The following is a 57,671-nucleotide window of genomic DNA, read 5'->3' on the forward strand; positions in this document are numbered from 1 at the left end:
TATATAAAATTTTATTCAAATTAATAGAAAAGCTCTCTTTTAAAATTTATCCACAAGTTTGCTAGAAAACCCCTCTGTTTTTTAAACAGGGGGTTTTTCAGCAAACTGAAAAAAGTAGCTTCATTTTGAAGCTACTTTTTTTCATTATAATATTTATATAATCTAATAAATTCTTAGTTTGTTTCAGTTTCCATTTTGACTTCAGTTTTTGTATATAAATAGTAAGACTTCCCATGATAATAATTGTTATTTTGAAAATTTATGTAAAACATTTTAAAAGATAAAAAAAATTTCACGTTAATTTCGACAATTTAATGAATTTTATGACTAATATCTATATATTTAGGCTTTTCTTCATCGACTTTACAAGTTATAATATGTTTAAAGTTATCTAATCATTTAATATTTTATTCATATATTAAATAAAAGTATATTTGGGAATTTTGATAGTTAGACCAATTATTTTAAGTATAAATGGCTAATGATGTAGTATTTATAAAAATAATTTGTAAAGGATGACTGATTTATGCTGAAGTTAACCCTATTTGAGTTCTTTTTAAGAATAATTCCAGAATCAATCTTATCAGTTTTAGCAATCTATATATTTTCCTTTAATCGTATTAAGATTAAGCCTCTTTTTATGTCTAGTATATTCTTTGCAATTACTACATATTTAGTAAGAATGCTGCCAATACATTTTGGTATACATACTATTATCATGACTGTAATATATAGTTTAATAATTATTTTTATAAATAAGATTTCAATTGCTAAATCTATTTCGTCTGTTTTACTGGTTGCAATTTTTTTGTCTATTTGCGAACTTGTAAATATGATTATTTTAAATTTATTAAAAATTGATATGCAGCTTGAGTTTAGAGATTCAATAATGAAGGTTGTATATACTACACCATCTTTAGTTTTACTTGGAGGTGTAATATTACTATTTTATTTAATAGTTTATGAGCAAAAAATCAAAAGAATTAATGATTAAATATAAAGTATTAAGTAATAAAAACTGAACAAGTATCGAAGCTAATAAACTTTAGCCAAACTTTCTTTTGTTAAATGATAACAAATAAAAAAGATATCTTGTTTGTATATTTCTGCTACTTAAAACAAATATATGGATGTGGTAAATATGAATAATATTAATGATAGCAGGCAAAAAAACATAAATGATATTATATCTATTGCAAAATTAGTTTCATTGCTTTTTTGTGCAGTAATAATTTATAGTCATTTTTTTGTAAATAATAAAATTGCTATTCAAATGCTCAGTAGATATAATTTAATGGAAATGGGAATATTTATTTTTACATTAATATTAATTTATTGTGTATGGTTAATTTTTTCTAGCGAGAAAATTAAAACTAAGTATATTAAAATAATTCAGCATATTGAAAACTTAACTTTTATTATATTTTTTACTAGTTTAATCATCTTATCTAATAATTCAATACTTCAATATAAGTTTTTATTTTTGTTTATTATTATTACTGCTACTTTACAATCAGGCATAAAGTACGGAATGAGTATGGCAGTAGTTTCATCAATAATAATACTAGTACTTGACTTAATATATACACCTAAATTGCCAATTAATCTGTTTTTAGAAAATGATTTGATTTTGATAGGAGTATTTATATTAACAGCTTGGCCTTTAGGATACTACGTTAAGATTGAAAATGAAAACTTAAAACAAAAGAACTTACAGTTAGAGATTCTTAGTAATGAGCTTAAGGAAAAAGATAATCAACGTAAATACATAGAAGAAATGCTTGTAAGAAATAAATCTTGTTATAATATGCTAATTGAAAATTCTAGAGACGCAATTTTGGTTCATCGTAACGGTAATTTAATTTTTGCTAATGAAGGTGCTGCAAAATTGCTTGGATATTCAGACGTTGAAGATTTGAATGGAAAATCAATATTTAATTTTATACCAAAGGAAGAAATGCATAATATTAGAGAGAAATTATCACAGTTATATAATAATAAAACAACTACAATTCTTTTTGAGCAAAAAGTAACCCAAAACAATGGACAAAGTATTATTGTAGAAAATATATCTACGTGTTTTATTTATGAAGGAAAAGCAACTATTCTAACAATTTATAGAGATATCACATCACAAAAGAAAGTTGAAATGCTTCAAAATGATGTGGAAAAAAATATTAAATTATTAAATGAATCTCGTAAGTTTAATAATTTAATTACAGAATTTTTTGCCAATATATCCCATGAACTAAAAACACCTTTGAATGTTATATTTTCTGCAGTACAGGTATTAGATTTATATACTGATTTTGATGAAGAATACATAAAGAAAAGAAGTAAATACTTAAATATTATGAGACATAACTGTCACCGTCTTAAAAGGTTAATCAATAATTTTTTAGATATCACTAAAGTAGAGTCAGGATTTCTTAAACCTATTCTACAAAATCTTAATATTATCAGTATAGTTGAAGATATTACTATGTCAGTTGTATCATATGCAGAAAACAAGGGTTTAAGTATAACATTTGATACTGATGTAGAGGAATGTCATATGCTATTTGATCCAGACATAGTTGAAAGAGTTATTCTGAATTTACTTTCAAATGCAATTAAATTTACGGAGTCTGGAGGAAATATATATGTCAATATAACTCATAATAAAGATAGTGTTATTATATCTGTAAAAGATACAGGAGTAGGTATACCTGATGATAAATTAAATGTTATTTTTGAGAGATTTGGTCAAGTTGATAAAACATTAAGAAGAAATCGTGAAGGAACAGGTATAGGGCTTTCTCTTGTTAAGTCATTAGTAGAAATGCATGAAGGTAAAATTGATGTTAAAAGTAAAATAGGAGAGGGAAGTGAATTTATTATTGAACTTCCTATAAAAAAATCAAAGGAACCATTAAGAGATAATTCCGTATATGTAACGAATACAGAAACAATCGATATGGAGTTTTCAGATATATATAAATAAGTAAAGTATAAGAGCCAGATTGATGAATGTGGCTCTTATATTTTTTATCCTTAATCTAGACCTCTTACAGGCTTTCTCATATTAGTGTCTTTTTCCATGGTTATTGGATTTGAAGTTTTAGGATTATTGTTTTTACTATCATTTCTCTTATTCTTTTCATTTTTTGTTAGCATAGAAAACCACCTCCAGTGTTAGAGTTTCCAACATGGGCAATTTTATGTGCTAAAAGAGTGCTTTTGTATATTATGCAGCACTTGTAACACTATTACTTTCGTTATTTTTATTAAGAAATTTTTTGCAAACAAGTGATATTACTGCAGTGAAAATAGTTGGAACTATCCATACGAATCCTAAATTTGTGAATGGAATCATACTAAAGGTTGATTTTATAAAATTAATATTTACACCTATCATTGGAAGTGTATCTAATATACTAAATACTAAAGAAGTATATACTGAAACTTTTAGTACAAAGTTACAACTGTTAACTAATGTACCTAATATAAGAGTTATAGCAACAGGGTATAATATATATAAAATTGGAACTGATATTTTAACTATTTTATCTACACCAAAAGAACCTATAACAATACTTGTTAGGGATATTAATATAGCATTAAATCTATAAGGCAGTTTACTCTTAGTTATTTTATTAAAAAAGCTTGCTCCAGCTGTTATTAAACCTACAGAAGTGGTAAAACAAGCAAGTCCCATAGCAATGCCCATTATTATTTTGCCGGAGCTTCCTAAAGTTCTATTTGATATTTCAAGAAGTAAAGAGGTTTTTGAAATATCCTTTGGAAGTATAGAATTGGTTTGTGCTCCTATATACATTAATCCACCATATATGAATGCTAATGCTGATATAGCAACTAGTCCAGATTTAATAGTTATATTCATAGCTGCTTTGCCTTTATAGCCTTTATCTAAAACAGAAGAAGTTATTACGGCAGCAAATATTAGTCCAGCTAATGCATCCATAGTTTGATAACCCTCTATTAAAGAGTTTGAAAATATAGAAGTTGCATTTGTGTTTATTATATCACCTATTGGAAAAACTATAGCTTTTATAATTATAATTAGTAATGTAATTAGAAGAGCTGGAGTTAAAAATTTCCCTATAGCATCTATTACCTTAGATGGTCTTAAAACGAACAATAGATTTAAAGCAAAATATAATACCATAGAAACAAATGATGACATCCATGGAAACACAGGTTTAAGTGTTACTTCATAAGTTGTAGCAGCAGTTCTAGGTATAGCGAGCATAGGACCTACTGCTAAAAATATTGCTACTGAGTATACTATAGGAAAATACTTACCTATCTTTAAAGCCATATCTTCAAAATTTCCATTAGTTTTTGTACAAGATAAAATTGCTAAAAAAGGAATACCTACTCCAGTAATTATAAAGCCTGTAGTAGCTATTATAAATTCACTACCTACCATTTTTCCTAGGTATGGAGGAAAGATTAAATTACCTGCTCCAAAGAACATAGCAAATAGAGCAAGTCCAATAACTAAAATATCATTTGTTGATTTTTTCATCGATAAAGCACCGTTATCAAAATCTATAAAAAGAATATAAAAGTCTATTTATATTCATAATCTTAAAGCACATATATGATATATGCTAAGTTAAGACTTTTATACCGATTGCAGTAGATTTCTATAACGGATTTCACCCCTCTTTCATTATGAATTTTTATGCAGTTCTGGATATTTATAAACATATTTGCGCAAATGTCATAAATCAAAATTATAAAAAGTTTTAAGAAATAAAAAAAATCTCTCGTCCTTATAAATAGTTACTATTTACAAGGACGAAAGATCTTACTTCCGTGGTACCACCTTATTTGCGGTTAGTGAACTAACCACCACTCTTTTCGGGTCGACTTAGAATAATTAGTATAAATGTAATAAGCTCATTCAATGTGAACCCTAACCATATATCGCTGGTCTACGTCCAAACCTACTTGCTAGCACTTAATACTTTCGGCTTGAATGCTCTAGAGCTACTATTATATATTCCATTAACACCAATTCTCAGCTAACATGGCTCTCTGTAAATAATGAACTGAATATTTTTCTCTCTGTCATCGCATAAATCATTTAATTATGTATACAATTCGTTCGTATTCATTGTATTTTGAATTAGTTTTTTTGTCAATGTTTTATTGGAAAAATATTTTATCGTACAAAAGATAAGCGTATTTACTGTCATTTCACAAGGAAAAATCTGGCTAAAGCATAGATAAACACCTTCATAACTAAATTATTTAACGTTTAAAATTGTTTATCTATAGTAGACTCGATACCTGTTCAGTTTTAGTTTCTTTATAGGAGTATGGAATGTAGAAAAAGGATAAATTAATAATAAAAAGATATGTAATAAAATTATTTATAAAATCTAGTGATTTTTAAAATAGTATTAAGGATTATTTTTCAAAATATGTATGAATAAACTACAAGGGTTATTGTATTTTAGTGGAAAATGAGTTAAAATTTTGTAATATATAGAATGTTTATACAGAAGAAAGTGTTTATTTATATAAAATTGTAATAATTCTAGATACTTAGTTAGTGGTAAAGTAAATAGCTATAGGCTGTAGAGGTGATAGGGAAAAAGTTTATTAGCTAAACTTTTTTAGTTTTAAATTTTTATAGGAGGCTATGGTTTTGAGATATGATGTTGTTATAGTCGGAGCAGGTCCATCGGGAATTTTTACTGCATTAGAATTAATAAGACAAAATGCGGATAAGAAAATTTTAATTATTGAAAAAGGAAGAAGTATTGATAAGAGATACTGCCCTAAGGAAAAAACAAGAGAATGTGTTTCTTGTAAGCCTTATTGTCACATAACCACAGGTTTTTCAGGGGCCGGTGCTTTTTCAGATGGTAAGCTATCACTAAGTTATGAGGTTGGGGGAGATTTACCTAATCTTATTGGACCTAATAAGACACAAGAGTTTATAGAATATACAGATAATATATACCTAGAATTTGGAGCAGATCCTAAAGTAGAGGGAGTAGAAAATAGTGAAGCAGTTAAGGAAATAAGAAGGAAAGCAATAGAGGGAAATCTAAGGCTTGTTGATTGTCCTATAAGACATTTAGGAACTGAAAAGGCACAGGAAATATACACCAAAATACAAAACTATTTATTAGATTCAGGCATAGTGATAAATTTTGATATTATGGTTAAGGATATATTAGTCGAAGAGGGACATGTTAAAGGAGTTGTGGTTGTAGATTCTAGAACAAAGAATGAGGAAGAAATAATTTATGGTGATAAAATAATAATGGCTACAGGAAGAAAAGGAGCAGATTGGTTAAGTGAAATATGTAAAAAGCATGAAGTTAACCATAGTGCGGGTACTGTAGATATAGGAGTGCGTGTTGAAATAAGAAATGAAGTCATGGAAAAGGTAAATAAAGTATTATATGAGTCAAAACTTATAGGATATCCAGCACCTTTTAAAAATAAGGTTAGAACCTTTTGTCAAAATCCAGGCGGATTTGTTAGTCAAGAGAATTATGATAATAACTTAGCAATAGTTAATGGTCATTCCTATAAGGATAAAAAGTCACAAAATACTAATCTAGCTATTTTAAGTTCTCATAATTTTTCAGAGCCATTTAATCAGCCTATTGAATATGGTAAGAAGGTAGCGCAACTAGTTAATATGTTAGGAAATGGGAGGATATTGGTTCAAAGATATGGAGATATTTTAGATGGCAAAAGAACATGGCAGCATGAACTATATCAATCAAATGTAAAACCGACATTACCTGATGCTGTAGCAGGAGATTTAACTTCTGCAATACCATACAGACCTATGATAAATATTTTAAATTTTATTCAGGCTATGAATACTGTTGTTCCTGGTTTTGCAAGCAGTGAAACATTGCTATATGGACCTGAGATAAAGTTTTATAGTAATAAGATAGCCATAGATGAAAATTTTGAAACTAATATAAGGGGGCTATATTGTTTAGGAGATTCAAGTGGTTGGACAAGAGGATTAATGATGGCTTCGGTTATGGGAGTATTAATGGGAAGAATAATTTGTGAAAAAGGATATTAAAAAGACTATAAGTTTAAGAATTGTTAAAAAACACATCAAGTTAAGTTTTGGTGTGTTTTTTACAATATACTATATTTATAAATATCTAAATTTTAAGAGAAAATATATAATATCAAAAAATAAGTATTAGATGTTAAGAAGAGGTAGATTATGAAAAAAGGAGCTATAGAAAGAAACTTTAGAAAGCTTAAAAACCAAATTAGCCAGATTGAAGAGATAGTTAGGCACACAAAAACTAATAGGCTTTGGGAGCATGAAGCAGCTGCAAGAAAAAAGATTAGAGAATTAGGAGAATTTAAAGATAAGGGACTTAATGATTATAAGAAAGTATATGAGAGATATTTAGAACTGTTAAATTATATATCTGAAAGGTTGTTGGAGGATTATAATAATAAAAATAAAACAGACTTTGATTTTTATGAGATAGTAAGAAATAATTTTAACAGTTATTTGAAATCAGGAATTATAAGTGTATTAATAACAAAACATATTCCGGAAATGATTTCAGGAGAATTTGAAGCAGTATTTCCATCTAATCCCAAGGATGAATATAGAGAAGCTAGAAGTATTAAGAGAAAGCTATATTTACATCTTGGAGAAACCAATACTGGAAAAACTTATAACGCTATGGAAAGATTAAAGAAAGCTTCAAATGGAATTTATCTTTCACCTTTAAGAATATTAGCACTAGAAAACTTTGAAAGACTGAATAGAGAGGGAGTAAAGTGTACGCTTACAACTGGTGAAGAAGAAATAATTGTTGAAAATTCTAATCATATATCATGTACTATAGAAAAGTTAGATATAGACCAGCAATATGAAGTAGCTGTTATAGATGAAATTCAAATGATTAATGATGATCAAAGAGGAGCAGCTTGGACTAGAGCTTTGTTAGCATTAAAGTGTAAAGAAATACATATTTGTGGAGCTTTTAATACTAAAGAATTGCTTATAGAAATAATAGAAGATTGTGGAGATCAGTATGAAATAAGAGAGTATAAAAGAGATCTACCTTTAATAGTAGAGGATAATCCTTTTTACTATAAAGATATTCAGGATGGAGATGCATTAGTAGTTTTTTCAAAAAAGAGAGTATTGGAGTTAGCTTCTCACTATTCGAACTTAGGAATAAAAGCAAGCTTAATTTATGGAGATTTGCCTCCAGAGGTAAGAAGAAAACAGTATGAGCAATTTATAAATAAAGAAAGTAAGATTTTAATATCAACTGATGCTATTGGTATGGGCGTAAATTTACCAATTAAGAGAATAGTATTTATGGATATTAAAAAATTTGATGGTAGTGAGGTAAGATATTTAACTTCTCAAGAAGTAAAGCAGATAGCCGGAAGAGCAGGAAGAAAGGGGATATATAATGAAGGATATGTAGCTTCTTATGGAAATACTCAACATTTTATTAGAGAAAGTTTACAGATAGATGATGAAATCATAGAAGAGGCAGTGCTAGGCCCTAGTGAAGAAATTTTAAGAATAAAAGCACTTCCTTTAAGGGAAAAGCTTGCACTATGGAGTACTAAGGAAGAAAAGGTGCCGTATTATAGGAAGATGGATATAAATGAGTATTTGATAGTACTAGATACTATAAAGAGTTATAAGCTAGATGAAAAAGTGCAATGGAAGCTTTTAAAAATCCCATTTGATGTATCTAATCCAGAAATAATGAATACATTTTTAAGTTACATAGATGAAATTTTTGTTGCTAAAAAGGAGTCTATTACAAAACCACATTGTAAGTTTGGTAACCTATATGAACTAGAAGTATATTATCAAAAGATAAACCTTTATTATTCCTTTTCAAAAGCCTTTAAGTTAGATTTTGATGAGTCATGGGTGTATGAAGAAAGAATACAAGTAAGTGAAGAAATAAATGATATATTGAGAAATATCTAAAAATGTAAAGAGGTAATACTCATAATTTTACCTAATATTAGTGATAAAATAAAAAAGTAACCAGTATATGAAAAAGTTAAAAGTACTATTGATTATTTTTTTTAGGTATGATATTATGTTCATGCGGATATATTTGTGATATATTTTGCTAATGGTTAATATAGTGATCAACATTTCCTCTTATTAAGATCTAATGTAAGTCATTTATTAAACATTAATATCAAGAAAAAGGAGGAATGTTGAAATGGCAGATAAGAATTTAGTATGCAAGGATTGCTCAAAAGAGTTCGTTTTCACTGAAGGCGAGCAAGCTTTCTACAAGGAAAAAGGTTTTGAAAATGAACCACAAAGATGTCCAGATTGTAGAAGAGCTAGAAAGCAACAAAACAACAATAGAGGATTCAGAAGATAATTTAATTTGAATCATTAACCCTATAAGAGGCAACTCTTATAGGGTTTTTTATTTGCTTCAATTTTATAAAATGAAATGTAATGTCGATATATTTTTTATTAAAATTAAGTAATATTAATAAGTTTTAATAAAATATGTAAATAAATTTGAAATAAGTAAAAAAATACTGCAGATAAACTTGAATTATGTAAAAAAATATTGACAAAATATTAGACGGTAATTAGAATTATAGTTACGAAAACAATGGCGTTTTCGCTTTAAAGGGGGTAGTGTACCCAATTTTAAGGCGGGAATGTCATTTTTTTTTGTAAAAAGGGAAAAGTAAAAAGGAAAAGAGGGGGTCTATTTATGAACTTATTAAACGGAGCAGATATGTCATTTGTGATTATTTCTGCAGCACTAGTAATGTTAATGATACCAGGTTTAGCTCTATTCTATGGTGGTATGGTAAAGAATAAAAACGTACTTAGTACTACAATGCACAGTTATGCATCATTAGTAATTATTTCCATACAATGGATACTTGTGGGGTATACTTTAACTTTTGGACCGGATGTAAAGGGTTTTATTGGAAATTTAGATTGGTCGTTTTTAAATAATGTTGGTATTGATCCAAATGGAGATTATGCAGGTACAATTCCACATTTATTGTTTGCAACTTATCAAATGATGTTTGCTGTTATTACTATTGCTGTTATTTCGGGGGCTTTTGCGGAACGTATGAGATTTACGGCATTTTTACTTTTTGTAGTGTTATGGAGTACATTTGTATATGATCCAATAGCTCACTGGGTATGGGGAAATGGTGGCTGGTTAAAGAATTTAGGTGTATTAGACTTTGCAGGGGGTAACGTAGTAGAAATCAACTCAGGGGTTTCTGGACTCGTTGCTGCGCTTGTGTTAGGAAGAAGAAAGAAAACAGTACCAGAACCACATCACGTTCCTATGGCAATCTTAGGAGGAGGGCTTCTGTGGTTTGGATGGTTCGGATTTAATGCGGGTAGTGCACTAGCAATAAATGGTGTTGCAGTTAATGCATTCTTAACTACTAATACTGCAGCAGCAGCAGGTGCAATTTCTTGGGTTGCATTAGAATGGATGCATAGTAAAAAACCTACAGTACTTGGAGCAGTGACTGGAGCAGTAGCAGGACTGGTTGCTATTACTCAGGGAGCAGGATATGTAACTCATATGGCTGCTTTAGTTATTGGATTAGTAGGTGGAGCTGTTAGTTTCTTGGCTATTGCTGTTCTTAAGAAGAAGTTTGGTTATGATGATGCTTTAGATGCATTTGGATGTCATGGAGTTGCTGGTATTTGGGGTGCTATTGGTACAGCAATATTTGCTACTAAATCAGTAAACCCAGCAGGAGCTGACGGTGTATTATATGGTAATTTTGCGCTGTTACAGACTCATCTTATAGCAGTTTTTGCTTGTGCATTATATTCAGGTATAGTAACATTTTTAATATTAAAATTCATAAGCTTATTTATGAAACTTAGAACAGATGAAAAAGAAGAATCTGAAGGATTAGATGTTTCATTACATGGAGAAGAAGCTTATAATGGTTTAAATATATAAATTAGTGTATAATAAAAATATAATATTAATTCTAATAAAAGTTAGTTTTTTAAGAATCATAAAGAATTTTAATTGTTTTAAAGTTGAGAATTTACCTAGGGGGTAAAATCATGAGTAAAAAGATTACTAAGATTGATATTATTATGAGACCAAGTCAGTTTGAAGAGTTAAAAGAAGCCTTGAATAAAATTGGTATTGCAGGTATGACTGTTTCAAATGTCTTGGGATGCGGAGCACAAAAAGGACATAAAGAATATTATCGTGGTGTAGAAGTGGAAATTAACCTAATTCACAAACTAAAGGTTGAGATTGTAGTTTGTGAGGTGCCTGTAGATTTAGTTGTAGAGACTGCTAAAAAGGTACTTAAGACTGGTGAACTTGGTGATGGAAAGATATTTATTTATGATGTTGAAAATGTAGTACGTATAAGAACTGGAGAAGAAGGCAGGGATGCCTTACAGTATTAGGTTAAGTTTAAAAGGCTGAGATTTTAAAATCTCAGCTTTTTAATATATTGTTATATACATAAATAACTTAATAAAGTAGTTTTTGCATTAAAGTACATTTAGGTTGACAAGTTGTATTTATGAAAATAATATAAGTTATGTATAATAAACACAAGGAGATTAGTCATGAAGAATGTAACAGCAGCAGTTATAATTAAAAATAATAAAATTTTAATATGCCAAAGAAGTTTAAGTGATAAGTTATCAGGTAAGTGGGAGTTTCCAGGCGGTAAGATAGAAGAAGGAGAGCTTCCTGAGGAATGTTTAATAAGAGAAATTAAAGAAGAGCTTGATATACATATAGAGGTTGGAGAAAAACTTGGAGAAAATATTTATGATTACTCATATGATAGTATAAATTTAATTGCATACTTTGCAACATGGAAAAGCGGAGATATAAAGCTTAATGTCCATAATGACTATAAATGGGTTACTAAGGATGATATAAAAGAGTATGATTTTGCTGAGGCTGATGTGCCTTTTGTGAAGAAATTAATTGATCAAGGATATTAGTAAAAGAAATATTAAAATCAAGATGGTATTGGATTTCAATTAAATTCCTGATTTATTAATCACTTTTAGTTGTGAGTGATTTAGACTATAGACGAAAATAAAAGACATATAGTGTTTTTATAAAAGAGAGCATAAGGTTCTGTTGCTAAATTAATGCAGAATACAACCTTATGACTCTCTTTTTTGATATCAAAACGCCAATTGTATAAAGTTGTTAAATAAGAAAATACTAATATGAGAATAGATATTATTGCTCCTATTTTTACCCTTTTCATTATAAATCACCTCAAGTTATATTTTACTACTTTAACAAATTGTATATTTCCTTACAGTTTCATAATCTTTTAATAAGTCTTTAAAACTAAGTTGTTTTTAGGAGTGAGTTTGATAAGTAGAATTACTATATACTTTTTTGTAAAAAAATGAAAAATACCCCTCTAATCTTAGTTATCTTTACGTATTAATTTCTATAAGAAGCTCTAAGAGGAAATGGTGATGAATTTACTAGTTGTTGTAAGTTTTATATATTAGTTTTATGAAAGGAGGATATTGAATGAATGATTTGAAACTATATAGGTGTACTATTATTGATGAAAATCACAAATATTTCCTTGGACAGGATGTTTTTAAAAATAAATTTCATATAGCTAAAAATGAGGCTACAAAGAAATATAAAGTAGGTACAAATGATTCTTTTTATGCCAAATCAGTAAGAGAAGGAATAATATTTAAAAAAGAAGTGCTTCACCCAATTACTTCTGTAGAATACGAAAAAATTGTTTCTAAGAAGAGTAATTCTATAATAGATAAAAAGGTAATCGAGAAGCTTAAAAATATAAATCCATCAAATGAAAATGATTAACTTTTATAGCATTTTCATTTTAGTTAAATTAAATAATATTGTTGTTACATAATTTTTAAAGAGGCCTTTAAAATAAAGTTAATTTTATGCATAATTTTCATGGCTAGCATTGCTATGTCCTTTTTTATAAAAAACTTTAAAGTTACCCATAGAATAAGAATTTAGAAATATAAATCAATATATCTAATTAATAGATATAAGCAGGCCATACATCTAAATTTCAGGTGTGTAAGGCTGGGCCGGTAAAACTGGCAGTAGGTAAAAATATCTGTGGGACTATAATTTTAAATAATTATGGTGCCACAGGTGTTCTTTTATACTTTTAATGTTAAACAAGGACGGATTTTAATGTCAAAGTTTAATGGTTTTACTGGTGACTACTCTGGATTAACAATGGAAGTAAATAGAATAGCAAGAGGAAATCTCTTGCTATATGCAATTATCATCATTATATGTACGGATACATTCTTCACAACCTTTTTTACAGGATTCTAGATGTATCATCACTTCTGTATTTTTTAGAATCTTTTCTATGTCATCTTCAATAATATCACATAAATCATGAGCATTTTTAACGGACATATTTTCAGGAACTACAAGATGTAAATCAATATATTTTATACTTCCTGCTTTTCTTGTTCTAAGATTATGAAAGTCACAATAAATAGAATCATGTTTATTAATTTGTTCCTCAACAACTTTAATTTCTTCATCAGATAATTTAGCATCTAAGAGGGGAGTAAAGGCTGTTTTTAGTAATTCATATGCCTCTTTAAGTATAAATATGGCAACAAGAATAGCTACTATAGGATCGAGGGAATTCAGACCTGTAATCCATATAAGAAGAAGTCCACCGCCGACTCCTAAGGAGGTATATACGTCTGCTTTAAGATGAAGAGCATCTGCCTCAAGTGCAATTGAATCCTCTTGTTTAGCAACTTTATATAATTTTTTTGACACTATTTGATTTACTAATGCTGATATAAACATAACTATAAAACCTAGTCCTACCGAACCAACATCTTCAGGATGAAGAAGCTTTTTGACTGCTTCAAATATTATCCATACAGATGCTAGAAAGATTAGAAGAGCCTCTATTACACCAGAGATATTTTCAAATTTACCATGTCCATAGGGGTGATTTTCATCTGCTGGCTTGTCGGAAATTTTAACGGAAAAGAATGCTATTATAGCTGCTACTAAATCCATTGTTGAATGTATAGCTTCCGAAATAATACTAACAGAACCAGTTATGATTCCTACTATTAATTTTAACAATATTAAAGTTGTATTGGAAAAAATTGATAATCGTGCAACCTTAACTTTAGTGCTCATAACTTTGGTACTCATAGCTTTAGTACTCATTATAAAACCTCCATTTATAATTATCATTTGAAAATATAATACACTGACATAATAACAAAAAAATCGTTTAAAATCAACAGGTTTACACAGATGTTATTCATTATCAATTGATAACAATACTAATGATTATAATGTTTATTTTATCCACATGTTTTGGCATTATTCTAATCTTTAAGCTCATAGAATAGTTGTAATTAATTCAAAAATTTAAGAAGTGCTTGTTTATACTATACTGAATTGGTATAGTTATATTGTATACTGAAAACTATAATGTATATATTAATAAAAATATACAGATTAAATTAGATTTATAAAGGACTAATAAAGATACACAACTTCAATATTTATTATAGATTTATCTATGAAATTGTATATCTATCTAAATAAGAATTGTTGAATCCTATAGTTGTTGTATCAATTGGAGGTGTAAATATGAAAAAAAGAAGTATTTTAGTTGTAGATGATGAAGAAAATGTATTACAACTTTTAAAATTATATTTAGAGGCAGATGGATTTGAAGTTCAAGTAGCAGATGATGGAATAAAGGCTGTAGAATTAACAAAAAAACATAAACCGGATTTAATTATATTAGATATTATGCTTCCATATAAAGATGGATGGAGGGTTGCTCAAGAAATAAGAAGAGATATGGATACTCCAATAATCATGCTTTCTGCTAAGGGTGATGAGTCAGATAAAATTTTAGGGCTTACCTTAGGTGGCGATGATTACGTAACTAAACCTTTTTCACCAGGAGAAGTAGTAGCTAGAGTTAAGGCTATTTTTAGAAGATTAAAGATTGAAGACCAAGAGAATGATGTTTTAGAATTTCCTTACTTAACTATAGATTATTCAAAATATGAAATCCTAGCTGATGGGATTAAGATAATAAGTACCCCAAAGGAAGTGGAGCTTTTATGGTTGATGGCAAATAATCCAGGTAAAGTTTTTACGAGAGAACATTTATTAGATAAGGTTTGGGGATACGATTATTTAGGAGATTCACGAACTGTTGATACTCATATAAAGCGTTTACGTAGAAAAATTGGAATAAAACATTCTTATACTTATATTCATACTATTTGGGGAGTAGGGTACAAATTTGAGGTGATACAAAATGAAGAAAAGCCTATTTCGTAGACTTATTAGCACTTATGTTTTAGTAATATTCCTTAGTATAGTAATAGTAAGTTCAGTGTTTTATATATTCTTTAATAATTATTATTTAGGGGCAAAAGAACAACAACTATTTACTCAAGGGAGAGAGATATCTAAGGTGTTAAGTCCCTTAATAAAAAATAAAGAACAGGGTGAAATTGACAAAATAATAGAAGTATATAATAGAGTTAATGTTTCACATATGTGGGTAACAAATAAAGCAGGTCATCTTATAAGTGGGTTTAGTGATATTAAAAATGCCGAAAACTTGTGTGTTGATAATGAACAGGTATTGAGAGCTATTAAAGGAGAAGAAGTCACAAACAGAAGAAATATAAAATATGGCAATGAACCAGTACTTTCTGTAGCTTTACCAATATATGTAGATGGTGATGTCCAGGGAGTTATTTATGTTTGCAATCCACTTTCAGAAATTAATTCTAGTATTCTTCAGGCTTTAAGATTTGTTATTTTTGCTGGGGGCATAGCTATTACTATTGTCGCTTTTGTAAGCTATTTTATCTCAAAAACAATTACTAAACCTATTAAAGAGATAACTGAAATATCTTTAGAGATGGCTTCAGGTAATTTTGTAAAAAGAGCTAATGTGACTTCTACTGATGAAATAGGAAAGTTAGGTAATACTTTTAATTATATGATAGGAAGATTAGACGACACTTTAAAAGCTTTAGAAGATGAAAAAAATAAGATGATAAAAATAGAAAGAATGCAGAGAGAATTTGTTGCTAATGCCTCTCATGAACTTCGAACACCATTGACTTCTGTTAGAGGATATCTTGAAGCTATGCTTGACGGGGTTATAAGAGGAAAGGAAGAGGAAAGAAAATATCTTAGAATTATTCTTAGCGAAACATTAAGAATGCACAGATTAGTTAATAGTCTTTTAGACTTATCAAGGATTGAATCAGGTCAGATTAAGGTTAATAAAAGAAAACTAGCTATAGGTTATATAGTGGAGAGAATCATTACAAAGTTAAAACCGCTGATTGAAGATCAACAGCTTGGTTTAGAAGTATCTATATCAAAAGGATTACCGCTAGTCTTGGGAGATGAGGACTTGATAGAACAGGTTTTAATTAACTACATAGCTAATGCAGTAAGATTTACTCCTGTAGGAGGAAAACTATCTGTTAAAGCAGAGAGTGATGAAAATAAAGTAAAGATACACATTATAGATACGGGTATAGGTATTTTGGAAGAAGATTTATCCAAGGTGTGGAAGAGATTTTACAAAATTAATGAAGCAAGGCCACTATCAAAAGAAGGAGCTGGATTAGGTTTATCTCTAGTAAAAGAGATAATGGAATTGTTAGGTGGAGAAGCATGGGTAGAAAGTATTCCAGGAAAAGGATCTACATTCAGTTTTAGTTTATCTGTTTATGAAAAAAGTATGGACGAAAAAGTTCACAAATAGTTCCTTTCTATTTCAAAAACTAGTCCTAAAATAATAACTGTAGTGAAACATAACTTAGATAGTTTCAACTATAAGGTAATATTTTAGGGAGGTACTTTTATGTTAAGAAAATCTATATTAAGAGGTAAATTTACTAAAAAAATTGCAGCTGTATTGATGTTAGCTGCTGTGGTAACAGTGTCTAAAGCAAATGTTGCTTATGCTCACTGTGATACTGCAGACGGCCCAGTAGTAACTGCTGCAAAAAACGCTATTGAGAAAAAGGATGCAAAGTTAGTTTTGCCATATGTTGCTCCACAATATGAGGAGGAGCTTAAGAAAGCTTTTGATAAAACAATAGCAGCTCATGGAGAAAATAAAGAGGCACAGGAATTAGTTGATAATTATTTTTATGAAACAACTGTACGTCTTCATAGAGCAGGGGAAGGAGCAGTGTATACTGGTATAAAGTCAGCAGGACAAGATTTCGGACCAGCCCTTCCGGCAGCAGAAAAAGCAATTGAATCAGGATCTACTGAAGAATTGAAAAAAATCATGATAGATACAATTTCTAAGCAAATTGATGAAAAATATAAGAATGTAACGGAAAAGAAATCAGAAGGTACTGCCACTGTAGAAGCTGCAAGAGAAAATGTAGAAGCTCAATTTGGATTTGAAAAATACGTTTTAGGTATCTATGATGCAGCTATGGCAAAAGATGGACACAATGAAGGGGGAGAATCATCTACAGGCCATAATCATGGAGAAGTAGCTGCTGATAGTCATGGAGGAGAAACTAATAGTGAAGTTGCTAGACATAATACTGAAGCTGTGAAGGAAGGAAATGAAAAGAATAACTATATTGCTTTAGCTTCAACAGGCTTAGGAGCACTTGTACTCGGGTTTATCTTTGGACGTAAAGGTAAAAAGTGTAATCATTAAAATAATATGAGATTGTATTACTAGAGGGTAATCTGAAAGGATTACTCTATTTTTTATTTTACTGTTATTTAGAAAGTAAAATTTAGCTAAAAGTTAGTAGGATCGATTTTTATTGATTTTTGTTTTTTCAAATTTATTAAGTGTCGAAGTTATTTATCTTTTAATATACATAAAAACAAATTAACTGAAAATATGGATTTTTAAGACAAATAATAATAGAAATTATGAATATTCAATGTCTATATAAGCTTAAATTTTATTAATTAATGCTAATTAATGATAATAGATAGTGATAAGCTTATAATGGTGTAAAATATTATTATTTTATCACTATCTTATGCATTTGATGGAGTGATATGGGCGTGTTATAATACCTCAGTATATACAAAATTCTACGTAATAATTAGAAAACTACAGAATTAAGGGAGAAATAATATGGGGAATTTTAAGAAGTATTTAATAGGACAACCATTAAAATCTTCGCAATTGCATCATGAAAAATTTAGTGTGTTTAGGGGACTACCAATTTTATCATCAGATGCTATATCTTCTGTTGCTTATGCATGTGAAGAAATATTATGGGTGTTGATTCCTATAATGGGCATAATCTCTTATAATTACTTGCTTTATGTTACTTTATCAATTATTGCATTGTTAAGCATTCTAATTTTTTCTTATCGCCAAACTATAGATAGCTATCCTAAAGGAGGAGGCTCATATATAGTATCTAGAGAAAATCTTGGTGAGATACCGAGTCTTGTAGCAGGGGCCTCCTTAACTATAGACTATATATTAACGGTGGCAGTTAGTGCAACAGCAGGAGTAGCAGCAATAACTTCAGCCTTTCCATTTCTTTTGCCACATAAGATTCCATTAACATTAGTGATAATTGGTATAATGACATTAGGAAATCTAAGAGGTATAAGTGATTCGGCAAAAATTTTTAGTGTTCCAACTTATTTCTTTTTGATTATGACAATAATTATGATTTTAACAGGAATAATAAAATATTTATTTTTTGGTTATACAGCTATACCGGTTGAAGGTGTTAGTGAAACCTTTGGAGATATGACAGTATTCTTATTCTTAAAGGCATTCTCTGCAGGATGTACTGCATTAACAGGAGTAGAAGCAGTAAGTGATGGAGTAGCAAACTTTAAGGAGCCGGCAACAAAAAATGCTAAAAAAGTGTTAGCCTTTTTGTTCTTAATAGTAATTTTGATATTTGGTGGGGTATCATATCTTTCAACTATATATCATGCTGTTCCAAGCCTTGAGAAAACTGTTATATCCCAAATTGCAGAACAGGTATTTGGTCAAGGAAGTTTTCTGTTTTTCTTAATGCAATTTGCAACAACTTGTATACTAATTATGGCTGCAAATACTGCATTCTCAGATTTTCCTTTACTTCTTTCATTTATTGCTAGAGATGGATACGCACCAAGACAGTTTAATAAAAGAGGGCATAGGCTAAGTTTCTCAAATGGTATTTTGATGTTAGCTATTGCAGCAGCAATTCTTGTAATAGTTTTTCAAGGAGAGAATCACTTTCTATTACCTTTATATGCAGTTGGTGTATTTATATCCTTTACTCTTTCTCAAAGTGGTATGGTAATGAAGTGGTATAGAGGTAAAGAAAAAGGATGGAAACATAAAGCCCTAATAAATGGATTTGGTGCTTTAATTACTTTTTGTACAGCTATAATAATATCAATAAATAAGTTTACACATGGTGCATGGCTTGTATTTGTATTACTTCCTTTAGCAATATTACTTATGAAGAGAATAAAAAAGCATTATAACAAAGTAGCTAGTCAGTTAAGTTTAGAAAATAACTATTTCCCGATATTTAACAGTAAAGTAGCGAGAAGGTTTATTCTTCCTATTGCAGGATTGAATGAAGCTGTCATTAAATCAATAAATTATGCGAAATGTCTTTCAGACGATATTACTGCTTTCCATGTTTCCACTAATGAAGAAGAAACACAAAAACTTAAGGAAAAATGGAAAAAATATAATATTCAGATTCCTCTAGTAATTAAAGAATCTGAATATAGAGAGGTTGTTCAACCTCTTGTAGATTTTATAGAATCCGATGAATTTAGAACTACAAAATATGATATAGTAACTGTTGTACTTCCACAGTTTTCAACGGAAAAATGGTGGGGAACTATACTGCACAATCAAACAGCTGTATTTATAAGGAGTACTCTTTTAAAGAAGAAGAATATAGCTGTTATCACAGTTCCATTTATAATTCATGATCAGTATAATGTAAGTGAAATTTCAGTACAAAATAAAGAATCTTATCCAAAAACAGATACAGCATCCTAGAGAAAGGCGACAGTAGTCGTCTTTTTCATTTCATGATATGGAGAAATGATGCTGAAAAGTTATAAATAATTGGTTAAAATGTTATGTAAATAATAAGCTGTAGGTATATATACTTAATGTATAGTTATCCCTATGATTTAGGGAATACTCTAAATCATAGGCATTATTTTTTACTTATAAAGTTAAGCGTATGGAGAAATGACTGCGGTACATTTTTCAAGACAAATTTAGTTTTTGATGATATAATATGCTAGTATTTATAGAAATTTATTTTTTAATTATAGATGAGGTGATAATATGAGTGGTATTGCTGGAACAGGTTGTGATGTGATAGTACCATTTAATGAAAGAAAACCACTTGAGGAAATAGAAAGAAGCATCAGAAAGACATATAAGAAGCATATATGGTCAAAGTTCGTAAGAGCTATAAAGGATTATAACTTGGTAGAAGAAGGAGATAAAGTTGCGGTCGCTATTTCTGGTGGTAAGGACAGCATGCTTATGGCAAAGCTATTTCAAGAGTTAAAGAGGCATGGTCAAGTTAACTTTGAGCTTGAGTTTATCGCCATGGATCCTGGATATCATCCACAAATAAAGGAACTCCTTATTGACAACTGCAATTATTTAAATATACCAATCCACATATTTGAGTCAGGAATTTTTGATGTTGTGGACAAAATAGCAAAGGATTATCCATGCTATATGTGTGCAAGAATGAGAAGAGGTTCTTTATATAATAAGGCAAAGGAACTTGGGTGCAATAAGTTGGCTTTAGGTCATCACTATAATGATGTTATTGAGACAACTCTACTTAATGTTCTTTATGGAGGAAATTTTAAGACGATGATGCCTAAGCTTAGAGCTACAAACTTTGAGGGTATTGAACTTATAAGACCTATGTATTACATAGAGGAAGCGTATATAAAACGATTTACTCAAAATTCAGGTATTTGGCCACTTAACTGTGCTTGTATGGTAGCTGCAGAAAAGATAGGAAACAAGCGTTATGAGATAAAAGATATGATTGAAGAGTTAAAAAAGAATTTTAAGGATGTTGAAAAATCTATATTTAAAGCTGCACAAAATGTAAGTATGGATTCTATTTTAGGATGGGAAAAAGGTGGAAATAAGTATTCATTCTTGGATTTTTATGATGATGAGGAAATTAAAGTTTCAGTTGAAGATGTAGAAGAATAAAGGTTATATATTATTTTATTCTTGAGCATAATAATCCTATATATATAAAGGAGGGGTATTATGTCTAAGGGTCAAAAAACTGATAAACGTAGGCTAGCAGAACAAACTGTTGATTTTGAAATAACATCTGATGTGGTGCAAACCCATACATCGCATACTGCAAATAAGCCACAGCCAAAATATTTGAAAAAATAATTAATGTTTATAATTTATTATAAGTTATAAAAAGACTATTCTTAGAATGATAGATATTTTAAGAATAGTCTTTTTTGATATATTAATAGTAAGATAATATATTATTATTCCTTATTTTATACAAGAGTTTATTATATCTAATTTATAATATGTGTTAAAATATTAGAAGTTATTTTTTATGGTTCTGAATTTATTATTAAGTTATGTATCTAAAGATAAATAACTTTAATATTTAGTGGATTGCAAAAAAGAGTCTTACTTTTCAATGATTTTTAAAAGATTAAATTGTAAGTTTGTGCATCTATATAATAGGAGGCTTGAAATGAAAGCATTAATTATTGAAGATGATAAATTACTTTTAGACACTATTGGACAAAGTATTAGTGAGTTGTTTGAATATGAATATGCAGCGGATGGGGAAGAAGGATTATACTTAGCACTACAGAATATCTATGATGTAATAATTTTAGACTTGATGCTTCCTGGTTTAAATGGATATGAAGTTTTAAGTAAACTTAGAGAAAATTCAATTACAACTCCAATATTAATATTAACAGCTAAAGATTCTATTGATGATAAGATAAAAGGTTTTAAGTTAGGTGCAGATGATTATTTGCTAAAGCCCTTTTATAGTGAAGAGTTAATAGTTAGACTTGAGGCAATAGTGAGAAGAAGTGGTGTAATGATATCAAACAATGTATTAAAATTTAAAGAGCTAGAGATGGATGTTAAAAAAAGAATGTTATTTATTAGTGGTGACGAAGTATTTTTAAAAGGAAAACAGTTTGAACTTCTACAATACTTAATAAACAATAAGGATTCTATTGTAACTAAAGAACAAATTTTTGATAGGATTTGGGGATTTAATTCAGATACTACTATTAATGTAGTAGAGGTATATGCAAGCAATTTAAGAAAATGTCTTAAGAAGTATTGTTATGAAAAGTATATAAAAACTATTAGAGGATTAGGATATATGTTAACTACGGGAGAAGAGGATAATGTTTAATAGAAATAGATTAAGATTACTAGCAGCTAATATTACTGTTTTTGTAATTATATTTTCTATTTTTAGCTTCATAATTTATAGTTACATAAGGTCTAATCAGTATGTAAGAGTAGATAAGGAGCTAATTATAAGTAAAAAGTTATTTAATAAGGTATCATCAAATCTAGAGATATTTATTCCTGTAGCGAATCCTAGAGTTATAGCTGTTATAAGAAATGAAAGAGGAGAACTTATACAAGGTGGTCATATTAGTGGATTTTATAAAACTTATGAAAGGAAGCTTAGACCAAAGAAATTTAATGAAATCTTTGATGTCAATTTAGAGAATTATAGCTTCAGATCTATTGCCTTTCCAGTTAAAATAGAAGATAAAACTTTTACAGTTCAGCTATTGGCCAATACTAATGCAGAAAGAGATGTTTTAAAAAACTTATTGAATATTTTGGTTTTAGGCGGAATTATAATACTCTTAATTTCTATAGGCGCTAGTTGGTATATTGCAGATAAAAGTATGATACCTATACTAAACTCATGGAAAAAACAGCGGGAATTTGTTGAAAATGCATCTCATGAACTTAGAACACCACTAACAATAATACAATCTAGACTTGAGATGTTGCTTAAATATCCTAACTCAAAAATTATAGATAAAATTGAGAATATTAGTCCGGCATTGTCGGAAACCAGAAGAATTTCTAAAATGGTGTCAGACTTGCTGACTTTAGCAAGAGCAGATTCAAATACTACAGAAGTAGAAAAGAAAAAGACCAATATGACACAATTAATTTCTAAAATAATTGAACCCTATATAGAACTTGGAGAAATGCAAAATAAAAATATAGTTTTTGAAGCATTAGATGATATGAAACTTTTTTGTGATGAAGGAAGAATACATCAACTGTTAGTGATATTATTAGATAATGCTATAAAGTATACAGAAGAAGGTGCAACTATAATAGTAAAAAGTTTTATAAAGGACAATAAATATATAATTAATGTTGAAGATAATGGGATTGGAGTTAAAGCAGAAAATAAAGAAAAAATCTTTGAAAGATTTTTTAGAGAAGATAAAGCAAGATCTAGAGAGTCCGGTGGATCTGGATTAGGGTTATCTATCGCTCAGTGGATAGTTAATAAACATAATGGTACGATAAAGTGTTATGCTAACTCGCCCAAAGGAACAATAATAAAAGTAAGCCTGCCAATTGAAAAAAGGGAGTCTATATAGATTAAATCGTAATCATATCTTTGATTACGATTTTTTTTATAAATAGAATGGTAATCCTAATTGTAAAATAGATAGCACAATTAGGATTTTTAAGGGGTTTTTAAGGAGTTTTTAAGGAATTTTTAAGGTTTCAAATAGATAATTTTTATAAAAGCCTGTGAAGTTAAGTTGCGATTATGAAGTTATATATAAGTTTTAAGTGCAGGAGGATTAATGATGAAAAGCAAATTAATTAAAAGATTAATAACCTGTTTAATTATTGGTACAGTTGCTGTAGGTAGTTATTATGGATATAAGAAATATTTTTCTAGTAAAACTGCTGCAGCAACTAATCAGTATATAACAGTTACCGCTAAAAAAATGAATATGCAGGTAAATATTCAAGGAACAGGTAGTGCTTATGTGGCAATTTCCAAAGATATAGTACCTAACAATACTGGAGTATTGAAGGATTTAAATGTAAAAGTAGGAGATACAGTTAAAGCTGGTGCGAAGCTTTTTACTTCTGATAGTGATGATCTTAGGTTGAATGTAGCTAATGCACAAAATAATCTTGATAGGCAGAAGCTTACACTATCAATTGATCAGAGTAATTATAATGATCAAGTGGCAAAAGCCAATGCAGCTGTAACTGATGCTCAAAATAAACTTAATGATGCTGTAAAGCAAGTAAATAAAATGATTGTAACTGCTCCAATAAGTGGAGTAATAGTTGCTGTAAATAATAAAAATGGTGATAATATACAAGCTGATAGTGGACAAACAGGTGGTAGTAGCTACAATACTCAGGTAAACAAAAGTAGTAACAATGGTCAAGTAAATAATAATAGTGATAATGCACGAACAGTAGTACTAGTAATAGCAGACCCAAGTTCTCCACAGAAAAAAGTAGAAGTGGTACCTAATAATAATGGTGTGTTAAAGAATTTAAAAGTAAAGATAGGGGATACAGTTAAAGTTAGTCAAGAGCTTTTTGTATCTGATAGTGATCAACTTAGGCAAAATGTAACTAATGCACAAAAGAACCTAGATAAGCAGAAATCTGCATTAGCAAGTGCTAAAAATAATAACAAAATAGCTATAGATACTTTGGCTGTAAAGGATGCTCAAAGTCAACTTGATGATGCGTTGCAGCAAATGAATAAAATGACTGTAACTGCTCCAATAGATGGATTAGTAGCATTAGTAAATAATAGCAATGGTGACAAGGTAGACGCAAGTAGTGGTGGTAGTAGCGGACAATCAAGTGGCAGTGGTGGTGGTGGACAAGGTAATAGCAGTAGCGGTAACGGACAAAGTAGTGGAAACAGTACAAGTGGACAATTAAATAGTAGTGGTAGTAATGGTCGGACAAGTAGTAGCAGCGGAAGTACACAATCAGGAGTACTATCAATAGTAGATCTAAGTTCTATGAAAGTTAAAGTAGCAGTAGATGAGCTGGATATAGCTAAAGTAAAGGAAGGGCAAAAGGCTGAACTTAGATTCGATGCAATTAAGGATAAGGTATATGACGGTACAGTAGAATCTATAGCACAAATAGGTACGTCTACAAATAATGTCACTACCTATGATGTAGTTATTGTAATAACAGATCCGACTAACATTAAAATTGGTATGAATGCAAATGTAAATATTTTAGTTGATAGTAAGGATAACGCATTAACTATACCATTAGAAGCATTAGTTGATAGAAATGGTAACAAGTATGTCATGATTGAAAATAGTGAAAGAAATAGCTTAAATACAAGTAATAACAGTTCTGATAAGGCAAATGGTGGTGAAAATAATCAAAATACATCGGCTCAAAATGGTCAATCTATCAGAGGTAATGGACAAGCAAATAGAAATGGAGGAAATATGCAGGGATATGCAGGACGTGGTTCCACTAGTACTGGTAAGTTAGTTCAAGTAAAAACTGGACTTGAAAATGAAAATTACGTTGAAATAGTAGATGGAATTACAGAAGGACAAAAAGTTTTAATTAATTTACCAACAAGTACTTTAGGAAGTAATACGAATAATAGAAATAGCGTTAGTGGAGGCTTCAGTGGAGTAAGATCTCAAGGTGGAAATAATGTGAGAAATAACTAAAAAACAATCATCTTTACTAAAAGAACAGGGAGGATTAATCATGAAAAATAAATTAATTAAGGGGTTAATAACATGCTTAACTATTGGTATAGTTGTCCTGGGTGGATATTATGGATATAATAAGTTTTTTACTAGCAAAGCTGCTGCGACAGCTAATCAGTATATAACAGTTACTGCTAAAAAAACGAATATGCAGGTAAATATTCAGGGAACTGGCAGTGCTTATGCAGCGACATCTAAAGATATATCACCTAATAATAATGGAATATTAAAAGATTTAAATGTAAAGGTAGGAGATACAGTTAAAGCAGGTACAAAGCTCTTTACTTCTGATAGTGATGATCTTAGACAAAATATAACTAAGGCACAAAATAGCTTAGATAAGGCGAAGCTTACATTAGCAAATTCTAAAAATGACAATGAAACAGCTATGAATAATTTATCTGTTAGTGATGCTCAAAATCAACTTAATAGTACCTGGCAGCAAGTAAATAACATGACTGTTAAAGCTCCAGTAAGTGGAGTAATAACTGCTGTAAATAATAGCAATGGAGATAGTGTACAATCAGGAAAGTCTATAGTATCAATAGTAGATCCAAGTTCAATGAAAATTAAAGTAGCAGTAGATGAACTTGATATAGCTAAAGTAAAGGAAGGACAAAAGGCTGAAGTTAAATTTGATGCAATTAAGGATAAGATTTATGACGGTACGGTAGAATCTATAGCACAACTAGGTACAAGCACTAATAATGTTACGACCTATGATGTAGTTGTTGCAATAGCAAATCCAACTGATATTAAAATTGGTATGAATGCAAATGTAAATATTTTAGTTGATAGTAAGGATGACGCATTAACAATACCTTCCGAAGCATTAATTGATAGGAATGGCAACAAGTATGTGATGATTCAAAATAGTGAAAGTAATAGCTCAAATTCAAATACAGGGAATAGCAGTTCTGATAAGAGAAATGCTTATCAAAATAATCAAAATACATCAACTCAAAATGGTCAATCTATCGGAGGTAATAGTCAAGGAAGTAGAAATGGAGGAAATATGCAGGGATATGCAGGAGGCACTTCCACTGGTACTGGTAAGTTGGTTCAAGTAAAAACTGGACTTGAAAATGAAAATTACGTTGAAATAGTAGAGGGAATTACAGAAAATCAAAAGGTTTTAATTAATTTACCAGTTAGTACTTCAACAACTAATACGAATAATAGAAACAGCTTAGGTGGAGGTCTAGGTGGTGGAAACTTTGGGGCAGGTTTCGGCGGAGGTAATGGTGGAACAAGACAACAAGGTGGCGGAAATAGAAATTAAGTAGCAATCAAATACGCTTGATGCATCTATATTGGAGTATGGTTTTTTATGGAAGATAATTTAAGTGAAAAAGAAGTAATTAAGATGAGAAACATCAATAAAATTTATCGAATGGGTAGCAGTGATTTTAAGGCTTTAGATAATGTAAATTTAACTATTAATAAAGGAGAATATATAGCGATTGTTGGACCGTCAGGTGCAGGAAAGTCTACTCTGATGAATATTATAGGTTGTCTAGATAATCCTACAAGCGGAGAATATATATTAGATGAGTTAGATACAAAATGTAGTGATTCAAAGTTAGCAGAAATAAGGAATAAGAAGATAGGCTTTATCTTTCAAAATTATAATCTACTACCTAGGTTAAATGTATTAGAAAATGTAGAGTTACCACTTTTATATTTAGGAGTTTCTAGTAATAAAGTTAGGCAAAAAGCAATGGAAGTTCTGAAAAAAGTAGGACTTGAAACTCATATTAAGCATAAACCTACTGAGCTTTCAGGAGGACAGAAACAAAGAGTAGCTATAGCTAGAGCACTAGTTACAGAACCACAAATAATTTTAGCAGATGAGCCAACAGGTGCTCTTGATAGTAAGACAGGAAAAGAAGTACTGCAGATGCTAAAGGATTTAAATAAAGAGGGAAATACAATAGTTATGATTACCCATGATAAGGAAATAGCATCTGAAGCAAAGCGAATGATTACTGTAAAAGATGGGAGAATTACCTCTGATAGTTGGAAGGAGGATGAAGTAGCTTATGAAACTGACGAAACTAATTAAAATTTCCTTGGCTTCAGTTTGGAGTAATAAAATAAGATCTTTCTTAACTATGTTAGGTATAATTATAGGAATATCATCAGTAATTGTACTTGTAGGAATAGGCGAAGGAACTAAGAAACAAGTTACTGATCAGATAGAAAAGTTGGGTACAAATCTTATAACTGTTAGTATTACAGGGAATAGAACAGCAGCAATTACGGAGGAGGAACTTAGTGATTTAAAGACCAAGCCTGGCATTAAGGAAATTGCACCTGCATTGACTCAGGGCAATATAAATGTAAAAGCAGGAGATAAGTCTGCTACTACAAGTTTGGAGGCGTCTACTCCAATCTATGCAGAAATAAGAAAAATAGGAGTGAGTGCAGGGAGATTTATTAATAATAGAGACGTAGATAATAGGTTTAAGGTTGCTGTAATTGGAACAGAAACAGCAAGCAACATATTTGGTACTACTAATGTAGTAGGCAAAACTATGTATGTTAATGGGATAGAGTTTACTATAGTTGGTGTACTTCAATCGCAAGGAACCTCTGCCGCTAGATCTAGTGACGATAGAATAATAGTACCCCTTTCTACAGCTCAAAGGCTTTTAAAAACCACAAACATAAAGACTTTTTATATTGAGGCTGAAGATAAAGATAAAGTTAATGATGCTATGTCTTATTTACAGTTATTCTTAAATAAAAAATATAACAACGATACAAAAAGTTATAGAATATTTAACCAAACTAGTCTTCTTGATACTGCAAACACTACTACTGAAAGCATGACAGCTATGCTCGGTGGAATTGCTGCCATATCCCTAGTAGTAGGTGGTATTGGTATTATGAATATTATGCTTGTGTCTGTTATAGAAAGAACAAGAGAAATAGGAATTAGAAAAGCTATTGGAGCTAAAAGAGCAACTATACTTTTACAATTCCTAGTTGAAGCAGCAAGCATAAGTAGTTTAGGAGGAGTATTAGGAGTATTACTTGGATTTTTAGGTGCTTATGGTGCACAAAGTTTACTTAAAATCAATGTTGTTATTTCTAATAATATAGTAATTGAAGCATTTATATTTTCAGTTTTAGTAGGAATGGTATTCGGTATATATCCAGCAAATAAAGCTTCTAAGCTAAATCCTATAGATGCATTAAGATTTGAGTAATCAATATAGATACACAACTTCACAATTAAATCATTAAGAAATTAAATTGTGTATTTATAAAAGTTAACAAAAATAATTTAAAGCAGCTTGAATTAGGCTTAATGATAGTTCATTAGCAAGCTGCTTTTTTATTTGATGACATTTCACAAAGTGAAATCTGGCTCAAATTTAATAGACTCGATGTTTATTAAATTTTATTAGTTAAATATTGGGTTTGGTAAAGGGGTAATTTAAGAGGGGCACTTTCCCTAGGTGAACCCTCACAATATACCAAAAAATAATCTCCAAATAGAGGTTATTTGTTAACCTTTAGCAGAATTAATATTTTCTTTTGTTAGTAATGTGTTTAGATAGTCTTTTAGTAAAGAACCATCCAATCCTGCAAGTGCCCCAGTGTTTAATAATAAAATTAAGATAATAATAATAATTGGCTCGTTAGGAGCTACAGTAACAGTAACATTACTATTTCCTAGATTGCTAAGTGTAATTGGATTACTCTCAGTTTCAACATCATTATCATTTTCTACCTGAGATTGACCTTGTTCCTGAGATTGACCTTGTTCCTGAGATTGTGCCTGAGATTGAAGTTGTTCTTGAAGCTGATTTTGAAGTTGTTCTTGTCTCTGAAGCTGGGCTTGAAGCTGAGCTTGAAGTTGTTCTTGGTCTTGAATTAGCCTCTGTAAATAAGTCAACATATCATCATTGTAGCATGTAGCTGCAGTTTCACTTGAATTTGACACATTTTTTCACCTCACAAAATATCTATAGTGTAGGATATGTCGAAAAAAAGGTTTATGTGTCAAAAATATTACAAAGAAAGAACTTGTTTTTTGTGAAGTTGAAACGAACGTTAGTGTGGATAAATTTGCTTTGGTAGAATTGTTGACTACGAATCTATTCATTCTTAAAAGTAGCTGTAGTTCATATGGTTTTAAGTTTACTAAAGAATATTAGGATGAATTCTATTAATATCTTCTCCATAATAGTTCAATGGATAAGCAGCAGGTCCTTCTAAATTATCTCCTGTATAACTAAATCTTGAACCGTGGCAAGGACAATCCCAAGATTTTTCTGCCTTATTCCATTTAACTTCGCAGCCCATATGTGTACACGTTGTATCAACAATATGTATTTTTCCATCCATATCTCTATAAGCACCGTATTTACCTCTGTCGATTTGTACAATTTTTGCTTCACCTTTTTCTAAATTTATATCGGTGCTTCCAATATTGATTTTTCCTTTTATTAATTCTTTTCCAACATCAAAGTTTTGCAAGAAGAAACTTTTTGAAGTGAAAGAAGAGCCTCTAGATGGATTAAATGCATCAAACCAAGGACTTTTACCGTCTATTATTAAATTTTTTATAATCATGGCACCTGCAGTACTATTACTCAAACCCCACTTTTTAAACCCCGTAGCTACATAAATATTTTCTGTAGTTCCAGTTAGCCTTCCTACGTAAGGAAGGTCATCTGGAGTAGTATAATCCTGAGCAGACCACCTATATCTAACGTCCTCAACTGTGAATAGTTCATTAGAGAAATTGAAAAGGTTCTGGTAGTGGGTATCTTCACTTTCACCATGAGCAGTTTTATGGCTATCGCCAACAACAAGTATAAGTTCGCCATCTTCGCAAGGATGATATCTTAAAGATCTATTTGGTTTTTCTGCATTTATAAACATTCCTTTAGGAAATGGCTCTTTAGCTTTAATAGCAAGTATGTAAGTCCGTTTTGGATTAAGCTTAGTAAAGTAGAGACCAAATCCATCATAACAAGGAAAATGAGAACAGATAATTAAATTTGAAGCTTTAATTTTATTTCCTTTTTTAGTTGTAAGAATGCATGGTTTTCCAGCTTCTACTGATATAATAGGAGTATTTTCAAATATTAATCCTTTAAATTTAGTTATTAATGACGATAGTGAAAGTAGATATTTTCTAGGGTGAAACTGAGCTTGATTATCAAAGCTTATGGCTGCCTTTATATCTAAAGGAAGCGAAATTGTAGAGTGATAATTTGCCTTTAGCCCGATATCTTGTGCTGCTTTAACTTCTCTTTGAATATCTGCTATATAATTATCTTCTTGTGTAAACACAAAGGCTGGAAGACGTTGAAAATCACAGTCGATGTTATTTGTATTGATAATACTTTCTACTAAATCAATAGCTGTATCATTAGCATCAGCATATGATTTTGCTATTTCATAGCCATGCTTTTCTATAAGCTTATAGTAAAGAAGATTATGCTGAGATGTGATTTTTCCTGTAGTTCGTCCAGTAGTACCTTCACAAATCCTGTCAGCCTCGAATACTGCAACATTTAAACCTTCTTTTGCTAGAAAATATGCAGTAGTTAAACCGCTTATACCGCCACCAATAATTGCATAATCTATAGCTATATCTTCCTTTAGCGGTGGAAAATTAGTTTTTGGGGTAGAACTTATCCAATAAGGTACATTATTAATTTTACCTAATTGAAAATTATTTTCCATAAAGATTCTCCTTTATAGTTTTTTATTTGCTATCATTTTACAAAGTGAAATCTGATAAAAATTCAATAGGTTTTATGCCCATTCCATTTTGTTTTTAGTTTTTGTTTTTATTTAATTTATATTCTAGTATGAATAAGGAAGAAACTTGTTTTTCGAGTGGTGTATTTCTTTTAATCAGGTTATAATAAAAAAAGTATAGTATAGAATTTATAGTGTATAAAAAGTATTTATATTTCTTTTAGGAAGTTGAATAAATAATACTTGACTAAAACAGAGTAGGGGGTAAAATGTGGGAACAAAAGAAGAAAGATTTAATATAAAAGTTAATGAACCATGTCCATGTGGTAGTGGAGAAATTTTCAAAAGCTGCTGTATGAAGAAGAAGCAAGAGTATTATACCTTAGGAAAAAACTATGAAGGAAAAGAAATGGTTTTCAATCAAACAAAGAATATGGAGAACTATGATGAAATAACTAAGTTCTTTTTAGAAAATATATATAATGTGATAGAAAAAAATGATACCTTTGCAGTGAGTAAAGCATTAGATCATTTAAAAGTAATTTATGAAAAGGTTGATAAAGGATTAAATCAATTTTCAGGGTATGCTCCTTGTCAAAAGGGGTGTGGGACTTGTTGTTCACTTTATCTTGAATGTACTCCTATCGAAGCTGAGCTTATTAGAAGGTATGTTAAAGATAATTTCTCCCAAGAAGAAATTGATAACATTATCTTAAGATTAAAGTGTATGAATGAGCAATTTGAGCAAATCATTAAGAGTAGTGGAGAGAATAAAGAAGAGATCATTAAAAAATACTTAGATAGAAAACAACCATGTATCTTTTTAACAAAAGAAAATAGCTGTGGTTTGTATGAAGTTAGACCCTTAGTATGCAGAAGCTTTATAGTATTTTCAGCTGCTGAGAATTGTAAAGGAGAAGGAGAAATAATAAGGCCAGCACTTGCTCCGGCAAACATTGGAAGGATAGCTATAAATCAGCTTTCTATGGCGGTAGTAAGATTTAAAAATATGCATGAGATAGTTAATAATGAGAAAACACCAGTTATGAAACCTCTAATTCAATGGTTTAATAACGGGTTTCATGATATTAATAGAAAAATATAGTTTATTATACATGAATAATCTACAACCGTGGTTTTGTGATAAAATTATTTTATAAATAAAATCAATAACTTTTTAAAAAGTTATTGATTTTTTCTTTTGTATAGTATAACATACTTTCGTAAGAAAATAGTGAATGTTTTTCATGTTAAAATTATATATTGTTCAGTTCGTATAAGTTTGAAGATGGGGTTCAAGCGTTTCTACCAGGGAGCCATAAACTACCTGACTACGAATATATGATTTATTCCATAGGATTTGCTCGGAAATAATCGTATGTTTATAAAGAATGATTAGAGTTTTATATTGTTTACTTTTTGTTAGAAAGTGAAATTTCAGTTTATTTCTCTGATTATCGGTAGTTATTAAAGCGCTAACTTTTGATAGAAAAAAGTTAGCGCTTTCATATCTTTTATAAAAATAGAAAGGATGTAGAGCATGAATTTATTAAAAGAACGAATAGTAAAAGACGGTAAGGTTAGAGGAAATAATGTTTTAAAGGTTGATAGTTTTCTTAATCATCAAATGGATATAAAGCTTATGAATGAGATTGGTAAAGAGTTTAGAAGAAGGTTTGATGGAGAAAAAATAGATAAAATATTAACAATAGAAGCATCGGGAATTGCTATTGCGGGTATTGCATCACAATATTTTGATTATGTTCCAGTAGTTTTTGCAAAAAAAACTGAAAGTTTAAATATAGATAATGAAGTTTTTGAATGTTCTGTTCATTCATTTACTAAGAGAAAAACCTATAAAGTTAGAGTCAGTAAGAGTTTCTTAAAAGAAAGAGAAAGAGTGCTAATAGTTGATGATTTTTTAGCTACGGGCTGTGCTACTATTGGGCTAATAGATATTGTACGCCAAGCAGGTGCTGAAGTAGCTGGAGTAGGAATAGTTATAGAAAAGGGATTTCAAGAAGGAAGAACAGAAATTGAGAAACTTGGTGTTAGAGTTGAATCTTTAGCCATAGTAGAAAAAATGGAAGATAGTAAAGTTTATTTTAAATAATTTTTATAGTTTTGTTTTAAACTATAGATAAATAAATTCATAGGTCATATTGACTTTTAGAAACAGCAGTAAAAAGTGCAGGTTATTTTTAAAAATTAATTAAAGGAGAATAAGCTCGATTATTTAAAAATTATTTAATTAAAGGAGGAATAATCATGAGAAAATTCTTAAAAGTATCATTAAGTGCTGTGATTGCTTCATCACTTTTTTTCGTAGGATGTGGGCAAGCAAAAACAGAAAATGTAAAAAAGGCAGATAATAAGGTGAAAGTTGGGTTTATCTATGTTGGACCGATAGGTGATGGTGGTTATACTTATTCACATGATCAAGGAAGGCAATACCTTGAAAAAGAGCTAAAAGTTGATACGATTTACAAGGAATCAGTTAAAGAGGATAAGGCAGAAGTAGAAAGAGTTGTTAATGATATGATTGACCAGGGAGCTAACGTTATAGTTGGTACTAGTTTTGGTTTCCAAGAGGGATTACTTACATCTGCAAAGAAGTACCCAGATGTAAAATTCCTTCACTGTTCAGGTTATGAGACCGCTGCGAATATGGGGCAATTCTTTGGGAGAATTCATGAAATGATGTACCTAAATGGTATAGTTGCTGGTCTTAAAACCAAGACTAACACACTTGGATTTGTTGGTGCGTTTCCAATCCCAGAAGTTATAAGAAATATTGATGCGTTCACTCTAGGTGCAAAATCAGTTAACCCAAATGTTAAAGTTAAAGTTAATTGGACAAATACTTGGTATGACCCAGCAAAGGAAAAAGACGCAGCACTAGCGTTATTAGATGGTGGTGCAGATGTTATAGCTCAGCATCAAGATACAGCTGGTCCACAACAAGCAGCAGAAGCTAAGGGTGCATTTTCTATAGGTTATAATACGGACATGAGTAAGACTGCTCCAAAGGCAAATATGACTTCAGCAGTTTGGAATTGGGGTCCATACTATGTAAAACAAGTTAAAGCTATTATGGATGGAACTTGGAAGGCAGAAAAGTACTGGGGAGGATATGCTGATAATATAGTAGACTTAGCTCCACTTACTGCAAATGCTCCAGATAACGCTAAAGCTATAGTTGACAAGACTAAGGAAGATATAAAAACAGGTAAGAATAAGATTTTTGTTGGACCTATAAAGGATCAGAGTGGAAACTTAAAGGTCAAAGATGGAGAAGTTATGTCAGATGATGCTATTTGGAATATAAACTGGTTTGTTGAAGGTGTAGAAGGAACAATTCCAAATCAATAATAATAAAATTCAATATTACAGGTATACAAGTTCTTAATTGAATTTAGAATTTTATAAAAGGTAATTAAAAATTAGGTTGTTTTCTAAATTCATTCAGTACTATACTTGGTTATCTTAATAACATTATAAATCTGAACTGAAGAAACTATTTCTTCAGTTCAAATTATATTGGAGGAAGAAATGAATAAATTACCTTTAATATCATTAAAAGGAATAAGTAAGAGTTTTGGTAAGGTGGCAGCAAATAAAAACATTAATCTTAATATATATCCTGGTGAAATTCATGCTTTACTAGGAGAAAATGGGGCAGGAAAAAGTACTTTAATTAGTATTATTTCAGGAGTCTATTCGCCAGATAGCGGGAATATTGAGTTTAATGGGAATAAGGTGAAGTTTACATCTCCAAAGGAAGCTATGAATTGTGGTATAGGAACAATATATCAGCACTTTAAACTTGTGGAGGCAATGACTGCTAGAGAAAATATTGTTCTAGGTCATAAGGGTGGAATCTTTAGCAACAAGAAGAAGAGTGATGAGGAGATTAAGTCCATAAGTGACAGATATGGATTGGAAGTGGACTTAAATAAATATGTTTCAGATATGTCAGTTGGTGAAAGACAAAATCTTGAAATACTTAAGGTTTTATATAGGGGGGCTAAGGTATTAATACTAGATGAGCCAACAACAGTTTTCACCCCTCAAGAAACAGAAAAACTATTTAAGATCATGAGAAAGATGAAGGAACAGGGGTGTGCTCTTATCTTTATATCGCATAAGATGGATGAAGTAATGGAGATTTGTGATAAGATAACAATACTTAGAAAAGGTGAAACAATTAAAACTTTACATAAGGAAAAAACAAATCCTAAGGAAATTACTGATCTTATGGTGGGACGTTCTATTGATTTATCAATAGAAAAAGTCGATTGCAAGATTGGTAAAGAGCTTTTAAAAGTGAATAACCTTACAGTCCTTAATGAAGAAGGTGCAGAAGCACTAAAAAAACTCTCATTTCATATAAGAGAAGGAGAAGTCTTAGGGATAGCTGGAATTGCAGGATCCGGTCAAAAAGAGCTTTGTGAGGCAATTGCAGGAATAAGTAAAGTGAAAAATGGACAAATTGTTTTTGAAGGAGAAAATCTTGAGGGAAAGAATCCTAGGGAATTTGTTAAAAAGGGGATAAGTATGAGCTTTATTCCTGAAGATAGATTAGGAATGGGACTTGTAGCTTCAATGGATATGGTAGATAATCTTTTATTAAAATCTTATTATACAGAAAAAGGATTTCTTATAAATAGAAAACCGATTGCTGATAAGGCTAAATCCTTAAAGAAGGCTTTAGAAATAAAGACTCCGAGTATACATTACCCTATCAAGTATCTTTCAGGAGGTAACATCCAAAAAATACTTCTTGGAAGAGAGCTAAGTTCAAATCCTAAATTATTAATTATGGCATATCCGGTAAGAGGACTTGATATTAATACCTGTTTTACAATATATAATCTTATAAATGAGGCTAAGAGCAAGGGGACAGCGGTGCTTTTTGTTGGAGAAGATCTTGATGTTTTAATGCAGCTTTGTGATAGAATCATGGTTTTATGTGATGGAGCAGAAAGTGGAACGATAAAGGCAGAAGAAGCAACAAGAGAAAAGCTTGGTCTAATGATGGTTGGTGCAAAATGCTAATACAAGGAGAGGGTTACTTTGGTTAGACTTATAAAAAGAGAAGAGATAAGTAAAGCTACGAGAATAAAAATTATGATATTTGCTATAATATTCGCATTAATAATAGCTGGAGGGTTCATTGAAATTTTAGGATATAACCCTATAGAAATATTTGGAGCGATGTTAAAAGGTTCTCTTGGTTCACCTAATAGAATAAGACAAACGATTATAAATGCGATTCCTCTTGTAGTTACAGCTGTAGGAATATCAGTAGCATTTAAGATGCAGTTTTGGAATATAGGAGGAGAAGGACAAATATTAATGGGAGCTCTTGGTGCGACATTAGTTGCATTAAATATGTCAACCCTTTCAAAACCTGTTTTACTATTATTAATGGTAATTGCTGCTTTAATATTTGGAGCTTTTTGGGCAGCTATATCTGGAGTACTTAAGGTATATTTTAATACCAATGAAACTATAGTGACTCTAATGTTAAACTATATAGCTTTAAAATTTATAACCTATCTACAATATGGACCATTAAGAGATAAAAAGGCTATGAATTTTCCAAAGATACCAAATTTTTCGGAAAATGCTATACTTCCTAGCCTGTTTAATGTTCATATAGGATGGATAATTGCAATTATAATAGTTATAGTGTTTTATATAATAATGAAACATTCTAAGCTTGGATATGAAATTTCTGTTCTTGGAGAGAGTCAAAATACAGCAAGATATGCAGGGATTAGTATAAATAAAACTATACTTAAGGCAATAGGTATAAGTGGTGCTTTATGCGGGCTTACAGGCTTTATACAAGCTTCTGCGGTAAGTCAGACATTATCTACAGAGATTAGTGGAGGAGTAGGATATACTGCAATTATTGTTGCATGGTTATCCAATCTTAATTCAATTGCTATACTGCTAGTTTCATTTCTTTTTGCGACACTAGTACAAGGTGGTTCTTATATTCAAACTGCTTTTGGTATACCAAACGCTGCAGCATCTGTTATCCAGGCGTTATTACTATTCTTCGTCCTTGGGAGTGATCTATTTATGAAATACAAAATTGCTATAAGGAGGACAAAATAATGGATGTGGTATCATTTTTACATGCTACTGTAATAGCAGGAACGCCGCTTTTGCTAGCGACTTTAGGTGAGATAATTACTGAAAAGGTGGGTAATCTTAACTTAGGTGTTGAAGGTATGATGCTGATGGGAGCAGTAGCAGGATTTTTAGTTGGTTACAGCACAGGTAATCCATTCCTGGCTCTTTTAGCAGCAATGATATCAGGAGCATTAAGTGCTTTAGTTTATGGGGTATTAACTATATCTTTAAGAGCTAATCAAGTTGTTACAGGATTAACCTTAACTATTTTTGGGACTGGTATATCAAGCCTTGTAGGACAAAAAGTTGTAGGGCAGATAGTTCCAGAAAACATTAAAATTTTTTTTCAACCTGTAGCAATTCCACTATTAAGTAAAATAACGTTTATTGGTGAAATATTCTTTAATCAAGATGTATTTATATATCTTTCATATTTAATTACTATAGCTACTGGGTTATATATTTATAACTCAAAAACAGGGTTAAACCTTAGGGCTGTTGGAGAAAGTCCTGCAGCAGCAGATGCTGTAAGTATAAATGTAAGCAGATATAAATATATCAATATTCTTCTAGGTGGTGCTTTAGCAGGCCTTGGAGGGGCTTATCTTTCATTAGTATATGTTCCTGCTTGGCAAGAAAACGTCACAGCAGGAAGAGGATGGATTGCTGTTGCACTTGTTATCTTTTCAGCGTGGAATCCATATAAAGCAATATTAGGTGCTTATCTATTTGGAGGACTTGATATTATAGGATTTAGATTAGAAAAGGCAGTAATTAATCAGTATTTTCTTGCAATGCTTCCTTACATAGTTACAATTATAGTACTTGTAGTTGTTTCGGCGAAAAAATCAAAGAAGAATTCTCCACCAAAAGCATTGGGATTAGCTTACTTTAGAGAAGAGAGATAAAGCTTTGTAACTTATTTGTTGCTATTTTATAAAGTGAAATCTTGCTAAAACTGATAGACTCTACGCCTAGTAAGTTTTATTATGTATAAAATATAACTAAACACAAAAGATAAATTCACAAACTTTAATTTAGCCCAGAGAGGCTAAAAAGGGGGCGAAAACTCCCCAAAAAGAAACATTCAAAGGGGGAAGTATTATGGATAACGTAAGCTTAAAACAAGAGTTAGCACAAAAAAAACAACAAAGAACAGTGGGCATAAGTGAAAAGTTGCCACTTAAGAGAGCACTTCCACTTAGCTTACAACACTTATTTGCTATGTTCGGAGCTTCAGTATTAGTTCCGATATTATTTAATATTGATCCAGCAACAGTGTTATTTTTTAATGGTATTGGTACATTATTGTATGCAGTGATTACAAAAGGAAAGATACCAGCATACCTTGGTTCAAGCTTCGCATTTTTATCACCAGTTTTTGTATTAATGGGTAATGGATACTCATTTCAACAAATACAAGGTGGATTTGTTGTAGCAGGTCTTGTGTTCTCAGCAGTGGCAATAATAGTTGGACTTACAGGAATAGGTTGGATTAAGAAGCTTTTTCCACCAGCAGCTATGGGAGCTATAGTTACAATTATTGGTTTAGAGCTTGCTCCAACAGCAGCTGATATGGCTGGATTTCCAGTTGGAGGATCAAATACTCAGGTGTTTAATGGTCCTTGGGTAATTGTTTCAATGACAACGCTTTTAACTATAATTTTATGTTCCGTATTATGTAGAGGATTCTTAAAGGTTATACCTATATTAATAGGTGTTGTAGTGGGATACATAACGGCATGGATGATGGGTTTAGTAAACTTTGATGCCATGAATCAAGCAAGTATAATTGCAGCACCACATATAGCACTTGCTAAGTTTGATACTACTGCAATATTAACAATATTACCAGCAACCTTTGTTGTAATAGCTGAACATATAGGGCACCTTGCTGTAACAGGAAGTATTGTAGGAAAAGATCTTACAGAAGAGCCTGGTCTTCACAGATCTTTACTTGGTGATGGTCTTTCAACAACATTATCAGGGCTTTTTGGATCAGTTCCAACTACAACATATGGTGAAAATATAGGTGTTATGGCGATAACTAAAGTTTATAGTGTTTATGTAATATGCGGTGCAGGTGTACTTTCAATAATTCTTGGATTTTCAGGAAAGTTAGCAGCATTAATTAGAAGTGTTCCAATTCCAGTAGTTGGTGGAATTTCACTTTTACTATTTGGAACAATTGCAGCATCTGGATTAAGAAGTTTTATAGAAGAGAAGGTAGATTTGTCAGAGTCAAGAAACTTAATACTTACTTCAGTAATATTAATAATAGGATTAAGTGAGATAAGGGTTAACCTTGGTGTCGAATTAAAAGGAATGGCATTAGCTACAATAATAGCAATGGTTTTAAACATATTATTCATGATATTCGATAAACTAAAGTTAATGAATGACATAGAAGAATAAATTAATTATGATAGGCTGCCTTATAAAATTAGGCAGCCTTTTATATATAATAAATTAATTTTCTTATTTGTTGGCATTTTATAAAGTAGAGCTTAACTAAAATTGAGCGCTTTATAAAAGGCGAGCATAGAGATTTAACTCTATAATAAATTAAAAAAATTATATATTCCTAATAAAAAACTTAACAACCCTAATGTATTATAATAACATTGTCTTAAAATACTTAAACAATTAGTTTTTAATTTGTAAAGTTTAAGCATGCATGAATCTACAAACTCTTTTCCTAAAGAAATTTAAGTATTATAATATTATAAAATAAAAAAAAGGATATAAAGAGAGGATGAAAATTATATGGAGTTACATGTATATTTAAAAGGTGAAAGAGAACCAGTTGTTTACAAGGGTGATAGGATAGATGTATTAGATTTTACGATGAATGAAGTAAACTATAAGCAGATACGTTATTTCAGAAAAGGCTTTAGTAAAAGTGAACTTATTGAAGCAAGTATTATACAAAGAATAGTAGAGAAGTAATTAGTATTATACTATGAATAATGAACTTATATATCCTTAGAAAAAGCATTGCATGTGAAGGGTATTTTGTGAAATTTATTAAGGATTGAAGTTGTTTATATTTAGTACAAGAATTCTAGTGGTATAAAAAATAGATTACCTCAAAAACTAAGTTTAATTAAAACTTAGGAGGTGAGCTTATGGCTAAAAAAGATCAACAATCTTCATGGAATAGTAAAAGATTTCAAAGTCCAAAGAAAAATGATGTTGAACCAGTACCAGAAATTCAAAATAAAAATAGGAAAAATGATAAATAGGAATTAGATATAAGGAAGTTATCAAAAGTAAAGGTCTAGATAAGAGAATTGCTTTTGAGTACTTCCTTTAATTTGTTGCTATTTCACAAGTTGAAATATGATTAAAGCTGAGTAGGCAGGCCTGCTCAGCTTTATTTGGAAATAATGTAATTATAATAATAAAATGTAACAATAATATAACTCTGCTGAATTTAAACCAAAATTTTTACTCATAATATATATGTTAATTAAGGCTAAGGAGTGATAATTTTGAAAAAAAAATTCATACTAACATCAATTATTGTTGTTGCTTTAACAGCACCAACAATAGCTTATGCTCAACTACAGAATACTCCAGATATAGTAGAGAATCAAAATGAGAATTCATCAATTGAGCAAAAGTTTGAAAAAGGAAAGGCAAAACTTGAAGAAAGAAAGGATCGGCTTGGAATTAAGGATAGAGATCATCATGATAAATTGGAAAAGCAGCTTTTGAAGGCTGAAGGATTAACAAAAGAGAATAAGCAGGCACTTGAAAGGGCAATTAAGAAGAGAACTGAACTTCGTGAAGAGATGTTTAATTTAATAGAAACAAAAATAGACAATAAAGAAGGAAATGGTGTTAGTTTAAGAGATCAAACTAAGGCTATAAAAGATAAGGTTGATAATAAACAAATATCTGAGAATGAAGCTAAAAAGCAGCTTGAAGAATTAAGAGAAAAAAGAAAACAAAGTTTTAAAAACTGGAAAAATTCAAATAAAGAAGCAAAACAAGAACTTGATTCATTAAAAGATGAAATGGATAAATGGAAAAAAGATCATAGAGTAGCAATGGATGAATTTGAGGATGCAGTTGATGATAAGAATACTAATGCTATAAATGAAGCATCAAAGAAACTTACTGCTTCGATAAATGAACATAATAAACTTTTACAAAAGAAAATTAACGTGCTTAATAAATATACAAAATAGATCTCATTTAAAAAGAGATGAAACATATGTAAATGTAGTCTTAAGGCATTGGTGATATACCTCAGTGCTTTAAGGCTATTTTTGATGTAGTTATAAACTTAGATGAAATTTTAAATATGTAAAAAATTTTAACAAATTTTATCGACATAGCCTATATTCTTGGATTAGCCATTTGAGAAAACCAAGTAAATATTTACATACAGGCTATATGTACAAACGTAAAATAATTAGATGATTATTTTACTATTGAAGCACTATTCTAGCAGTTTTTAAATAATACAGTATAACATGGATTTTTACAAAATAAAACAATAATATATGAGGAAAGATGCAACAAAATGTAAATTTGAGGTATTTACCAAAAGTTTACAAATAACATTATCTAACTATATAATATGTATATAAATGGATATAAATGGATATTGATATACATATTATACGAATCTACTGGAAGGATAGAAGTATGCGTTGAATTTGTTCACTTAAAGTAAAGAAAAAAATTCAATCTTTAATAAATATGTATGAAAGTATATTATAAGTTATCAGCTTAAGGGGGGAGAAGGTATGGAAGAAAAAGCTTCAATAACATTTGAATCTTCAAATGAGTTTAATATGTTAGAGAAAAGTATACAAGTTACTAGAGTTAAAGAACGAACGGCGTATCTATTTTTAAAAAAGCTAATAGATTTAATTGGAGCTATTTGTGGTCTCATAATAACGACTCCTATATTGATTGTCACAGTTATAGCTATAAGGATAGAGAGTAAAGGTCCAATATTATTTAAACAAGAAAGAATAGGACAAGATGGAAGAAGATTTAATATGTATAAGTTTAGGTCCATGGTTATAAATGCAGAGGAACTTAAGGACAAGTTCATAGAAAAGAATGAGATGAGTGGACCTATGTTTAAGATTAAGGATGATCCTAGAATAACAAAAGTAGGTAAATTTATAAGAAAGACAAGTATCGATGAACTTCCGCAGTTAATAAATATATTAAAGGGAGAAATGAGCTTAGTTGGACCTAGACCAAGTCTACCTAAAGAAGTGGATCAGTTCCAATTATGGATGCTTGAGAGACTTGATGTGAAGCCGGGGCTTACTTGCTATTGGCAAGTTTCAGGAAGAAATAATATCGATTTTGAGGACTGGATGAAGCTTGATATTAAGTATGTAAGAGAGAGAAATACTTGGATTGATATAAAGCTTATATTTAAAACAATTGGAGTTCTTTTTGGTGATGATAATGCTAGATAGCGATAAAGATATTGGGAGGATTATATTATGCTGTGTGCATTAATAATGGCAGGTGGAAAAGGAACAAGATTTTGGCCTCTTTCCACGGAAGATAAACCTAAGCAATTTTTAAATCTCTTGGGTAATGAGACAATGATTCAAATGACAGTAAACAGGATTAAACCTTTAATTCCATTAGAAAGAATATTTATATGCACAGTAGAAAAGTACGTTCCGTTAGTAAAGGAACAACTTCCAGAACTGCCACAAAGGAACATAATAGTAGAGCCAGAGGGAAGAAATACAGCACCTTGTATTGCACTTTCTTCATTTATTATAGATAGATATTATAAGAATTCTACAATGGTAGTATTACCATCAGACCATCTAATAAATGATGAAGATAGGTTTCTACAGATTATAAGAAATGGTAGAGAGTTTTTAAATGATTATCCAAGAGAAATCCTAACATTAGGAATGGCTCCAGATAGAGCTGAAACTGGTTATGGGTATATTAAATGCTCAGAAGATATTATAAATATAAATAATAATCAGGTAATAAAGGTACAAAAGTTTGTGGAAAAACCAAATAAGGATAAAGCTGAACAATATTTAAAAGAAGGAAACTATCTCTGGAATGGAGGCATGTTCCTGTGGAAAGTTGAGAGAATATTAAGGCTTTTAAGAGAGAACATGCCATCAACATATCATGCTTTAAGTGGTTTAAAAAATATAGAAGAGGATTTAATCTTCAAATATGTAAATGAGAACTATAGTAAAACAGAAGTAACCTCTATAGATTATGGAATACTTGAAAAAGTTGATTCCATAAGAGTTATACCTTGTAATTTTGGTTGGGATGATATAGGAAGCTGGAATTCTTTAGAGAGATATAGGGAAAAAGATAAAAATCAAAATATATGTGATGAGAATATAAAAGTTATTGATTCTACAAACAACATTGGAATTGGACATAAAAAGCCTATTGTTTTTTATGGACTTGAGGATGTTTTTTATGTTGAAACCGATGAATTAATAGTGATTGCAAAAAAAGAAAAAATGAATGATATAAAAATTTTAAAAGAGAAGATACTAGGGGGATTTTAAAATGGTGAAAAGGGCGTTAATTACGGGAATTACAGGACAAGATGGTTCGTATTTGACAGAGTTTTTATTGGAAAAAGGGTATGAAGTACATGGAATCGTAAGAAGACACAGTACTATAAATACAAGCAGAATAGATCATCTCTTTGAGAATGAGGAAATAGGAAATAAGAGATTGTTTCTTCATTATGGAGATTTAACAGATTCTAGTAACTTAAATAGATTGATGGAAAAGATTAAACCAAATGAAATATATAATCTTGCAGCACAATCACATGTGGCAGTATCCTTTGAAGTTCCAGAGTATACTGCAGAAGCAACAGGTGTTGGAACTATAAGACTATTGGATGCTATTAGAGAAACTGGAGTGAATTGTAGATTCTATCAAGCGTCTACATCAGAGCTTTTTGGTGGACTACCTCATACAGCTCCACAAAGTGAAAAAACTCCTTTTTATCCAAAGAGTCCTTATGGAGTTGCTAAGCTTTATTCTTATTGGATTACAGTAAATTATAGAGAGTCATATGGTCTTTATGCATGTAATGGAATATTGTTTAACCATGAGTCTCCAAGGAGAGGAGAAACCTTTGTAACTAGAAAGATCACGAGGGCTGTGGCATCTATAATAGCTGAAAAGCAGGATAAGCTTTCTTTGGGTAACCTTGATGCAAAGCGAGACTGGGGGTTTGCTGGAGATTATGTACAAGCTATGTGGTTAATGCTTCAACAAGACAAACCTAGGGATTATGTTATATCTACAAATGAGACTCATACTGTAAGAGAATTCGTAGAGCTTGCATTTAAAGAAGTAGGTGTAGATATAGAATGGAATGGTGAAGGTATAGAAGAAAAGGGAATTGATAAGAAAACAGGAAAGGTTCTTGTTGATGTAAACCCTAAGTATTTTAGACCAGCAGAGGTTGAACTTCTCTGGGGAGACTGTACAAAGGCTGAGAGAGAGCTAGGATGGGAAAGAAAGGTTTCCTTTAGGGAACTGATTAGAATGATGGTTGATGGGGACATGAAGGAAATTGCAGGTAGAAGTATAGGCAAATATTTGGTTGATGAGGAAGCTGCTGCTACTAATTAATTTAATGAATATAATAAAACCGAACAGGCAGTGAGCCTGCTCAGCTTTAGTCAGATTTCACTTTGTGAAATGACAGCAAATAAAAAGCTACTTTAAAGCTTAAAAATAGCTTTAAAGTAGCTTTTGGTTATACTGTTAAATTAGATATCTTATTATAAGTTTTATAGTAGCAGGCAGTGAACTTTTTAGGAGCTTTATTCATTATAGATCTTATAATTTTACCACCTACCTTGTCCACTATTTTTTACACCTGATTATAGATTCCTTATCTGTTTCGCCGTATTTAGATACTATGATAGTTCCATCGTTAATGGCTGAAAGTATCTGAGTATCTGAAAAGTATAGTATTGGAGGAGTATCTAAAATTATTAAATCAAAAGATTCCTTTAATTTAGATATTAATTGAATCATTAAGTTGCTTGAAAAAATCTTAGCAGGATTTTGTTGTATGTTACCACAGGTTAAGATGTATAGATTCTTTACATCACAATTTTGTAAGCAATCTTCAACTTTATGGTTACCTAATAATATGTCTGATAGACCAATTGTATTTGATAATTTAAAGTGCTTATGAACACTTGGATTTCTAAAGTCGCAATCTAATAATAATACTTTTTTATTGCTTTGAGAGAAGGAGATAGCAAGATTAGATTCTACTGTACTTTTACCTTCTTTTGAGTTTGAGGAGGTTACAACTATTGATTTAATTAATTAATATTAGATAGTGACTTTTTAGATTTGAATATCATAATTATTTCCTCCTACTTGCTTGTATTAGGTATAACACCTAGCACAGGAGCATCGAGCAATTATGAAAGCTCGTTCTCGGTTTTAACAGAGCCAGCTACATATTCGTGTAGAAATATTACTCCAATTGACAACATAATACCTAAGAAAAATGCTGCAGTTGAGTTAAGAGCAATATTAGGTGAAAATGGATAATTTGGAGTTATAGCCTCATCTATAACTTGTATAGTATCTGGGTCAGCTATATTTTTAGTAACCTTTTTTAATGATTTAACTACCTGGTTAGCTATTGGAGCAACTTCATCTTTATTTGTTGAAATTACAGTGATATTTAAAAATTGTGATTTTTCACTTGGTGCTGCAGATATCATTGACATTAACTGGGCGCTCGACATATTAAGATTTAACGTATTTATGACATCTGTTGCAACCTTTCTTGTAGCGGCAAATTCAGCGTAAGTTTGAGCCAGGCCTTGGTAAAGAACCATATCATTAATGTTAGGTTTTGATGTAGAGGATAGATTTTTATCCCCTATGATCACTAGAGTAGATACTCTGTACTGCGGCTGGATATAATAGGTTGTTATTGCCCAAGTAACTCCTGTGGTCAGTAAGGTTACAAGAATTAAAAACCACAGCTTTTTTTTAATTATGCTTAGAAATTCTTTTAATTCCATCGATTAAACACCTCTTATATTTTGTAGTTTATTTGTAAAATAATGTAATTTAGTAACATAATTTAATAATAATACATGTGATAAACAAAGTAAATAATAAAAGAAAAAATACACAAAAATGAATTAATGTAAAATATTGACAACAAAATGAAAGATATATAGAATTAAATTAATAAATGAAAAATATGGTAAAATGATGTTTTCAGCGTGGATAAATGCATAGTAGTAAGGAGGGATTTAAATGAAAAAGAAACTACTGATATATGCCCATTATTACTATCCAGATGTAGCTTCCACAGCACAAATACTGACTGAGCTTACTGAGGGGTTGGCAAGTGAATTTAATATTACAGTTATATGTGTTGTACCAAGTTATGAAGGAAAGGTAGAAGAATTTTATAAAGGGAAAAGATTTTATTATGAGAGCTATAAAGATATCTCTGTAATAAGAGTAAGAGTTCCTGAGTTTTCGAAAGGTAACAAGATAAGCAGAATAAAAAATATAATGGCCTATTTCATAAATGCTCTTTTAGCTACCTTTAAGCTTGGTAAACAGGACTATGTATTAACCATATCACAACCACCTATTTTAGGTGGGATATTAGGGGTAATTGGAAGCATATTAAAAAGAGCCAAGCTTATATATAACATTCAGGATTTTAATCCTGAGCAGACTGAGGCTATTGGATACTCAAAGAGTAAGATTATTTTAAAGCTTGCCAAGAAAATAGACTGTATAAGTTGCAAAAGGGCATCAAAAATAATTTTGGTTGGAAGAGATATGGAGGAAACCTTAAAAAAGAGGTTTAGTAAAAATAGATTAAAAGACGTAACTATAATTAATAACTGGGTAGATGAAAATGAGATATTTCCATTGTCTAAAGATAATATTGAGGTTATAAAGTTTAAGAAAAAACATAATCTTTTACACAAGATTGTCATTATGTATTCGGGTAACTTGGGGCTTTACTACGACCTTGAAAATATAATAAAGGTGGCAGAAAGATTTAAAAATAATCATAACGTAGTATTTACTTTTGTAGGTTCTGGTTCAATTAGAGATAAGCTTATCAGTTATGTTAATGATAAACAATTAAATAATGTAGTGTTTATACCATATCAAGAAAAAGAAAATCTTAATTATTCATTAAATGCTGCTGATATCCACTTGGTAATAAATGCAAAGGGCATAAAGGGGGTTTCAGTACCGAGTAAGCTTTATGGTGTTATGGCTGCAGGTAAAGGAATCGTAGGGGTTCTAGAGGAAGGCTCTGAAGCAAGAAGCATTATTGAGGAAGCTAAGTGTGGTTTATGCATAGAACCTGGAGATTATGATGGAGTTTATAATACTTTGCTAAAGATCATTGAGGGAAAAGTAAATATTAAGGAAATGGGTGTATCTGGAAGGATATTCCTAGAAGAACATTTGAAAAAGGAGCATTCAATTACGAGATATAAGGAAGCTATTCTAAAGGTGTAGGTTGAGGGGAGAGGTTGATTTGGAAAGAGAAAGCAAGATATATGTGTCAGGTCATAGAGGACTTGTTGGTTCTGCTATTGTAAGGAGGCTTGAGGAGAAAGGCTATAACAATATAATATATAGAACTCATAAGGAGCTTGATTTGACTAACCAAGAGGAGGTCAGAAGATTTTTTGAGGTTGAAAAGCCTGAGTATGTTTTTTTGGCAGCTGCTAAGGTTGGTGGTATAAATGCTAATAATGCTTATCCAGCTGACTTTATATATGAAAATCTCATGATTGAATGCAATGTAATTAAGTCTGCACATGATTTTAATGTTAAGAAACTTTTATTTCTTGGAAGTACGTGCATTTATCCTAAGTTATGTAATCAACCTATTAAGGAGGAGTACCTTCTCACTGGAGCATTAGAGCCTACTAATGAAGCCTATGCCGTAGCAAAAATAGCAGGACTTGAGATGTGTAAGTTCTTTAAGAGGCAGTATGGGGATAATTTTATAAGCTGTATGCCTACAAATCTGTATGGACCTAATGACAATTTTGATCTTAACAATTCACATGTATTACCTGCTCTAATAAGGAAATTCCATGAAGCGAAAGTGGACAAGTCTCCTTTTGTTGAGGTATGGGGTACAGGTAAGCCATTGAGAGAGTTCTTATATGTGGATGATATGGCTGATGGATGTGTATTTTTGATGGAGAACTACAATGGTGAAGAGCATGTGAATATTGGAACAGGTGAAGAGGTTTCAATTGGAGAGCTTGCAGAGCTTGTTAAAGAAGCAGTGGGATATGAGGGAAATATTGCATTTAATACAGAGATGCCTGATGGGACACCAAGGAAACTCTGTGATGTAAGTAAGTTGTATGAGATGGGATGGAGTCATAGGGTTGAATTGAGGGAAGGAATTCAGATGGCTTATGAGAGTTATTTGGATGTTTTGGTTGATGGAATATGAAGATTTTACAGGTTAATACAAGATATATAGGAGGAGGAGGGGCTGCTTCTATAGCCAATAGTCTTCATGAATACATTAATAAAAATACAGAACATGAATCTATATTTTTATATGGGAGAGGAGAACATGGAGATGAGAACTCCATTCGTATAGGTAAGAACATTGATACTTATTTATCTGCATTAATGAATAGAGCTTTAGGAAAGCCTTATAACTTGTATTTCAACAATAAGATAGAAGAATATATTAAGAATTTCGATGTAATTCATTTTCATAATTTGCATGGATACTATATAAATTATGAAAAATTACTAAAGTTAGTAGTGAAATATGACAAGCCGATCATTTGGACATTACATGATCAATGGACATTTACAGGAGGGTGTGCATTCCCAGGCAAATGTAATAAGTGGCGGGACAAGTGTTTTTCATGTGAACAGAAGCAGTTATATCCTAAGAGATATATTGATAGAAGTAAATCAACTTGGGGAAGCAAACGCAACATATTGAATCTGCTTAATAAAGAGAAAACAATATTTATTTCTCCCTCACAATGGCTAGCGGATGAGTTTAAGAAATCATATTTAAAGGATTATAGAATAAATGTAATTCCTAATGGAATTGATAATAACAGTAACTTACAAATAGATAAAGTTGAACAGAGAAAAATGCTAGGTATACCTATTGATAAAAAGATAGTCTTGTTTGTTGCCGCTGATCCAAATGATGGAAGAAAAGGAATTGAATATTTGTTTGATGTTATTACTGACTTTAGTGAGGACATAATTTTCATTTCTGTTGGTAAGGAGATTAAAGATATAAATTACAAAAATTTAATTCAATTAGGGTATATAAGGCATAAAGAGAAAATTAATTCAATTTATGCTATAGCTGATGTGTTTTTATCCACAGCCATTGAGGATAACTTTCCAACTACAATACTAGAAGCAATGTCTAATAGATTACCAATAGTGGCATTTGATGTTGGAGGAGTAAGGGAACAAATTGGTGAAATGTGTGGAGTTATGATTAACAAAGGGAATTCAAATATGCTTAAAAATGAAATTATCAAGTTATTAAAGAATGATGCCAAAATAGAAGAATTATCTATTAATTCATATAAAAAATATAGTAGCAATTATACTTTGGAGTGTTTTGCTGAAAAATATGTTAATTGCTATACAGAATTAATTTAGAAACTAATTAAATGTGATTGGATGTATCTAAGATGAAAAGAATATTATTTGTAAGAAATTCTTCAATAAGTGTCAATCCGAACTCTTACAATCTTCAAGAACTTGGGATGTGTGAGGGATTTTCAAGAAAAGGATATGATTGTGATGTAGTATTTTATAGCAATAAAAGTAAAACTCATATAAAAGAATATAAGCACAAGGACAATACCATAAAATTATTATTTTATCCAGGAATAAAAGTTTTAAATAGTATAGTATATCCTAAGCTTCTTAATTATAAATTTTTAAGTAAATATGATTTGATTATTACAACAGAATATAATCATATGATGTCTTTATTGTTAGCTAAATTATGTCCTAAAAAGGTTGTATTGTATCATGGACCATATAATGATACAGGAAATTTATTTATTAGAAAAATTTATGACAAAATAGTTATTTCTTTATTTAATAAGAACTTATTATGTACATTTGTTAAGTCAAATTTAGCATATAAGTATTTGCAAAATAAAGGATTAGAGAATATTGAAGTAATTGGTGTTGGATTAAATACTGATAATTTTAATGAGGTTAAAAATAAAGATTCTCTTATACAGAACATAGAAAATAATTTTCTAAATTATAAAAAGATATTATATATAGGAAAATTAGAGGAGCGAAGAAATATAAAATTTATGTTCAATGTATTTGGAAAAGTATTAAGTAGAAAGAAAGACACAGTATTTATTTTAGTTGGCAATGGAGAAGAAGATAAAGTAAAAGAGTATATGGAATATGCAGATGAAATTAGAATTAAGGATAAACTTCTTTATATACCAAGTTTGGATCAAGATCAATTACCATTTTTGTATAATATGGCAGATGTATTTTTATTACCAACAAGTTATGAGATATTTGGAATGGTAATTTTAGAAAGTATGTATTTTGAAACTCCTATTATTACTACAGTTAATGGTGGTTCTAACACATTGATTAGTAATAGTATTAATGGATTTATATTAGATAAACTTGATGTGGAAAGTTGGGCGCAAAAGGTCATTGATATAATAAGCAATGATATATTAAAAAATAAAGTAAGTAAGGCAGCTAAATTAACAATATGCACTAAATTTAACTGGGATGTTATAAGTGATAAAATTATCAATAAAGTCTTAATGGGAGAATCTAAATGAAGATTGCTATTATAACTAATGTAAAAGTGCCATATAGAAATCTTCAAATAGAAGAATTTGCAAAAATTGAGAATACAGAGTTTGCTGCGTACTATACACATAAGGACGTTATAGGGAGATAATGGAATGTATGGCTTATTGATAATGTTAAGGAAATACAGCTTAAAGGTATTTACATTAGAGGCGAATTAGGTCAAATTAGTTTTCAATTAAGTAATATATGAAAAAAGCAGTTTGGTTATAATTGGTAGTATGAAAAATCAACATATATTTTATTAAGCATATTTTGCAGTATATTAAAAAAATACGTATTATTATTTTATGTAATCAACTCCAAAAGAATTTGGCATAAAGAACATTGGTATAAATTTAAGATGAAAAATATAGTTATTTCTGTAGCGAAATATACTTTGGAAAATGGAAAGGTTAATAAAGTATATTTTTATCTGAATTTTGGGCGAAATGAGAAAAAGTAATTAATCAATGTCTTACTATAGATGTTATAAATATGGAGGAAATGATGATAAATAGTAACAAAATAATTACAAACATTATTACAATTTTGTTAATCATATCTGCTTATACAATGAGACCAACTGTGCTAGGACAAAATTATACTAATATTGCAATGATTTTATTAATAGTAGCTTTAATAATCTTTTTCGCTTATGGTTATAGTAAAAAATACAATATTCTAAATTTAAATACCATTCCAATACTGATAATGTGTTATATATTTTGGATTTATCTTGGTTTTCAAGCCATATTTCTTAATAATAGCAATATTGATTTTGTATTAAAATCAATAATATCTAATATTATATCAATTAGTGTATTTTCATTAGTTTTAGAAGATGATGAATTAAATTATAAATTCTTCAAAATATTTATTGTAATTATAGTAATATGTTGTGTTTCTTATATAATAACATTCATTATAAATATATTTATTGATATAGATAAAATATACTTATTTAGATTACCAGTAAGAGGTTATAATTATGAAAGTGGAAAAGTATACATACCTTTTACTATTTCATATGGGAAGTTTTTAATTAATAATAATTTCGAAACAATTAGATTGTTGGGGTTGTTTAGGGAGTCTGGAATATTTCAATGCTTCATTATTTGGTCTATATTTATTTGTGATTATTACTTTAAAAGCAGTAAAATTATTAAGTTAATTCTTGTATTTGGATTATTTGGTACGTTTTCAACAATAAGTATCATCAATCTTTTCTTTGCCTACGCATTAAATATAATATTAAACAAAAAATATTCAATTAAAAAATATATTTTAGCTTTTTGTGTTCTTATTTTAGGGGTCTATTTAATATTTAATATGCCTTATTTTGGTATAAAAGGTAAATTGGGTTATGGACAAGCTTCAATAACTGACAGGTTAGATGGTTTTAAAGTAGGAGAAAATATTCTAAGAGAACAACCATTGTTTGGAAATGGATATTTTTATTATACAGATAAAAGAAATACAGGAATAAACTTGATTTCCTCAATTGGTCAAATAGGACTTTTAGGATTATTTTTATATTTTTTAATATATTTACTATCTCTATTCTCTACAAATTTTAGTAAAAAACTTATTGTTGCAATGTCACCAATTATAATTACATTATTATTTTCTCAACCCATATTTGATGCACCCTTAATTTTTATTCTACTACTTATAAAATACCAACCTGAAAAAATAAAATCTGCTGATTGGAGGATGTATGAAACAAAAAGAATTAAAAGAAGAAATACCAGTAGTATTCATACATAATGGAGGACAAGAATACATTAAATATGCTTTAAATTCAGCTAAGAAATATAATTCTATTGTACATTTAATTGGAGATGAATCAAATTCTAATTATTGGGATCACTTTAGTAATTCATCATTTTATGATTTAAAAGATTTTAAGAATTTTAGTGAAGAATATATGCATATGTCAACTAATTCATACCTTTTTGAACTTAATTGTTTTAAAAGATATTTTTTATTAAGAGAATTCATGAAGTTGAATAATGTTAATAATTCATTTATGGTTGATAGTGATGTATTAACATATGCAGATTACTCTCAGTATATAAAAAATAATGATTATTTTGGGGGATTATCTATTCCTATTAATCAAGATAATTATATTTGGAGCGCTTCTCCTCATTGTTCCTATTGGACAATTGATTCTCTTGATGATTTTATTAATTATATTTTTTTCATATATTCTAACAATATAGGTATGCTTAAAGAAAAATTTAAATGGCATAATTTAAATAGTTTACCTGGTGGTATATGTGATATGACATTATTGTATCTTTGGAGTAAGAATAAAAATAATATTTTAAATACAGCAATTTCAAGAAATGACTCAGTTATTGATCATAATATAAACATTTCCAATAATTATGATAACCTTGAATATGAATATGATAAATTATTAAGAATAAAAAAAATAAAGTTAATTGATAAAATACCACATGTTTTTTCATTAAAGACTAATAAATATATAAGAATAAATTCATTACATTTTCAAGGAAGAGCTAAATCATTAATGAAGCATTATTATTATAATAGCGGTTCGTTGTATTTTAATAGATTAAAAGGATTTTTAAAAAAATATTAAATTTTGTTATAGAGGTAAAAATATGAAAAAAGTTTTTTTGGTTGATAGCTTTTCAGGAGGACATCATAAAATATATTCTGATAAGCTACTTAGTATTAAAGATACAATACAAGTAATTAAAGAATATAAATTTAATGATAAATCATTGTTGGGATATATAAAGAGTAGGTTAAATTTTATTAGAAGAATCCATGAAGAATGTAATTTTTATAATTGTGAAAAAACAATTCATTTCTTATACTTTGATTCATTATATACTATATCTTTTATAAATTATTTTTCTCAGTTTACCAATACGTCCTTTATAGGAACAATTCATAGAATGCCTGATAATTATATAAAGATTTTATTATTAAAAAAGGCAAGCAAAAAAATGGATAAAATCATAGTAAACTCTGAATACATGATGGAATATCTCCAAAAGTACAATATCAATAATGTTGAAGTTGTAGACTATCCTATACTTCATGATAATTTAAAATATAAAGATATAAATGTTATAAATAAAGAAAAAATAATCGTATCCGCATTAGGAGGAACAAGATGGGATAAAGGTTTGGATATTTTATTGGAAGCATTTAAATATTTAGATACTGAATATAAGGATAGAATTTTACTTAATATTGTAGGTAAAGAGGAGTTTTTTTCTGAAAGTTATATATTGAAAAAATCAAAAGAATATGGTATTAATTCAAAGGTTTTTCTAAAAGAAGTATCAAATGATGAATTTGAATATAATATTAATATTTCAGATATTATAGTTATTCCTTATAGAAAAGTATTTACTGGAAACAGTGGACCTATGACTGAAGCAATATATAGAGGGATACCATGCATAGTAGCTGATCATAGTAATTTAGGATATTTAACTAAGAAGTATGATTTGGGAATATGTTTTAAATGTGGGGATTCGATTGATTTAGCTAATAAAATAAAGCATATGATTATGAATAAATGGAAGCCATCTTGCAATACAAAAGAATATATCAAAAGAATTAATCCAGATTATTTTATTAAAAAACATGAAAAAATATATTTTGGATAATATGTAAGATTTAATGTCAGTATCTTTTATTATTAATATACAAATGTTGAAGTGTTCTCATGGACAATCCTTTTTTTACTGTTTGATCCAATGCTGTTATTGTTAGATTTTTAGTCATTTTAATACCTACTGACCAAAATCCTAAATAGCTGTGGCATAGAGCTAGTTTTCATTGGTTGCAATATATATATATATATATCCAACCCAAGTTTTATTTGGTTTATAAATGTAGAAGTCCTGATTTAAAGAATTAGGAATTACAGCATAGTTATGCTTAGAAATAGTTATAGTTTTGTATTTACACTTAAACTGTCTTCATATATGAATTTCTTTCATTAATCTAGTGAACTTGTTCTTGCCGTACTTAATCCTATCTATCGTTAACAGAGCTGCAACACAATGTATTCTATAAGTTTCACGGGATTCTTATATATTGGTAACTATATTTTGATCCTCCATTTTTCTTATACTTGAAAATCTATATTTGAAACTTAGCTTATAAAGTATCAATATTTATATACTTTTCATATTATATTTTAGTAAAAATTTTATAATCAACTACGATAAAAGTGTATATAAGATAAACAAAGGGGATAAAGATAGTGAACGGTGGATTTTTAGGTTATATATCGGCAGAAATGTTTGGAGCAAAGGGAGACGGAGTAACAGATGATACGAAAGCAATCAATGATGCCTATAATTTCGCTAGAGCTAATAGAATGGATGTTTATTATACTAGTTCAGCTTATTTGATAACAAGCATAATAAACGGGACAGGGGTTAATTCATTTGGAAATATGTCACGATTAATATTTAAAGTTAATCCAACAACAGGATGTGCGTTTAGGTGGGGTGGAGAAGGGTGTACTGTAAATGGATTATGGTTTGATTTGTATAATACTGTGCAAAATACAGCAATGCAAGGTGTGGTAAACTCAGTTAATAATGTTAAAAATCAGAATTTTACTAATAATAAGATTAATACTAATACATTTATGTCTAATGGTGATGCAAATATTTACGGGCTGTGGTTTGATTCAACAGGGATAGAAGATTTATATGTAGCTAATAATGGTATTGACAATTGTAAGTATGGAATTCAGATAAATAATCAATCTAGCCAGGATATAGATGTAGATATAAGTCCTTTAGGTAATCCAAGTAAAAATATTATTATAGAGAATAATAGGTTAATGGATGCAGCAATTGGTATAAATACACCACATATATTTTGTAGTAATGTAATAGTATCTAAGAATATAGTTAAAAGTAAATATGGACTTGAAATCAATTTAGCACATGTAACGAATTATAAAGTTATAGATAATATTTGTGAAGGGGATATAAGTGCCATTGATAGTAATATTCATATTGAAGATGTATCTTATAACGGTATAATTAGTGGTAATGAATTAAAGCCAAGTGCTAATCAGGATGGTATTAGATATATTGTAGCTCCGGGAGTAAGTAAAGATAGTAGAAATTTTAATGATTCTTCAATAATTACAAATAATTTTATCACTGGCAAAGGATCCAATTCCAATACTTCAGGTATTTTAGTAGGAGATATATATGGTAATTATCTTTTAATTAATGATAATTATATATCTTCAGTAAATAAGGGTTTGGTTTTATGTGGTAAATATATTACTGCGATTGATAATAGTGTAAAAGATGTTAATTTAGCATTATTTGTTTTAAGTAATACAACAACAATAAATAAATTTACATTTAATAATTGTGCTAATATTATCAATACGGCACAGAATATAGTAATTGAAAATTGTAGGTTTATTAATTCAAATAATATACTTCCTATTTATGATAGCAACAAATATACTACTGTTTTATATAAAGATATTAGTATTACAAATAGAAATATCAATATAGCAAGTTATATACCATATGATGTAATAATGTTACCTCAAAGAAAATTTGATTTTGATATTATCATAATAGTACAGAATGGATTTAATTTAATTTCGTCAAAGTATAATATTAAGTATGATGAAATTAATTTTACGGCAACTAAAAAGTGTGAAGTTCTTAATGGATCATTTGGAGGAATAACTTTAACAAAATCAAATAATATATTGAAGGCATCTAATTATATTGATGGAAACAATCAGAATGTAACAATAACAATAAGTATTGAAGGTTCCGTTTCATATTATATTTAATAGTAGAATAAAAAAGCCCTTTAGCTTAAAGCTTGTATAAAAGTCGAACTTTAAACTAAGGGGCTTTATAAATAATATCGAAGGGAATAAATAGGGAAGGATTTAAAATGAACAAATTAAAAAGAAATGTATGTATAGAAGTAGTGTTAATTACACTTATATTACTATGCTTATTTTTAAGAGAAATGAAATTATATCATAATAAGATTTCAGGTTACAAACATTTCAGTAGCGGCAATATATCAGTAGAAATGTTTGGAGCA

The 57,671-nt window shown here is 29.8% G+C and carries 50 protein-coding genes, 2 riboswitches and 1 other annotated feature (1 of these 53 running past the window's edge); of the genes, 43 read left to right on the forward strand and 7 right to left on the reverse strand.

What is annotated here, in order from left to right; translation table 11 throughout:
• Positions 1-526 precede the first annotated feature (526 nt).
• Positions 527-994, forward strand: a complete 468-nt coding sequence (locus tag CPJCM30710_RS00005) for a hypothetical protein (protein WP_212902106.1) — start codon at positions 527-529, stop codon at positions 992-994.
• 132 nt (positions 995-1,126) lie between these two features.
• Positions 1,127-2,983 (forward strand): MASE3 domain-containing sensor histidine kinase, encoded by a 1,857-nt coding sequence (locus tag CPJCM30710_RS00010; protein ID WP_456064420.1) that lies wholly within the window; start codon positions 1,127-1,129, stop codon positions 2,981-2,983.
• A 50-nt stretch (positions 2,984-3,033) separates the two neighbouring features.
• On the opposite strand, the gene CPJCM30710_RS17965 is transcribed toward CPJCM30710_RS00010, so the two are convergent.
• Together CPJCM30710_RS17965 and brnQ are read right to left on the reverse strand one after the other, a co-directional pair.
• Positions 3,034-3,156 carry a hypothetical protein gene (locus tag CPJCM30710_RS17965; protein WP_281413937.1) on the reverse strand — a complete coding sequence of 41 codons (123 nt, stop codon included), beginning with the start codon at positions 3,154-3,156 and terminating at the stop codon, positions 3,034-3,036.
• A 70-nt stretch (positions 3,157-3,226) separates the two neighbouring features.
• The gene (gene brnQ / locus CPJCM30710_RS00015) at positions 3,227-4,531 is read right to left on the reverse strand and encodes a branched-chain amino acid transport system II carrier protein (protein WP_212902108.1); all 1,305 of its coding nucleotides are present in this window, start codon (positions 4,529-4,531) and stop codon (positions 3,227-3,229) included.
• Positions 4,532-4,799: 268 nt separating this feature from the next.
• Positions 4,800-5,092: a binding site (T-box leader), on the reverse strand.
• 570 nt (positions 5,093-5,662) lie between these two features.
• On the opposite strand from brnQ, the gene CPJCM30710_RS00020 reads away from it, so the two are divergent.
• From CPJCM30710_RS00020 to CPJCM30710_RS00050, 7 genes are all read left to right on the forward strand, one after another.
• Positions 5,663-7,072, forward strand: coding sequence for an NAD(P)/FAD-dependent oxidoreductase (locus tag CPJCM30710_RS00020; protein ID WP_212902109.1), 1,410 nt, complete (start codon positions 5,663-5,665; stop codon positions 7,070-7,072).
• 150 nt (positions 7,073-7,222) lie between these two features.
• Entirely contained in the window at positions 7,223-8,980 is a 1,758-nt protein-coding gene (locus CPJCM30710_RS00025) for a helicase-related protein (RefSeq protein WP_212902110.1), read from the forward strand.
• Between the two features lie 244 nt (positions 8,981-9,224).
• The gene (locus CPJCM30710_RS00030; protein WP_212902111.1) at positions 9,225-9,392 is read left to right on the forward strand and encodes a zinc-ribbon domain-containing protein; all 168 of its coding nucleotides are present in this window, start codon (positions 9,225-9,227) and stop codon (positions 9,390-9,392) included.
• A gap of 348 nt (positions 9,393-9,740) precedes the next feature.
• Complete coding sequence (locus CPJCM30710_RS00035) at positions 9,741-10,973, forward strand: ammonium transporter (RefSeq protein ID WP_212902112.1); 1,233 nt, start codon at positions 9,741-9,743, stop codon at positions 10,971-10,973.
• Positions 10,974-11,083: 110 nt separating this feature from the next.
• On the forward strand, positions 11,084-11,440 hold the full coding sequence (locus tag CPJCM30710_RS00040) for a P-II family nitrogen regulator (protein ID WP_212902113.1): 357 nt from the start codon (positions 11,084-11,086) through the stop codon (positions 11,438-11,440).
• Between the two features lie 165 nt (positions 11,441-11,605).
• Positions 11,606-11,992: a (deoxy)nucleoside triphosphate pyrophosphohydrolase gene (locus CPJCM30710_RS00045; RefSeq protein WP_212902114.1), complete on the forward strand. Its 387-nt coding sequence runs from the start codon at positions 11,606-11,608 to the stop codon at positions 11,990-11,992.
• Positions 11,993-12,545: 553 nt separating this feature from the next.
• On the forward strand, positions 12,546-12,854 hold the full coding sequence (locus CPJCM30710_RS00050; protein ID WP_212902115.1) for a hypothetical protein: 309 nt from the start codon (positions 12,546-12,548) through the stop codon (positions 12,852-12,854).
• A 187-nt stretch (positions 12,855-13,041) separates the two neighbouring features.
• Positions 13,042-13,135, forward strand: a riboswitch (NiCo riboswitch).
• Between the two features lie 148 nt (positions 13,136-13,283).
• On the opposite strand, the gene CPJCM30710_RS00055 is transcribed toward CPJCM30710_RS00050, so the two are convergent.
• On the reverse strand, positions 13,284-14,189 hold the full coding sequence (locus tag CPJCM30710_RS00055) for a cation diffusion facilitator family transporter (protein ID WP_212902312.1): 906 nt from the start codon (positions 14,187-14,189) through the stop codon (positions 13,284-13,286).
• Positions 14,190-14,651: 462 nt separating this feature from the next.
• Between CPJCM30710_RS00055 and CPJCM30710_RS00060 the strand changes: the two genes are divergently transcribed.
• From CPJCM30710_RS00060 to CPJCM30710_RS00110, 12 genes are all read left to right on the forward strand, one after another.
• Complete coding sequence (locus CPJCM30710_RS00060) at positions 14,652-15,359, forward strand: response regulator transcription factor (RefSeq protein ID WP_212902116.1); 708 nt, start codon at positions 14,652-14,654, stop codon at positions 15,357-15,359.
• Positions 15,337-16,812, forward strand: a complete 1,476-nt coding sequence (locus tag CPJCM30710_RS00065) for a sensor histidine kinase (protein ID WP_212902117.1) — start codon at positions 15,337-15,339, stop codon at positions 16,810-16,812. Before CPJCM30710_RS00060 ends, CPJCM30710_RS00065 begins: the two co-directional genes overlap by 23 nt.
• Before the next feature lie 99 nt (positions 16,813-16,911).
• On the forward strand, positions 16,912-17,733 hold the full coding sequence (locus CPJCM30710_RS00070; protein ID WP_212902118.1) for a DUF6448 family protein: 822 nt from the start codon (positions 16,912-16,914) through the stop codon (positions 17,731-17,733).
• A 435-nt stretch (positions 17,734-18,168) separates the two neighbouring features.
• On the forward strand, positions 18,169-20,067 hold the full coding sequence (locus CPJCM30710_RS00075) for an APC family permease (RefSeq protein WP_212902119.1): 1,899 nt from the start codon (positions 18,169-18,171) through the stop codon (positions 20,065-20,067).
• A 297-nt stretch (positions 20,068-20,364) separates the two neighbouring features.
• Entirely contained in the window at positions 20,365-21,264 is a 900-nt protein-coding gene (locus CPJCM30710_RS00080) for a tRNA 2-thiocytidine biosynthesis TtcA family protein (protein WP_212902120.1), read from the forward strand.
• Positions 21,265-21,324: 60 nt separating this feature from the next.
• Complete coding sequence (locus CPJCM30710_RS17970) at positions 21,325-21,459, forward strand: hypothetical protein (RefSeq protein WP_281413938.1); 135 nt, start codon at positions 21,325-21,327, stop codon at positions 21,457-21,459.
• A gap of 322 nt (positions 21,460-21,781) precedes the next feature.
• Positions 21,782-22,468, forward strand: coding sequence for a response regulator transcription factor (locus tag CPJCM30710_RS00085; protein WP_212902121.1), 687 nt, complete (start codon positions 21,782-21,784; stop codon positions 22,466-22,468).
• On the forward strand, positions 22,461-23,696 hold the full coding sequence (locus CPJCM30710_RS00090; protein ID WP_212902122.1) for a sensor histidine kinase: 1,236 nt from the start codon (positions 22,461-22,463) through the stop codon (positions 23,694-23,696). Before CPJCM30710_RS00085 ends, CPJCM30710_RS00090 begins: the two co-directional genes overlap by 8 nt.
• A 216-nt stretch (positions 23,697-23,912) precedes the next feature.
• Entirely contained in the window at positions 23,913-25,787 is a 1,875-nt protein-coding gene (locus CPJCM30710_RS00095) for an HlyD family efflux transporter periplasmic adaptor subunit (protein ID WP_212902123.1), read from the forward strand.
• Between the two features lie 40 nt (positions 25,788-25,827).
• Positions 25,828-27,111 (forward strand): efflux RND transporter periplasmic adaptor subunit, encoded by a 1,284-nt coding sequence (locus CPJCM30710_RS00100; protein ID WP_212902124.1) that lies wholly within the window; start codon positions 25,828-25,830, stop codon positions 27,109-27,111.
• A 48-nt stretch (positions 27,112-27,159) separates the two neighbouring features.
• A complete protein-coding gene (locus CPJCM30710_RS00105) occupies positions 27,160-27,894 on the forward strand; it encodes an ABC transporter ATP-binding protein (RefSeq protein ID WP_212902125.1) in 735 nt (244 codons plus the stop codon).
• The gene (locus tag CPJCM30710_RS00110; protein WP_212902126.1) at positions 27,872-29,044 is read left to right on the forward strand and encodes an ABC transporter permease; all 1,173 of its coding nucleotides are present in this window, start codon (positions 27,872-27,874) and stop codon (positions 29,042-29,044) included. The genes CPJCM30710_RS00105 and CPJCM30710_RS00110 overlap by 23 nt, the downstream gene beginning before the upstream one ends.
• A 302-nt stretch (positions 29,045-29,346) precedes the next feature.
• Here the strand turns inward: CPJCM30710_RS00110 and CPJCM30710_RS00115 are convergent, their stop codons facing one another.
• Complete coding sequence (locus CPJCM30710_RS00115) at positions 29,347-29,784, reverse strand: hypothetical protein (protein ID WP_212902127.1); 438 nt, start codon at positions 29,782-29,784, stop codon at positions 29,347-29,349.
• A gap of 200 nt (positions 29,785-29,984) precedes the next feature.
• Entirely contained in the window at positions 29,985-31,538 is a 1,554-nt protein-coding gene (locus tag CPJCM30710_RS00120; protein ID WP_212902128.1) for an FAD-dependent oxidoreductase, read from the reverse strand.
• A gap of 289 nt (positions 31,539-31,827) precedes the next feature.
• On the opposite strand from CPJCM30710_RS00120, the gene CPJCM30710_RS00125 reads away from it, so the two are divergent.
• The 12 genes from CPJCM30710_RS00125 to gmd all read left to right on the forward strand — a co-directional run bounded on the left by CPJCM30710_RS00125 (position 31,828) and on the right by gmd (position 45,329).
• Complete coding sequence (locus CPJCM30710_RS00125) at positions 31,828-32,661, forward strand: SEC-C motif-containing protein (protein ID WP_212902129.1); 834 nt, start codon at positions 31,828-31,830, stop codon at positions 32,659-32,661.
• Positions 32,662-32,808: 147 nt separating this feature from the next.
• Positions 32,809-32,910: riboswitch (purine riboswitch) on the forward strand.
• A gap of 186 nt (positions 32,911-33,096) precedes the next feature.
• Entirely contained in the window at positions 33,097-33,669 is a 573-nt protein-coding gene (locus tag CPJCM30710_RS00130) for a xanthine phosphoribosyltransferase (RefSeq protein ID WP_212902130.1), read from the forward strand.
• Between the two features lie 155 nt (positions 33,670-33,824).
• Positions 33,825-34,928, forward strand: a complete 1,104-nt coding sequence (locus tag CPJCM30710_RS00135; protein ID WP_212902131.1) for a BMP family ABC transporter substrate-binding protein — start codon at positions 33,825-33,827, stop codon at positions 34,926-34,928.
• 180 nt (positions 34,929-35,108) lie between these two features.
• Positions 35,109-36,614 (forward strand): ABC transporter ATP-binding protein, encoded by a 1,506-nt coding sequence (locus CPJCM30710_RS00140; RefSeq protein ID WP_212902132.1) that lies wholly within the window; start codon positions 35,109-35,111, stop codon positions 36,612-36,614.
• Positions 36,615-36,632: 18 nt separating this feature from the next.
• Positions 36,633-37,685 (forward strand): ABC transporter permease, encoded by a 1,053-nt coding sequence (locus tag CPJCM30710_RS00145; RefSeq protein ID WP_212902133.1) that lies wholly within the window; start codon positions 36,633-36,635, stop codon positions 37,683-37,685.
• Positions 37,685-38,611 (forward strand): ABC transporter permease, encoded by a 927-nt coding sequence (locus tag CPJCM30710_RS00150; RefSeq protein ID WP_212902134.1) that lies wholly within the window; start codon positions 37,685-37,687, stop codon positions 38,609-38,611. Before CPJCM30710_RS00145 ends, CPJCM30710_RS00150 begins: the two co-directional genes overlap by 1 nt.
• Before the next feature lie 196 nt (positions 38,612-38,807).
• Positions 38,808-40,118, forward strand: coding sequence for a uracil permease (uraA, locus tag CPJCM30710_RS00155; protein WP_212902135.1), 1,311 nt, complete (start codon positions 38,808-38,810; stop codon positions 40,116-40,118).
• Between the two features lie 351 nt (positions 40,119-40,469).
• Entirely contained in the window at positions 40,470-40,652 is a 183-nt protein-coding gene (locus CPJCM30710_RS00160) for a hypothetical protein (RefSeq protein WP_212902136.1), read from the forward strand.
• A gap of 545 nt (positions 40,653-41,197) precedes the next feature.
• Positions 41,198-41,899, forward strand: coding sequence for a hypothetical protein (locus tag CPJCM30710_RS00165; RefSeq protein WP_212902137.1), 702 nt, complete (start codon positions 41,198-41,200; stop codon positions 41,897-41,899).
• Positions 41,900-42,511: 612 nt separating this feature from the next.
• Positions 42,512-43,156, forward strand: a complete 645-nt coding sequence (locus CPJCM30710_RS00170; RefSeq protein ID WP_212902313.1) for a sugar transferase — start codon at positions 42,512-42,514, stop codon at positions 43,154-43,156.
• A 27-nt stretch (positions 43,157-43,183) separates the two neighbouring features.
• Complete coding sequence (locus tag CPJCM30710_RS00175; protein ID WP_212902138.1) at positions 43,184-44,242, forward strand: mannose-1-phosphate guanylyltransferase; 1,059 nt, start codon at positions 43,184-43,186, stop codon at positions 44,240-44,242.
• Between the two features lies 1 nt (position 44,243).
• The gene (gmd, locus tag CPJCM30710_RS00180; RefSeq protein WP_212902139.1) at positions 44,244-45,329 is read left to right on the forward strand and encodes a GDP-mannose 4,6-dehydratase; all 1,086 of its coding nucleotides are present in this window, start codon (positions 44,244-44,246) and stop codon (positions 45,327-45,329) included.
• Between the two features lie 237 nt (positions 45,330-45,566).
• On the opposite strand, the gene CPJCM30710_RS18180 is transcribed toward gmd, so the two are convergent.
• Positions 45,567-46,037, reverse strand: coding sequence for a tyrosine-protein kinase family protein (locus tag CPJCM30710_RS18180; RefSeq protein ID WP_212902314.1), 471 nt, complete (start codon positions 46,035-46,037; stop codon positions 45,567-45,569).
• 101 nt (positions 46,038-46,138) lie between these two features.
• A complete protein-coding gene (locus CPJCM30710_RS00190) occupies positions 46,139-46,753 on the reverse strand; it encodes a YveK family protein (protein WP_212902140.1) in 615 nt (204 codons plus the stop codon).
• A gap of 241 nt (positions 46,754-46,994) precedes the next feature.
• Between CPJCM30710_RS00190 and CPJCM30710_RS00195 the strand changes: the two genes are divergently transcribed.
• The 10 genes from CPJCM30710_RS00195 to CPJCM30710_RS00235 form a co-directional block, all read left to right on the forward strand.
• Positions 46,995-48,233 carry a glycosyltransferase family 4 protein gene (locus CPJCM30710_RS00195; protein WP_212902141.1) on the forward strand — a complete coding sequence of 413 codons (1,239 nt, stop codon included), beginning with the start codon at positions 46,995-46,997 and terminating at the stop codon, positions 48,231-48,233.
• 19 nt (positions 48,234-48,252) lie between these two features.
• On the forward strand, positions 48,253-49,191 hold the full coding sequence (gene fcl / locus CPJCM30710_RS00200; RefSeq protein WP_212902142.1) for a GDP-L-fucose synthase: 939 nt from the start codon (positions 48,253-48,255) through the stop codon (positions 49,189-49,191).
• Positions 49,188-50,387: a glycosyltransferase gene (locus CPJCM30710_RS00205; protein ID WP_212902143.1), complete on the forward strand. Its 1,200-nt coding sequence runs from the start codon at positions 49,188-49,190 to the stop codon at positions 50,385-50,387. The genes fcl and CPJCM30710_RS00205 overlap by 4 nt, the downstream gene beginning before the upstream one ends.
• A gap of 32 nt (positions 50,388-50,419) precedes the next feature.
• On the forward strand, positions 50,420-51,559 hold the full coding sequence (locus tag CPJCM30710_RS00210) for a glycosyltransferase family 4 protein (RefSeq protein ID WP_212902144.1): 1,140 nt from the start codon (positions 50,420-50,422) through the stop codon (positions 51,557-51,559).
• Complete coding sequence (locus CPJCM30710_RS17975) at positions 51,556-51,681, forward strand: hypothetical protein (protein ID WP_281413939.1); 126 nt, start codon at positions 51,556-51,558, stop codon at positions 51,679-51,681. Before CPJCM30710_RS00210 ends, CPJCM30710_RS17975 begins: the two co-directional genes overlap by 4 nt.
• 398 nt (positions 51,682-52,079) lie before the next feature.
• Positions 52,080-53,339: a hypothetical protein gene (locus tag CPJCM30710_RS00215; RefSeq protein WP_212902145.1), complete on the forward strand. Its 1,260-nt coding sequence runs from the start codon at positions 52,080-52,082 to the stop codon at positions 53,337-53,339.
• A complete protein-coding gene (locus CPJCM30710_RS00220; RefSeq protein ID WP_212902146.1) occupies positions 53,290-54,183 on the forward strand; it encodes a hypothetical protein in 894 nt (297 codons plus the stop codon). Before CPJCM30710_RS00215 ends, CPJCM30710_RS00220 begins: the two co-directional genes overlap by 50 nt.
• A 22-nt stretch (positions 54,184-54,205) precedes the next feature.
• On the forward strand, positions 54,206-55,228 hold the full coding sequence (locus CPJCM30710_RS00225) for a glycosyltransferase (RefSeq protein ID WP_212902147.1): 1,023 nt from the start codon (positions 54,206-54,208) through the stop codon (positions 55,226-55,228).
• Between the two features lie 602 nt (positions 55,229-55,830).
• Positions 55,831-57,408 (forward strand): hypothetical protein, encoded by a 1,578-nt coding sequence (locus CPJCM30710_RS00230; RefSeq protein ID WP_212902148.1) that lies wholly within the window; start codon positions 55,831-55,833, stop codon positions 57,406-57,408.
• 107 nt (positions 57,409-57,515) lie between these two features.
• Positions 57,516-57,671, forward strand: the start of a protein-coding gene (locus CPJCM30710_RS00235; RefSeq protein WP_212902149.1) for a hypothetical protein. 1,518 nt of this gene lie beyond the right edge of the window; only the first 156 of its 1,674 coding nucleotides appear in the window; the start codon lies at positions 57,516-57,518; the stop codon falls past the right edge of the window.

Source organism: Clostridium polyendosporum (assembly GCF_018332455.1).
In the GTDB taxonomy this organism is placed as follows: Bacteria; Bacillota; Clostridia; order Clostridiales; family Clostridiaceae; genus Clostridium_AY; species Clostridium_AY polyendosporum.

Coding starts and splice junctions, on each gene's coding strand:
- CPJCM30710_RS00025 (WP_212902110.1), top strand. CDS start 7,223: ATGAAAAAAGGAGCTATAGAAAGAAACTTTAGAAAGCTTAAAAACCAA.
- CPJCM30710_RS00135 (WP_212902131.1), top strand. CDS start 33,825: ATGAGAAAATTCTTAAAAGTATCATTAAGTGCTGTGATTGCTTCATCA.
- CPJCM30710_RS00085 (WP_212902121.1), top strand. CDS start 21,782: ATGAAAGCATTAATTATTGAAGATGATAAATTACTTTTAGACACTATT.
- CPJCM30710_RS00215 (WP_212902145.1), top strand. CDS start 52,080: ATGATAAATAGTAACAAAATAATTACAAACATTATTACAATTTTGTTA.
- CPJCM30710_RS00030 (WP_212902111.1), top strand. CDS start 9,225: ATGGCAGATAAGAATTTAGTATGCAAGGATTGCTCAAAAGAGTTCGTT.
- CPJCM30710_RS00100 (WP_212902124.1), top strand. CDS start 25,828: ATGAAAAATAAATTAATTAAGGGGTTAATAACATGCTTAACTATTGGT.
- CPJCM30710_RS17965 (WP_281413937.1), bottom strand. CDS start 3,156: ATGCTAACAAAAAATGAAAAGAATAAGAGAAATGATAGTAAAAACAAT.
- CPJCM30710_RS00225 (WP_212902147.1), top strand. CDS start 54,206: ATGAAAAAAGTTTTTTTGGTTGATAGCTTTTCAGGAGGACATCATAAA.
- CPJCM30710_RS00050 (WP_212902115.1), top strand. CDS start 12,546: ATGAATGATTTGAAACTATATAGGTGTACTATTATTGATGAAAATCAC.
- CPJCM30710_RS00130 (WP_212902130.1), top strand. CDS start 33,097: ATGAATTTATTAAAAGAACGAATAGTAAAAGACGGTAAGGTTAGAGGA.
- CPJCM30710_RS00065 (WP_212902117.1), top strand. CDS start 15,337: ATGAAGAAAAGCCTATTTCGTAGACTTATTAGCACTTATGTTTTAGTA.
- CPJCM30710_RS00075 (WP_212902119.1), top strand. CDS start 18,169: ATGGGGAATTTTAAGAAGTATTTAATAGGACAACCATTAAAATCTTCG.
- CPJCM30710_RS00160 (WP_212902136.1), top strand. CDS start 40,470: ATGGAGTTACATGTATATTTAAAAGGTGAAAGAGAACCAGTTGTTTAC.
- CPJCM30710_RS00040 (WP_212902113.1), top strand. CDS start 11,084: ATGAGTAAAAAGATTACTAAGATTGATATTATTATGAGACCAAGTCAG.
- CPJCM30710_RS00060 (WP_212902116.1), top strand. CDS start 14,652: ATGAAAAAAAGAAGTATTTTAGTTGTAGATGATGAAGAAAATGTATTA.
- CPJCM30710_RS00170 (WP_212902313.1), top strand. CDS start 42,512: ATGTTAGAGAAAAGTATACAAGTTACTAGAGTTAAAGAACGAACGGCG.
- uraA (WP_212902135.1), top strand. CDS start 38,808: ATGGATAACGTAAGCTTAAAACAAGAGTTAGCACAAAAAAAACAACAA.
- CPJCM30710_RS00195 (WP_212902141.1), top strand. CDS start 46,995: ATGAAAAAGAAACTACTGATATATGCCCATTATTACTATCCAGATGTA.
- CPJCM30710_RS00035 (WP_212902112.1), top strand. CDS start 9,741: ATGAACTTATTAAACGGAGCAGATATGTCATTTGTGATTATTTCTGCA.
- CPJCM30710_RS00080 (WP_212902120.1), top strand. CDS start 20,365: ATGAGTGGTATTGCTGGAACAGGTTGTGATGTGATAGTACCATTTAAT.
- CPJCM30710_RS00210 (WP_212902144.1), top strand. CDS start 50,420: ATGAAAAGAATATTATTTGTAAGAAATTCTTCAATAAGTGTCAATCCG.
- CPJCM30710_RS00005 (WP_212902106.1), top strand. CDS start 527: ATGCTGAAGTTAACCCTATTTGAGTTCTTTTTAAGAATAATTCCAGAA.
- CPJCM30710_RS00055 (WP_212902312.1), bottom strand. CDS start 14,189: ATGAGCACTAAAGTTAAGGTTGCACGATTATCAATTTTTTCCAATACA.
- CPJCM30710_RS00110 (WP_212902126.1), top strand. CDS start 27,872: ATGAAACTGACGAAACTAATTAAAATTTCCTTGGCTTCAGTTTGGAGT.
- CPJCM30710_RS00070 (WP_212902118.1), top strand. CDS start 16,912: ATGTTAAGAAAATCTATATTAAGAGGTAAATTTACTAAAAAAATTGCA.
- CPJCM30710_RS00220 (WP_212902146.1), top strand. CDS start 53,290: ATGAAACAAAAAGAATTAAAAGAAGAAATACCAGTAGTATTCATACAT.
- gmd (WP_212902139.1), top strand. CDS start 44,244: ATGGTGAAAAGGGCGTTAATTACGGGAATTACAGGACAAGATGGTTCG.
- CPJCM30710_RS00045 (WP_212902114.1), top strand. CDS start 11,606: ATGAAGAATGTAACAGCAGCAGTTATAATTAAAAATAATAAAATTTTA.
- CPJCM30710_RS00190 (WP_212902140.1), bottom strand. CDS start 46,753: ATGGAATTAAAAGAATTTCTAAGCATAATTAAAAAAAAGCTGTGGTTT.
- CPJCM30710_RS17970 (WP_281413938.1), top strand. CDS start 21,325: ATGTCTAAGGGTCAAAAAACTGATAAACGTAGGCTAGCAGAACAAACT.
- brnQ (WP_212902108.1), bottom strand. CDS start 4,531: ATGAAAAAATCAACAAATGATATTTTAGTTATTGGACTTGCTCTATTT.
- CPJCM30710_RS00010 (WP_456064420.1), top strand. CDS start 1,127: ATGGATGTGGTAAATATGAATAATATTAATGATAGCAGGCAAAAAAAC.
- CPJCM30710_RS00095 (WP_212902123.1), top strand. CDS start 23,913: ATGAAAAGCAAATTAATTAAAAGATTAATAACCTGTTTAATTATTGGT.
- CPJCM30710_RS00120 (WP_212902128.1), bottom strand. CDS start 31,538: ATGGAAAATAATTTTCAATTAGGTAAAATTAATAATGTACCTTATTGG.
- CPJCM30710_RS00140 (WP_212902132.1), top strand. CDS start 35,109: ATGAATAAATTACCTTTAATATCATTAAAAGGAATAAGTAAGAGTTTT.
- CPJCM30710_RS17975 (WP_281413939.1), top strand. CDS start 51,556: ATGAAGATTGCTATTATAACTAATGTAAAAGTGCCATATAGAAATCTT.
- CPJCM30710_RS00150 (WP_212902134.1), top strand. CDS start 37,685: ATGGATGTGGTATCATTTTTACATGCTACTGTAATAGCAGGAACGCCG.
- CPJCM30710_RS00105 (WP_212902125.1), top strand. CDS start 27,160: ATGGAAGATAATTTAAGTGAAAAAGAAGTAATTAAGATGAGAAACATC.
- CPJCM30710_RS00205 (WP_212902143.1), top strand. CDS start 49,188: ATGAAGATTTTACAGGTTAATACAAGATATATAGGAGGAGGAGGGGCT.
- CPJCM30710_RS00090 (WP_212902122.1), top strand. CDS start 22,461: ATGTTTAATAGAAATAGATTAAGATTACTAGCAGCTAATATTACTGTT.
- CPJCM30710_RS00175 (WP_212902138.1), top strand. CDS start 43,184: ATGCTGTGTGCATTAATAATGGCAGGTGGAAAAGGAACAAGATTTTGG.